Raw genomic sequence first — 57,671 nt, forward strand, 5'->3', positions numbered from 1 at the left:
TTGAAAAAGATGACTCCTGTTCAATACAGAAACCATCTTAGTAATTTAGCATAGTTTTTTTCTAATTGTCCTTGACAAAGGGTACAGATTACAGCGAGTTTATGTTTTTTAGCAGCTACAAATATATTAAATTTTAGAATTTATTAGCGATGTGAACGCATTTTAAGCAATATATACTTTTTGTTATAGCATAACCTAAGGAAAATTTGATACATGAAATACATGTGATTATTTATTCTTTAAGACATTTATTGATATACTCGCGAAGTCTATCATCCCAAGGAGAAATATCAATACCCAAAGCTTCTTTTATATGTGAATTATCTGTGCAAGTATATTTAGGCTCACGAATGAGATTGGATAAAAGCTTATCTGAACTTACAATTAAAGGAATATTTAGATTGCCAAATTCTATTATGCTATTTATTAGTTTAGATTTTGATATACAACCCTCATTAGTATAGTTATATACCCCATATTTATCAGTTCCTAATAATTTTTGGATAGCTAAAGTTAAATCCTCAATATAAGTTACACAAAGAGTTGGATTTGAAAACAAATAAATTGCTGAATGTTTTCCATTTATGAGTTTTCTAACAAAACAATCATTGCCACCAAATATAGTTGAACTGCGAATAATAAAATATTTTTGACAAATAGTTTGAATTAACTCCTCTCCACCAAGCTTACTCTTGCTAAATGTGTTTAGTGGAAAACATTCATCAATTTCTCTATAAGGCATTGAATTATTATCACCGTATACATCTGTGCTAGAGAGGTATACTATAGGTATATCAAGGTCATTACAGCAATTAGCAATATTTAATGTTCCTACAGTGTTTACATCATAGGCTAAGGTCTCATTGTATTCACAAATATATTTATTAGTTATGGCTGCAGTATGGATTACGGCATCTGGTTTTAATAAATTTAAGGTTTTTTTAGTACTTATTTTGTCTACTATGTTAAGCTCAGTTTTATCTAATCCATATACAGTATGTGATTTTGACAATACGTTACATAAATAAGTTCCTATATTACCATTTGCACCAGTTATTAAAATATTCATAGATCCCTCCTGAAAATTCATTCTATTAAAGTATATGACACAATAATAATATTATTAAGTATTTTGGATATTAGATATTTTTTAAAATAAAAACTATTAAAAAAATTTCTAGAGAATATTATAATATTTAAGTGATAAACTATTTAAAAGAAGTATTTTCATATATACAAAATACATGCTAGTTAATAACCATTATTAGCTGAAGAAAGTTGAACAGAGTTGGAAAATGTGGTAAAATAAATTATAATAAGAAGCATATAATTATGTAGATAAATAGAAAAGGCAATAATTATCTACTTAAAGAAGTTTGAGGAGGATTTTTAAGATGGAAACAACAAAATTAAAAGACAATATTTATTGGATTGGGGTAAATGACCCAAAGCTCAAGGTATTTGATATTATAATGGAAACAAAAAAAGGAACTACATATAACTCATATTTAATAGATGATGAAAAGATAGCTATAATAGATTCCGTTAAAAATGGCTTTCTTGATGAATCTTTAAGTAAGATAAAAGGTGTTATTGGAGAGAAAAAAGTTGATTATATAATTGTTCAACACACTGAACTTGATCATAGTGGTTCTTTAAGCAAACTCTTAGAAGTTTATCCAGAAGCTGTTGTTGTTGCATCAAAAGCTGCTATAATTTATTTAAAAGAAATTATGAATAAAGAATTTATTAGCCAGCCAGCAGTAGGAGAGTTATCATTAGGAAAAAACACATTACAATTTATATCAGCACCTAATTTACATTGGCCTGATACAATGTTTACATATGTTAAGGAACAAAAAATATTGTTTACTTGTGATGTAATGGGTTGTCATTATTCACCAACTAATTGTATAACGGATGCTTGCTCCGGTGATTATTTTGATGAGATGAAATATTATTTTGAGGTTATAATGGGACCTTTTAAGAAATTCGTAAATTCAGGACTTGATAAAATTGAAAATTTAAAAATAGATATAGTAGCACCAAGTCACGGACCTGTGCATATAAATGATGTTAAAATGTATATAGATCTTTATAGACAATGGGCTAAAATTTATGAAATAAAAGAAAAAAACATTCAAATATTCTATATTTCCGCTTATCATAATACAGAAGAGATGGGAAAATATATAGCTAAAAAAATTAATGATGCGGGTGTAAAGGCCGAGGCTCATGAAATTACATCTATGAAATTAACTGATATTGTATCATTGGTTGAAAAAGCATCTGGGATTATGATTGGATCACCAACCATTAATCAAGATGCGGTAAAGCCTGCATGGGACGTTTTATCACTTGTATGCCCAATAACTAACAAAGGCAAAGTTGCAGCGGCTTTCGGCTCATATGGATGGAGTGGAGAGGGAGTTCCTATGCTTACACAAAGATTAAAATCTTTGAAATTTAAAGTTGTAGAGGAAGGACTTAAGTTCAAATTTGTACCAGACAAAAAAGAGTTTGAACAAGCTGATAGTTTTGTAGAGAAGTACTTAGAGATTTTAAATAAATAATTACTAATAAATATTAGTTTACAAAGTTATATAATAAAAAAGAAAATCTCACTTTCATAGTGAAATCTTTCTTTTTTTTTATAAAGAATGATGTATGGAGGCGATATATTTGAATAAACAATATATAGTAAATTTTTTAAGCAAAAATGATTTAAGTGATATAGCTGAAATTCAATATAAAAAAGGAACCATAGCTCTTAAATTCAAATATTATTATGATGATGCAGAAATTGAGGCAGCTACATCTTATGCAGATGATGAAGGCAATTTCAAAGAAGAAAAAGAAGATTGGTATGAAGAATTTTTTCTTCCTTATTTAAGTGATATTTCAGCAGATAATGTTGAAGATATTATGGAAGAATGTGCTGAAAAAATGGAAATTGAATACGAATTCATTGGCTGTGATATATCCGAGGATGCATATGAATTTAATGAATTCGCTGTAGTTTTTTATGGTAAAGAATCAGATATTGATACTGATGATATCTTGCTTGAACTAGATTTCTAAATTTATGCTTGTACCAAAAAAAGTGGATGTATTAAGCTGCTTTCTTACAAGTAGCTTTAATTTTTTGATATTTAACTATAACTTCATCTAATTGCTGACTGCAACATACAACCATTTTATCAGTTGGTTTTTTATGATTTAGTAAAAAATGTAACAATGATCTTAATGATTCTAATTCTTTATTTATAATTTTCAATTTAATATTCATGTATTTCTCCTTATTTATGTATTTGTGAGGCAAGTACATAATACCATATTATTCTAAGTATGTTAAATTTAATGTTAGTCATTAAAATATAACAAATTACAAAATATGCTATAATCTTATGAAATGCAGGATGAAGAAATGGTAAAAAATAACATTATAAAGCATGTAGGTGTTGAAAAAAGCTACTTGGAATAATATGTAAATGACGAAAAAAGTCTTAAAGTTTTTGTAATACAATCATAAAAAGTAGAATATGTTTGATAGCTACTAGTTATGTATAAAGTAATTTAATATAATAAAATAGGTCAAAATAATAGAGGTGTGATATTATTAATACAGATGAATTAACTAATAGGATAAATTATCTTTATAAGAAAAGCAAAGAAGAAAAGCTTACTGATGAAGAAATATTAGAGCAAAAAGAATTAAGACAAAAGTATATTGATAATGTTAAAAGAAATTTTCGCGCGCAACTAGATACAATTAAAAAAGTATAATATGAACAATAAATTATTAGGAATGGGGGAATTATTTTGGCTGTTACCATAGAGGAGCTAATAGAACATTTTAGTTTAGAAGTTTTGGTAGAAGGTGGTAAGGGAAAGTTAATTAATGTTAGTGATATTAATAGACCGGGATTACAAATTGCCGGCTTTTATGAATATTTTGGTAACAAAAGGGTGCAACTAATAGGCATGGCAGAGTGGAGTTTTTTAGATTGTATGGAAGAAGACCTTAGGCAGAAACGATTAAATAAATATTTTAAATTGGAAACGCCTTGTGTTATATTGACTAGAGATTTGCAGCCTCATAAGGAAATTATTAAGGCGGCAGAGGAAAATGGTCAATGGCTTTTACGAACAAAATCAATTTCTACAAGATTTAGTAGTAAACTTACTAATTACCTAGATGCAGAGTTAGCGCCAGAAACAAGGCTTCATGGTGTCCTATTAGATGTTTATGGTATAGGAATATTAGTAACTGGGGAAAGTGGAATTGGTAAAAGTGAATGTGCTTTAGAATTAATAAAGAGGGGCCATAGGTTGATTGCAGATGATGCAGTAGACATAAAAGAAGTTGATGGTGTGTTACTCGGAAGATGTCCTTACATAACCTCTGGAATGCTTGAGGTAAGAGGTATGGGAATAATAGATATTCCAGCAATTTATGGAATGAGTTCAGTTTTAAATACTAAGACTATTAGTTTACTTATTTCGCTTACGCAGTGGAACGAGACCGAGGAATATGATAGGCTTGGTATTGATGATCAATTTATGGATATACTAAGTGTGAAGTTAAGGAAAATAACGTTGCCAGTTAGGCCTGGGAGAAATATAGCAGTTATTATTGAAGCTGCAGCAGCTAATTATATATATAGCTTAAATTCTAAGATAACACCTGTAGAAACTATAAATATGAGAATAGAGGAAGTAACTAAAGCACGTGTTGATTAACTAAAATTATAGTAAAAATCAAATAACAAAATAGATTTAATATTTGCAATCGTAGGTAAAATTTAGTAATATAGTAGATGCGAAAAGTAATTATTGTATGGAGGTAGTAAAAATGTCAGATGTTAAAAGTTTAGAAAAAACATATGAAGTAGCTTGGGACAAATATAATAAAAATGATCTCGAAAAAGTATTTACATTATCGGATAATTATATAGATTTTATGTCAAAATGCAAAACCGAAAGAGAATGTGTAACAGAGTTTATTACACTTGCTAAAAAAAATGGTTATAAAAATATTGATACTTATATAAAAGAGGGTACTAAATTAAAAGCTGGTGATAAAGTTTATGCAAGTAGTATGGGAAAAACTTTAGCATTATTTTTAATTGGGTCTGAGCCTATTGAAAAGGGTTTTAAAATTTTAGGTGCTCATATTGACTCACCAAGACTTGATTTAAAACCAAATCCACTATATGAGGATTCAGATTTAGCATTAGTTAAAACACATTACTACGGTGGTGTTAAAAAATACCAATGGGTTACCTTGCCTCTTGCTATACATGGTGTTGTAGTTAAGAAAGACGGAACGGTGGTAAATGTAGTAATAGGAGAAGATGAAAAAGAACCAGTAGTTGGAATTTCGGATCTTCTAATTCACTTATCCGCAGATCAAATGAAAAAAACTTTAGATAAAGCTATTGAAGGCGAAGAGTTGAATGTATTTATGGGAAGTATACCAATAAAAGATAAAGATGCTAAAAATAGAGTAAAGTTAAATATATTAAAACTTTTAAATAATAAATATGGTATAGATGAAGAAGACTTTGTATCATCAGAATTAGAAGTAGTACCTGCAGGGCGGGCTAGAAATTATGGCCTAGATAGCAGCATGGTTATGGCTTATGGGCATGATGACAGAGTTTGTGCTTATACTTCATATGAAGCATTAATGAACATGAAGCAAACAGATAAAACATGTATAGTTTTACTTGTTGATAAAGAAGAAGTTGGAAGTATTGGCGCAACTGGAATGCAATCAAAATTTTTTGAAAATACAGTAGCTGAAGTTGTTAATTTACTCGGAAAATACAGTGAGTTAAAAGTAAGAAGGGCACTTGCAAATTCAAAAATGTTGTCTTCAGACGTAACTGCTGCATATGACCCAACATTTCCATCAGTTATGGAGAAACGTAATTCTGCATATTTTGGTAAAGGTATAGTTTTAAACAAATATACTGGAGCTCGTGGAAAAAGCGGATGTAACGATGCAAATCCAGAATTTATTGCAGAACTTAGAGGAATAATGGAAAAGCATAATATAACATGGCAGACATCGGAACTTGGAAAAGTAGACCAAGGCGGTGGAGGTACTATAGCTTATATATTAGCTGAGTATGGCATGCAGGTTATTGATTCAGGAGTTGCTCTTCATAATATGCATGCACCATGGGAAATTGCAAGTAAAGCAGATATCTATGAAGCATGTAGAGCTTATGAAGCATTTTTAATAGAGGCATAAAAATAAGAAAGTATATATTACTACAACTGCATTCACAACGCTTAGTAATTCTAAGCTGATTTTATTAAAAAATACTAAAAAGTACAAACTCGCTTTCGCTCAAACATGTACTTTTCTTAACGTATTTTCCATGAAATCATCTAAGAATTACCAACGCTTGATCAAATGCAGTTTACGTAATATATACTTTCTTTACCTTTCTAAAGGAAAAAAGGAGATGTGAAAACATCTCCTTTTATGATTCTAGTTTATGTACAAAGATAGCTAGTTCTTCATTACTTAAGGAAACACATCCAACAAGGCCATGACCTGTGTCAGATGTTGAAATTCCATGAAAATCTGAACCGGCAGTAACAAACTTGTTGTATTCTTTAGCTTTTGCTTTTAGGAGCGATTTCTGTTTTTTTGTGTTTAATGGATAAACTGCTTCAATACCATCAAAATCAAATCCTAGCATCTCATCTATAGAAGTTTTTTTAATTAAAACTGGATGTGCAAGTACAACTAATGCGTTAACCTTCTTTAATAGGCTTATACCATCAGCTGTTGGGATTCTTTTAATGTGCACATATGCAGGGCTATCGTTTGAAAGAAAAGTATCAAATATATAGTTCCAATCATATTTATAACCAGCATCAATTATGGCTTTAGCTATATGTGGCCTAGCTATTACCCCTTTTGCCTGATCTAGAACTTTTTGGTAGTCTAATTTTATTTTGAAAAATAGATCTAGATTTTCTACTATTTTTTTGCCTCTAAATACTCTGGAATCCTCTATATCTTTTAAAAAATTTTGAAAATCTAAATTTTTATATTCATCGTTTTTAAAATATCCAAGAACATGGATGCTTTCATTATTATGAACTGTAGATAATTCTATACCAGGTATTACCCTTATATTATTATTTATACCTTCTCTAATTCCTTCCTCGACATTTAAAGTAGTGTCATGATCAGTTATTGCAATAATATCTAATCCATTTAAAGAAGCCTCGTGAATTAATTCCTTAGGACTTAGTTTTCCATCAGATGCATTTGTATGAAGATGGAAATCACCTCTGTTGTACATATAATCACCTCTAACTTATTGTTTAACATAGTACCATTTTAACCAATCTTTACGTATATTAAAAGGGGTTTGTTATAAATAATAATTATTATTAGTTATTAAAGGAAATTTATTTTGGTGACTATAAAGTATATTAGTCGCTTTCAATATTTTATTACTAATGATTTTGTGTAAATTATTTGATATAATAGGTAATTATAAGAGAATAGGAGATCGTTTATGTTTTTAATGATAGATAATTATGATTCATTTGTATATAACCTAGTTAGATATTTTGAAGAGTTAGGTGAGCAGGTATTAATATATAGAAACGATAAGATTACATTAGCTGATATAAAGAGAATTAAGCCAGAAGGAATAATTATTTCTCCAGGCCCAAAATCTCCGGAATATGCAGGGAAATGTATGGAGATAGTAGAAAAATTTAAAGGGTACATACCTATTTTGGGGATATGTTTAGGGCATCAGGTTATTGCTAAGGTGTTTGGTGGTAAAATCGTCCCTGGACGTGAACCTGTGCACGGGAAGGTATCCGCAATTAAACATAGTGGGAAATATATTTTTAAAGATATAAAGAGTCCAATGAAGGTTACAAGGTACCATTCATTAATAGTGGAAAGAGATTCGCTACCTGAGGTATTAGAAATTACTAGTGAAACCGATGATGGAGTTATAATGGGAATAAGACATAAGAAATATTTTATAGAAGGATTACAATTTCACCCAGAAGCTGAGCTTACGCAGTATGGACACGAAATTCTTAAAAATTTTATTATTGAAGTTAGAAGTCAAAACAAATTAGTTAAAGATTAAGGAGAAGAAATGAAACTGACAATTGAAAAAGTACATACTAAACTTGATGGTTTTGATATATATTCTTTATTTAAAGAAGATCTTGATACTATATTATTAGATAGTGTTAGGGATAAAGAAACATTAGGGAGATATTCTTTTATAGGAGTTAATTGTTTTTTAAAATTTAAAAGTAAAAATGGTATGTGTAATATTGGCTGTGAAGCATATGAAGGGAATACATTTGAAGAGTTAAATAAGATTCTAAAAGAATATTATATAGAAAATAATACAGAACTACCATTTGTGGCTGGTGGTATGGGGTATTTTTCATATGACCTAGGTAGAGAACTTGAAGAGTTACCGAATATAGCAAAGGAGGATATGGATATACCTCATTGCTGTTATAACTTTTATGATAATATAATTATTATAGATAATCTTAAAAAAAACACTTATATATCTGCACTAGGAATACTTAAATCTCAGAAAGACAGTATAGAAGATATAAAAAGCCGTATACAAAATGGTAATAAAGTTATATATGAAAAAGTAGGAGACATAACAAATAAATTTACTTCGGATTTTCAAAAAAGTAAGTACATTAATACTCTATCAAAGGTAAGAGCTTATATAAAAAGTGGAGACATATATATTACAAATTTATCACAAAGGTATAGTTGTAGCATAAAGCGAAACGCATATGAAATATATAAAGATTTAAGACATATAAATCCGGCACCATTTGCTGCTTTTATGAATTTTGAGGACTTTAATATAATATGTTCTTCCCCAGAAAGATTTCTAAGTATAAAGGATAGAATGGTAGAAACTAGACCTATAAAGGGAACTATGCCAAGGGGTAAAGATGTAGATGAGGACGACAGAAATAAAAATATATTAATAAATAGTGAAAAGGATAAAGCTGAACTTTTAAATGTGGTTGATTTAGAGAGAAACGATTTAAGCAAGGTTTGCAAACCTAATTCAGTTAAAGTAACACAGCTTTTTAAATTAGAGGAGTATAGTACAGTCTTTCATCTGGTATCTACAGTAGTAGGTAAATTAAAAGAGGAAGTAGGTCCAATCGAATGCATTAAAGCATGTTTCCCCGGAGGATCCATAACTGGTACACCTAAAATACGTTCCATGGAAATTATCGAGGAATTAGAACCTGTGCGGAGAAATATATATACGGGCGCTCTTGGATATTTGGGATTTGACGGGAATGTAGATTTGAATATAATTATTAGAACAATTTTAATAAAGGGAAATAAAGCCTATTTCGGAGTAGGTGGAGGCATAACTTGGGATTCTAACGAAAAATCGGAATATGATGAAACTATAGATAAGGCGAGGGCATTAATGAGAGTCCTATAAATTACAAAAGAAGAATAATGAAACTTGCCACTTGCCACGTGGGTGGCACCGAAAAAGGAGGGTATTATGATACTTATGAATGATGAAGAGAACGAGGATAAGCTATCTTTAGATAGTGGATTTTTCTTCGGTAGGGGAGCATTTGAGACAATACTTGTCAAAGAACAGCCAATTCTTCTTGCAAATCATATAAAAAGGTTAAACAGCGGGCTGAATACACTAGGAGTAAATAAAAAAATTACCCAGGAAGAAATTTATGAGGCTGTTTTAAAACTTAATTGTAAAAATTGCGTATTTAAAATTATGGTATCTGAAAAAAATACTGTAATTACTACAAGGCAAGTTCCATATAAGAGGAGTGACTATGAAAACGGATATTCATTAGGGTTAAGTGAAGTTAGGCGAAATGCATATTCTAATTTGACATATGTTAAATCATTTAATTATGTGGAAAATATAATTGAACGAGGTATTATTATAGATAAAGGATATAATGAGGCATTATTTTTAAATACTGATGGATTTTTAAGTGAGGGAGCGGTAAGCAATATATTTTTTATTAAGAATGGAATTATATATACTCCTAAAATTAAATGTGGTTTACTACCAGGTATTGTGAGGGAGTTTGTTATTCAAAATTCATCAGCTATGGGATTTAATGTAGAGGAAGGAGAATTTACATATGATCAATTGGTGGATGCTGAGGGTGTATTTATAACTAATAGTATTATGGGCATAATGAAGGTAAGTAAAATTGATGATAAGGTTCTTAATCAAAGCACAGTTGTATCTGAAATAAAAAGGTATTACGATACATATGTACAAAGATACAAGGGTTAAGGCTACTCTAAAGGGGTGGGAATCATAAATAACAGTTTAATAGATGACAAAGTAGATCTTATTATAAAAAATAATATATTTCAGTATAACTTAAGGAAAATAGAAGACTTAGAAAAAAACAGAAAATACTGCAAACATGATATGCAACACTTTTTAGATGTGGCAAGAATTATGTATATAATTAGTTTGGAAAATGATTTTGATATACCAAAATACATAGTTTATACAACTGCACTTTTGCATGATATAGGTAGGGGAGAGCAATATGAAAACGGGACAGCCCATAATATTGCCAGTGTACTAATTGCTAAAGAAATACTGCACCAGTGTGAATATGGTGATAAGGAAATAGATGAAATTTTAGAAGCTATAGGAAATCATAGAAATGACACTGAGAGTTTTGAAGGTTTGAGTAATTTATTATATAAATGTGATAAACTTTCAAGAGATTGTGTCCATTGTGAGGCAAGTGAGGGATGTAAATGGCCTTTAGGCAAGAGGAATTTTAAGATTAATTATTAGAACTGATTATATAAAGCAAATAAAATTTTAGGGGGAAATTTATGATAATAGGAAATAAAGATTTTGAAATAGGCAAAAGGACTTACATAATGGGAATTTTAAATGTTACTCCTGATTCGTTTTCAGATGGGGGCAGATTTAATGATATCAGCTCAGCTATAAACCGTGCTAAGATAATGGTTGCAGAGGGAGTAGATATTATTGATATTGGTGGAGAATCTACAAGGCCAGGTCATGAAGATGTTAGTGAAGAAGAAGAAATTAAAAGAGTAGTTCCTATTATAAGGGAATTAAAGAAACAACTAGATATTCCCATTTCTGTGGACACATACAAAGGAAAAGTTGCAGAGCTCGCAATAAAGGCTGGGGCAGACATGATTAATGATATATGGGGCTTTAAGATGGACCCATATATTGCGGTAGTTGCTGCTAAGTATAATGTACCTTGCTGTTTAATGCACAATCGTGATAATAAAAACTATAAAAATTTAATGCAAGATATAATAAATGATTTAGGTGAAAGTATAATTATTGCTCTAGATGCTGGAGTAAGGAGAGAAAATATTATTTTAGACCCAGGTATTGGTTTTGCTAAAAGTTATGAGGATAATTTAAAAACAATGAATAACCTAGAAAAGTTAAAAAACTTAGGGTATCCGGTGCTCCTTGGAACATCAAGAAAATCTATGCTAGGAATTGCGCAGGGACTAGATACTAGCGAAAGGCTTGAGGGAACACTTGCAACTACAACTATAGGGATAATGAAGGGCTGCGAATTTATAAGAGTACACGATATAAAAGAGAATAAAAGGGTTTGTGTTTTAACAGATATTATATGTAAAAGTTAGATAAGTATTTGTACACTGGATATAAAAAGGAGATAATACTATGGATAAAATGTACATAAAAGACTTAGAAGTCTACGCTCATCATGGAGTTTTTCAAGAGGAAAAGGTACTTGGACAACGGTTTTTAATTTCTATAGAGCTATTTTTAAGTCTAAGAGAGGCAGGAATCTCTGATGACATAACAAAAACTGTTCATTATGGAGACCTTTGTCACAAGGTTGAAGAGGAATTTAAAAAGGAAAATTATGATTTAATAGAGAAAGCTACAGAGAAAGTAGCCGAATTTATACTATTAAATTATGATTTAGTTCAAAGAGTAAAGGTTAAAATAAAAAAGCCATGGGCTCCCATTGGAAGGCCGCTTCTTTATGCAGCTGTAGAAATAGATAGAAAATGGCATACTGCATATATTGGCGTGGGTGGAAATATGGGGGATAAGGATAAAAATGTGAAAAGTGCTTTAGAGCTTATAAACAATTCTTATAATACCAAAATAGCAAAAACATCAAAATTTTATAATACAAAGCCTGTGGGATATATAGATCAGGAAGATTTTTTAAATTGTGTCATTGAGGTAAAAACACTTTTAAACCCATTAGAACTTGTAAGATTCCTGCTATCCATTGAAAAGGAATTAAAAAGGGAAAGGGTTATAAGATGGGGTCCTAGAACAGTAGATTTAGATGTATTATTATTTGATGATGTAATTAGTTCATTAGAAGAAATAATATTGCCTCATCCAAGAATGCATGAGCGAATGTTTGTAATAGATCCAATGTGTGATATAGCACCATATGTTTTGCACCCAATTTTGAATAAAACTATGATTCAAATAAAAGATGAAATAAAAGCGCAGTAGGCTTTTATTTCATCTTTTATTTGCTTTTAATGTGATAATATAATTTTTATTGAAAAAGTAGATTCATTATTTAGGTATAAGGTATTTGCATAGACCGTAGAGGTTATAAGCTTTGAACAGTTTACTTGTGTCAATGTAATCCATTTTGTAATCACCATCCCAGGGGTATATGGAGATATATCTTTCGTTATATATATTTAATACGTATTTGTCTTTACTAAATGTCAAAAATATTTTATATAATGGTTTAGCAGGTAAGTTTGTCGGCTTATCTATGAAGCTAGTATTAGTTAATGAATTAAAGAAATTGACTAATATAGTTGAATACTCCTTTGTAAAATCTTTTTTCTTATAAAAATTCATATATAGAGCATAAAGTTCCTTAGGTGTCTCTGAAGATAAATCATTCATTAATAACTTGGTATAATAATAATTACTTGGTTTATTTTTGATGAAAATGCTTTTATTAAAATTATATTTACATCCGAAGAGGCTTAAGGAAAAGGAAATACACATTATTAGTAAAATATATTTCTTCATATTAGTTCTCAAATAATCACATCCTTTAATTATATCCATTAAGTACCTTATTTAATTGCAGTTACTAAACACATTATTTATGTCCCTATAAATAAAATATGTTGGATAATTATATTTTAGTACACAAAATCGATACCTTGGCATATTGTAGAATATGGTTGAAAAATTACCCTAAGATTAGAGCAAAAAGTATGGAGGTGATTGCTTTGAAGTACGGTATTGATATTGGTCACAATTGCCCACCCTCAGATATAGGATATGTGGGTATAAGAAAAGAAGATGAGCTAAATAAAGAGGTTGGAGTTAAGGTAATAGCAAAGCTTAAAGAACTTAAGCATGAGGTAGTGTACTGCACTCCAAGTGTTGATTCTAGTTTAAGTAATTCACTTTATAGAAGGGTAAATAAGGCAAATGAAGAAAATGTGGATTTATATGTGTCTATTCATTTCAATGGAGGAAGAGGAGACGGAACAGAAGTATTTGCAATAGCAGAATCAAGTAAAAAAACGGCTAAAAGAGTTGTAGATGAGATAGCCCAGCTGGGATATGTTAATAGGGGAGTAAAAGATGGAAGTTTTTTATATTTACTAAAACACACAAAAATGCCTGCAATACTTGTGGAAGTGGGATTTTTGAATTCTAAAGATGATATGGAAAGGTTTAATGCAGAAAACATAGCAAATGCTATTGTAAATGGAATAACTAGATTTTAAAAGGAAAGAAACTCATTTTCATAGCTTAATACAATAAAAGTACTAGGAATAATATCAGTAAACATAAACTATGTAATGAGTAAAACGGACAACCAGAAGGCTGTCCGTTTATATAGAAGTATTTATATTCTTATAAAATTTATTATTCTTAAAACCTGAATTTATTTATTAATTTTATCAATTCATTAGCCTTATCATTCAATCCTTCAGCCAAAGAATTCATTAAGTTATTTGACTCCGCTTGAGTTTGAATAGTTGCTGTGACTTCCTCTGTTGCTGCAGTATTCGCTTCAGAAATTGATGCAATGCTATTAATAGAATCATTTAAGAGATTTTTACTTTCATCAATCACATTAATGGAGTTCATACTAACTTCCATAGCACTTGAAATATTTGAAATTGATTCTTTAATTTTACCAAAGGATGTTATTGTACTGCTAACTTGAACTAGTTCCTCTTTAAATAGCTTTTTAGCATTTTCAGATATTTCTAAAGAGGCTCCTATAGATTGATTAACTTGATCTACAATGGTCCCTATTTCTGAAGAAGCATTTTGAGACTTATCTGCTAGTTTTCTTATTTCGTTTGCAACTACTGAAAATCCCTTGCCAGCATCGCCCGCTCTTGCCGCTTCTATAGAAGCATTTAAGGCAAGTAAATTTGTTTGTTTAGTGATGTCGTTAATCTTGTTTAATATTGTAAGTATGCTCTTAGTATTAACATTTAAAGTTTCAACTGTACTTGCAACCTTTGTCATAGCATTTGAATTATTTTCAGAAGTTTTACTTAAGTTGTTGATAATATTTGTGCCTTCATTAATAATGTCAATAGATGCTTTAGTAGCATTAGTTACATTTCCAAGAGAAAAAATTGAACTAGTTATTTCATTATTAAAATCATCAGATATTTTAGAGCATCCAATAGTTTCTTCTGTTTGTTTTGAAGAACCACTAGTAATTTCTTCAACGGCTATAACAACTTCTTTGGAACTATCAGTAATAGTATTAGATAAATTTAAAATTTTAGCAGCTGAGTCTGTGGTTTCTTTAGTAAGTCCCGCTGTTAAGGAAAGCATTTCTTTTAATTTCTTTATCATATTATTAAAATTAAGACTTAATTCGTTTATTTCATGTATAGCATACTTATTTGTTTTAACCGTAAAGTCTCCGTTTGAAACCTTTTCAGCAACCTCAATGATATCATATATAGGTTCTGTTATTTTGCGAGTAGTGAAAACTGAAAGGATGGCTGTAAAAATTAGGCAAAGAATTATTATCGGTATTGATAAAGCACCCACGCTATTTGCAGTAGAGGCTAACTCCGTTTTTGGCACGACTGCTACTATTTTCCATCCCCTAGTATCATAAGAACTTTCAACGCCATACATGTTCTTTCCTGCTTGTTTATATTCAAAGGAACCTTCTTTTAGGCTTTTTATTTTAGACCAGATTGTGGAATCTACTTTCTTTCCTAAAAAAGTTGGATTCTTGTGTGCTATAATTTGTCCCTTTTGATCTACTATAAACATATAACCATTTTTACCTATCTTAGCATCTTTTATAGAAGAAGAAAAAACTTGAGGGTCTACATTTATTTTTAAAATAGGAGCTGATTCTGAACTAGATGTAGATATTAATCGTCTCATAAGACTAATATTTTTATTATCTGGGCTAGTATTAAAAGTGTCAACTTGAACATTAGTCCACTGTGACTTACCATCTGATTTAATTATATTGGTATAATCTTCTGAAGTTTTAAAAGCAGAATATTTAACAGTATTGGTATCGCTATTACTTACATCTACATTTCCACCAGAAGATATAGATAAACCGTTATCTCTTAATATGTACATACTTTTAATGAATTTAGAGTTACTGGTTAAATTATTCAAACTATCTTGAACTTTTTGTATATGTTGCCATTTATTATATTGATCTCCAGTAATGGTATTAAAACTATTACTTATATCTTTGTTAGATAAAACTTGCATGGATAGCTCTTCTAGGGATGCATCTACTATATCAATATAGTTTTTATTTTGATTTAGGATTTGCATTGTGGAATTTTCAAAATCTGTTGATACCTTTTGCTTAGTAACTTGATAGGTAAGTAAGGCTGATATTGATAATGTTATTAGAGATAATACAGTAAACGTTAACACTAGACGCTTAAATAAGCCACCTTTTATTTTAAAAGTCTTAATAAGTTTATTGTTTATAAGTCCATTCTTATTGATATTTTTGAAGCGATTTTTTGTATGGTTTTCTGATTTTATTGATTTTCGTTTCTTTAAAAATTTTCTTTTCATAGTTATTTTCTCCTTGTTTGCTATAATTATAGTAATTTGATGTATAAATTGTTAAATAAATCATATTTATCTATATAGTTCGACAATAAATATGTAACTCCTTTTTTATAAAAATATTTTGTATGAATTTATAAAAAAAAACAAATAATGTTTAAAGTTCTTATTATAATTATATTAGAGGAAAGCATAAGCAAATTTAATATTATGATGAAAAAGACAAAGAAGTTGTAAAGATTGTTACCAACACGTATGGAATAAAGATTACTTTAACTGAAAATTAATTAATTTCTCCTAAAAATACTAAAATTCAGAATTATTCAATTTGCTACAATAGAATTGAGCTACCTTTTTATAGTATAGGTTAATGATGTGATCCAAAGTTATTTCTTTCACTGTTTAATAATCCGGCTTCTCGTAATTTCATAAGGATTTGTCTGAATGCTGTTGGCAATAGCTATACTGCTTAAATCTGAATTTTGATTAATTTTAATAAAAACTAATATGTGTACTGCATGACTTAGTTTGGTTTAATATCCCATAAAAGCAATACTCCCTGATATTAAAATATTTTCAACAGCTACTTGACTTTGCAGAAGTGCAATGCTAGACTGAAATTGCTGTTAATTTAATATTATCAGCAACCCCGAAAGAAGTCAAGGAAGATAAGGAGAGGTTAAAGATGGATAAATTAAACTATTCGCAGCAAATTTGAAAATAAATACGGTTTTCATAATACTTTTGATGGATTCTATTATCCATATCGCACCAGCGAAGAACGTTGGGCATTTATTGCACGTTCGGGATGTTGTATATTAGATGCACAAGTTGGAAAAGCATATGAGGATTTGCAATGGCTACTAAAAGATAAGAATTATTATATTCTCACAACTAATCAGGATACACAGTTTGAAAAAGTATTTCCTATTGAGAAAATTAGTGCTATTCAAGGGGATTGGAAATATTTACAGTGTAATAGAAGATGTCATGATAAACTCTACGATTCCGTGGAACTACTTCACAAAATTAATGCGGAAATAGATGTGGCTTTGAAAATTCCAACAGAAATGGGTCCGCATTGTCCTCATTGTGGAGCAGAACTTGAGCCATGGGTACGCTCTCGTGTATTTTTGGAAGGAAAGAAATATAAAGAAGAGCACCAAAAATTAAGTGATTTCCTTAGAAAAAATATGAATAAAAAGGTTTTGTTTCTGGAACTCGGTGTAGGAAGGATGACGCCAATGTTTATTCAGGAACCATAGAGTATGAGATTCCTGTATTCTAAAATATGTAGTAATTATCCTAACATTGTGTCTGCTATTGATAATAGGCATGGTGTGTATAATGAAAAATTGCAAAAAGTACATTAATTGGAGTTTTTTTCCGAATATTGATTGCCGGATACAATAAAATATATAGAAAGTGAGTGAAATAGAATGAGCTTTTATGAAGATTTAGTAATGAAAACACAGAGGAAAAATTATTCAGGAAATTATGGAATTTATGCTTCTGGAGGAACCGCAGTAAAGATGAGTAAAAAGAAAGCTTTACCATATGAGAATCAGATAGAAGAATTTGTAAAAAAGATAGAGGAAGCGGAATGCATTGTAGTTGGTGGTGCGTCTGGTTTATCTGCGGCGGGTGGTGGAGATTTTTATTATGATGATACACCATCCTATAGGGAGTATTTTGGAAAGTTTGCAGAAAAGTATGGATTTAATGGCGCTTTCGCAGGTATTATGCATCAGTTTTCCACAAGAGAAGAACATTGGGGATATCTGGCAACCTTTTTATATACCACCGTACATGCACCTATTAGAAAGCCGTACAAGGATTTGGATGAAATCATTAAGGGTAAGGATTTTCATATTTTGACAACGAATCAGGATACACAGTTTGTAAAACTCTATAAAGAGGAAATAGTAAGTGAGATTCAGGGAGATCATCGTTTCCTTCAATGCAGCAGACAATGCTGTGATGAGACTTGGGATGCAGTAAAACCGGTAGAGGATATGATTGATTCCATGGGAGAAGGTACTAAGGTTGCAACAGAGCTGATTCCACACTGTTCTCACTGTGGTGCAGAAATGTTTCCATGGGTACGAGGCTATGGTAATTTCTTGCAGGGAAAGAAATATGAAGAGCAGTATCAGAAAATATCGGACTATATCCAAAAAAATAAAGACAAAAAGATATTGTTTATTGAATTAGGGGTAGGACGCATGACACCGATGTTTATTCAGGAGCCATTTTGGGAACTGACAGAAAGTCTAAGAGATGCATATTACATTGCTGTCAATGATAAGTATGAATTAATTCCAGAGAAAATTGAAGACAATGGAATGGCAATTGTTGGAAGCATAGTGGATGTATTGGAAGCTGTAAAAAAAGTTAAAATGAAGAGGTGTATTTATGAATCAATATGAAATAATAGCAAAGAAAATACAGGAGACAGATGCCATATTAGTTGGCGCAAGCAATGGATTTTCTATTTCTGAGGGTCTGCATATTTTCGCAGATAATCAGAAATTTGAAAATCTGTTTGGAGATTTTAAAAAAACATACGGAATTAGAAATATCTTAGAAGGAATGTATACAAGATTCCCCTCAGAGGAAGTAAAGTGGACATTTATTAGCAGACTTGCCAATCATTATAGTGGCAATTATACAGGAAGCGAAAATACAAATGCTTTAAAAAAAATTATTGGAAATAAACCTTATTTTATGGTTACTTCCAACGGAGAAAACCATTTTGAACTTGCAGGATTTCAACCGGACTGTATTTATGAAATTGAAGGAAGTTGGAAGGAAATGCAATGTGCAAAGCCTTGTCATAAAGAATTATATCCTGCATTTGCTGCTATTAAGAAAATGAGTGAAGTAGAGCGAAATGGCAGAATCCCCACAGAACTTGTACCCAAATGCCCAAAGTGCGGCGGACCTATGCAGATTCATGGTGCTGGGGAAGGTTTTATTCCTGATGAAGTAGCGCATAATAGATTTCAGGAGTTTATACAAAAGTATCATGGCAGAAATATGGTCATATTAGAGCTGGGAATTGGATGGAGAAATCAGTTGATTAAGGCACCATTTATGAGATGGGCTGCTGAAGAGCCGAATGTAACCTATGTTGCTGTAAATAAGGGAGAAATCTACTTACCGGATGAGATTAAGGCAAAGTCTTTTGGGTTGGATGGAGATATGGAAAAAATTCTAAAAGAGATAGCAGATAAGATGTGATATTTATTGACTGATTATTGCTTCAAATAGCGTATTTAAAAATTGAAAGCGTTAGGAGAACTATGTATGGAAGAAAAACTTGTAAAAGTATGAATTACCTCAATCAATGAAAAGCAGGTTTGTGATGAAAAGTATATTTTAATTCAGACCAGACAAAAACCAGACGGAGGAACAACAAATGGATTGATTTAAATTCCTATTGGTAAGATTCGTTAATATTAAAGTGTTTTTCAAGCTTTCGTCGTGAAATAGAAGAAGAAACAGGAGTGAATGTGACGAAAATCTTTGGAGAAGAAAATACTGTATCCCAATCTGTTGGCAAGGACAGAATAATTTCTTTTGAGCCATTTTGCATAACACAGAATCTTTCAGGAATGTATTCTATCATTGTTCGCACTTTTTGCTACGAAGCGGAGAGTGAACTATTGACAATGAGCAACGAGACACAAAGTATTCACTGGGAAAATGTTGTGTTTTGAAAGAAGGTAAACTGATGAAATGGAAGTTCTTGCACAGGCATTCGCATTTTATGATTCCAGAAGGCTGGGAGCTTGACGGAAGACAGCAGGAACTTCAAAGAAAAGCAAAGATTGAAGATATAGAAAGTATAGAATTGGTTGAATTATGTACGGATATTTGTATGGTAACCAATGTTCTCTTACTGAAAGCTTATATGCCGGAAATCCCGATTTATGTGGATGCTTCGTGTTGTACAGGTGTAACACCGGAAAAACACAAAGCTGCATGATATAACGATTTTTTCATCGGTGAGAATTGTGATGTTACAATCATGACGGGGTGTGGCTGTGGTGTATTTTAAAGAGAAATCTATACAGGAAGGCAAAGAAAAGTTAGAAAATACGATAGAAATATATGAAATTGTACAAGGAGTTGTATATGGTAAAATAAAGCCGATAACAACATGGTTGGAGGGATGATACCATATAAATACTTAAAATGTGGCGGAGTTATTCCACTAAAAGAATACAATGGCATATGTGGAAAAAATCACAAGTATAATTAAGAAAACCATAGAGGAACAGTAATTTCTATGGTTTTTACTTTAATTATTAATAATTTCTCCGAAGGAGTGTGTCGCAGACACCTTTGTTCTCTAAAAATATTTTATTTCAAAATTATTTATTTAATTAATTAGTGTAGGATAGCTCTACATTTTTATTATAAAGATCAATAATATGCTCCAATGTGATTTCTTTCATTTTATGTTCAGCAGTTTCTTGGATTTCATCATAATATTTCTGTAATGAAAGCTGAATATTCGTACCCACACCACAATCGGGATTGGTTTGCGTATCAAGGTGTAATAGAGTCTTGTTACCCTCTACAGCACGGTAGAGATCTAGAATCGTGATATCAGCAGCTTCTTTTGCTAATGATGGTTTAGCATGTCCGGTAACACTGTTTAATAATCCTGTTTCTCGTAATTTCATCATGATTTGCCTTACGCATCCGGGATTTGTCTGAATGCTTTTGGCGATAGCTGTACTGCTTAAATTAGAACATGGATTAATTTTAATAAAAACTAATATATGTACTGCCTGGCTTAGTTTAGTTGAATATTTCATAAAAATAATGCTCCTTGTTGTTAAAATATTTTTAACAGCTACTTGACTTTGTAAAAGTGTGATGTTACACTGAAATTGCTGTTAATTTAATATTATCAGCAACCTCAAAAGAAGTCAAGGAAGATAAGGAGCGGTTAAAGATGGATAAATTGAACTACTCGCAGCAAATTAAAAAAATTATAGAAAAAATTGAAGAATCAGATGCTATTCTGATTGGTGCAAGCAATGGATTTTCTATTTGTGAAGGCTTACATTTGTTTGGAGGAGATCAAGCTTTTCAAGAATTATTTCCTGATTTTATCGAAAAGTATGGATTTTCCAATATTCTTGAGGCGAGCATTTTTAAATTTCCTAAGGAAGAGGAAAAATGGACTTATTTGAGCAGGTTAATCTGGCATTATAGCGGTACTTATCATGGAAGTTCGGTTATGGATAGTCTTAAGTCTATTATAATGGATAAACCGTATTTCATTGTTACATCTAATGGAGAAGGGCATTTTTCATTAGCAGGATTGGAGAATGAACAGATTTATGAAATAGAAGGAAATTGGTTTTCTATGCAGTGTGCTCATAGATGCCATGACACATTGTATCCATCAATGGATGTGATAAAGAAAATGGCAGAAGTACAACAAACAGGAAAGATAACATCTGAAATGATTCCTAAGTGCCCAGTTTGTGGTAGAGAAATGCAGATTCACGTAGCAACAGATCATAATTTTATTCCAGATTCTGATGGTCAGAAAAGATTCCAATCATTTGTAAATAAATATCATGGAAAGGAGCTAGTAGTATTAGAGTTGGGTATTGGTTGTAGAAACCAAATGATAAAGGCACCGCTTATGAATCTTGTTAACCAAGAACCAAATGCAACATATGTCACAGTTAACAAGGGTGAAATCTATATTCCAGAAGTTATTAAACATAAGTCTTTTGGGGTGGATGGTGACATGACAGAAATTTTAACATTATTAAAAGAAAAAATAACTAGTATGTAGTAAATTAAAAAAACATTAGCAGGAAAAGTATGTTATAGATAATATGTTTAATGGTTTTTATTACAGATTTTCAACTAGAGAGGGACGTTGGGCTTATATGGCCATAGGCTTGTGATTATGAATTTTTGGAAGATGACTGCTAGTTATAAAAATACATTCTATGTAAGTGTAAACCATAAAAAAACCAGTGCGCCGGAAGATCTGCAAGGAAGAGCTATGGCAATTTCAGACGATATTGCTAATGTACTTAGTAATTTGCGTATTAAAGTGCAAGGTAAATAATTTTTATATAGAGAGGAAGATAAAAATGTTTTTGGAAAATATTTTAGATAATCCTACATGCCAGCCAGTTGCAGAGCGCTATAAAAAATGGTATGAATTCATGGAGAAAAATGTTGAGTTTTCCTTTATTGATAGTGAAATGCACACAAAACACCATTGTGCCCGTGTGTTATTGCTGGCACTTATAATAGCACATCAAATTGGTTTGAGTGATGAAGAAATGAATGCACTAAGCATGGCAGCTGTTTTTCATGATTCTCGCCGCTTAGATGACTGGCTGGATACAGGACATGGAAAGCGGGCAGCAGAATATTATAAAGAAAGCTATTCTAAATATGATATTTCTTTTGATGAAAGGACTTATTATGTTATGGCTTATCATGATAGAGACGATGCGCTTGGTGTTGCAGAGATTAAAAAGTCGCCTGCTTTAAGCGAAAACTGCATATTGTTATATAAGATATTCAAGGATTCTGACGGATTAGATCGTTTTAGGTTAGGTCCAGATGGCTTGGAGGTGAATATGCTTCGAACAAAGGAAGCATCTAAACTTGTTGATTTTGCAAAATACCTTTTGAAGAAAAGCAGTGAGTAGATAATGCGTATTTAGAAGTATTAAAATAGTTTGTAATTTAAATTAAAATCTGTTTGTAGTAAGAATTACATATTCCATAATGGTATTTGAGTAAAGGAACAAATAAAGATATTTAAAATAGTAAAAAATGTGATATTCCTTAGAAAGATAAATAGTTTGATAATGAATATTACAACTGTGTTATAGAGGAGTGATTAAAAGATGAACGTTCTAGTAGTAACTGATATGCAAAATGATTTTATTGATGGAGCCCTTGGTACAAAGGAAGCTTTACAGATTGTTGATTCTGTAAAAGCTAAGATTGACAGTTACCTTTCAGCTGGTGAAACAGTCATTTATACACAAGACACCCATACCAGAGATTACCTTAAGACGCAGGAAGGACAAAAGTTACCTATTGAGCATTGTATAGAAGGGACATCTGGCTGGAAAATCTCAAAAAGAGTATATGTAAGTGGATGCCAGGTGATTAAGAAGCCGGCTTTTGGCTCATTAAAACTTGCAGAATTGATTGGTGAGATGAAAGATATAGAGGCTATAGAAGTAATAGGACTTTGTACAGATATTTGCGTTATTTCAAATGCAATGATTTTGAAAGCTAAAATGCCCGAGGTTCCGATTTTAGTTGATGCATCCTGCTGTGTGGGTACGACTTTTGAGAGTCATAAAAACGCACTGTATGCAATGAAGATGTGTCAAATTGAAGTGAGAGGAGGAAAATAAGATGATACAGTTTGATAAACGTAATATAAGCATGATGATGGATTTATATGAAATGACTATGGCAAACGCGTATTTTGCTAGGCAAAATGAAATGAAGAGAGTTGCATTTGATGTATTTTATCGCAAAAACCCAGATAAAGGAGGCTTTGCAATATTTGCAGGTCTAGAGCAGATAATAGAGTATGTAGAAAATATGCACTTTGATTCAGATGACATAGAATATTTTCGCTCCATGAGCCTATTTAGTGAAGACTTTTTGGAATATTTAAGGAATTTTAAGTTTTCAGGGGATATTTATGCCTTTGAGGAAGGAACAATCATGTACCCTAATGAACCAATAATTACAATAATAGCGCCCCTCATTGATGCTCAGTTAGTAGAAACAGCAATTCTTACACAAATCAACCATCAATCTTTAATTGCTACAAAAACAAGGCGAATTGTTAGTGCTGCTGGAGGTAGGGCGGTATCTGATTTCGGTGCAAGACGAGCCCATAATATCGATGCAGCTGTTTATGGTGCAAGAGCTGCGTATATAGGTGGAGCTAGTAGTACCTCAAACATCATGGCAGGAAAACAATTTGGTATGCCTGTCAGTGGAACCATGGCACACAGCTGGGTAATGTTTTATAAAGATGAATATGAGGCGTTTAAGAGTTACTCAGAAAATTATCCAGATGCAGCAGTGCTTCTAGTAGACACATATGATGTTATTCATTCTGGGATCCCAAATGCTATAAGAGTGGCAAAAGATGTTTTAGAGCCAATGGGGAAACGATTAAAGGGTGTACGACTAGATTCGGGAGACCTTGCATATCTATCTAAAAAGGTGCGTGCTATGCTTGATGAAGCTGGTCTTCAAGATTGTAATATTTTAGTATCAAATAGCTTGGATGAGTATACCATTACTTCGATCTTAAGCCAAGGTGGCGACATTGATGGTTTTGGTGTAGGAGAGCGTTTAATTACAGCTAAAAGCGACCCAGTATTTGGTGCAGTATATAAGATTGCTGCGGTGGAAGAAAATGAAACATTTGTATCTAGGATAAAGATATCAGAAACTATTGAGAAAATTACCAATCCTGGACTTAAAAAAGTATATCGTGTCTACTGTGAAGAAGGAAATGCAATAGCAGATTTAATCACCAAAGCAGACGAAACTATTGATATGAATAAATCATATAGATATGTTGATCCAGAAAAGCCATGGGAAAATCGATATTTTAAAAACTGTACAGTAAAAGAATTGCAGCAACTTGTAGTGAAAGATGGGAAACGGGTATATAAGGCGCGTAATCTAGATGAGATTCGCAGTTATGTAGAGAAACAGTTAGAAAAGGAAATTTGGAAAGAAGAGCAGCGATTTGAAAATCCACATAAACATTATCTTGATATGAGTCCTTGTTACTATGAATTAAAGATGAAAATGCTCCATGAATCTCAGTGTGAAGGATAACATAAAGTGTTAAGAAAACTTGTAATTATTACTGGAACATTTAATCCAGTTACAAAGGCTCATATCAAGCTTGCACTGTTGGCTATTGAGGTAATACAAGGTGCCACCGTGATTTATGTTCCAGCAAAAGATGCTTTCTTGAAATCCTGGAAGCATATGGAAGATGATGATATTCTGTCGGAACGTGAACGGATAGACATGCTTTCAATGGCAGTTGAGCCGTATGGTTTCTTTTACGATACCTGTGAAATCAATGTTACAGTTCCTGGAGATACCTATAATACCCTACATTATCTAGCGAAAAAGTATGAGGCAGATATTACTGAAGTCTATTATATTTTTGGTTCTGATAAGCTTACGGAATTGAAAAAATGGTATAAGTCTGATTTACTTCTTAGAGAATTTAAATTCCTAGTTGTAAGAAGGACTCATGATGAAGTAGAGGCTATTATAAATAAAGACAAGTTCTTAAGCAATAGCAAAGAACACTTTAAGATTTTACATGGAGAAGAATTTTTTCGGGATATAAGTGCAACTAGAGTTCGACAGGCAATAAGAGAAGGCAAGTTTAGTGAAATACGAGAGCTTGTGCCAAAAGAGGTTTGTTATTATTTGGAAAGTAGGTGTCAAAAATGAGTGATAAATTTGGATTTGTAAAAGTTGCGACTGGATCTTTTGATGTTACTGTTGGCAATCCGACAGCTAATAGTAAGGAAATAATTAACATCAGGCGACAGGCTGTAAAAGAGCGGGTAGAGGTTTTACTGTTCCCTGAGCTTGCCCTAACAGGGTATACTTGTGGTGATTTATTCTTACAATCTTACTTGACCAAGATGACTGAAGCTGCTTTGCAGGAAATACTGAAAGATGGCCAGAAGCACAACAATAAAATTATTACTATCATCGGACTGCCCCTAAGGCAAAGAGGGATGTTGTTTAATGTGGCTGCAATCATACAAGGAAGCAAAATTCTTGGCGTAGTGCCTAAAAGTTACTTGCCTAATCATTCTGAATATTATGAAAAAAGATGGTTCAGTCCTGCTTCCTCGCGTACTGAGAATACGGTGATGCTTTGTGGACAAAAGGTGCCATTCACACCTGATTTAATCGTTGAGGCACCAAATGGCATTCGACTGGCATGTGAAATTTGTGAGGATCTATGGGTTAACAACCCACCAAGTTCCAATCATACCATGTATGGAGCAAATCTTATTGTAAATCCTTCTGCATCTAATGAAGTAGCAACTAAGAGCCAGTACAGGCGTGATTTGGTAAGAATACAGTCGGCAAGATGCATGTGTGCATACCTTTATGCATCTTCTGGTCTAGGGGAAAGTACGACAGATCTCGTGTTTAGCGGACATAACATCATTGCTTATAACGGGTCAATAAAGGCTGAAGAAAAATATGGAACAGGGCTGTTGACCACGATTCTGGATATCGAAAAGTTGGAAAATGATCGAGTGAAGTTCATTAGTTTTTCACAAGGAATAGAAGGTGCCAGTGATAGTAGACGAAAATATATTATTGTCGAGGCAGAAGAAATAGTATCAGAAGAAGTGTCACCAGATTATGTAGACCCATTCCCATTTGTACCTAATGATAAAAGGAAAGAAGAACGTTGTAAGGAGATACTATATTTACAAGCTAGGGGATTGTCTGAGCGTTTGAAAAAGATTGGAATACAGAAAACAGTCATTGGCATTTCTGGAGGACTTGATAGTACCTTGGCTTTATTGGTTGCTGCTGATGCACATAAAATGATAGGATTACCGCTGGAGAATATTATTGGAATCACAATGCCTGGATTTGGAACATCTGAAAAAACAAAGACAAATTCTAATAGGCTTATGGAGTTAATGGGAATTACTTATAGTACTATTGACATCAAGGCATCATGTCTGCAACATTTCGAGGATATAGGCCATTCTTCAGACTGCTATGATGTAACATATGAAAATGTTCAAGCTAGAGAACGTACTCAGATTTTAATGGATGTTGCTAATATGGAAAATGCTTTAGTAATTGGAACTGGTGATTTATCAGAACTGGCACTTGGATGGAGTACTTATAACGGTGATCATATGTCCATGTATGCTGTTAATTCAGGTGTACCAAAAACTTTGGTAAAATACCTAGTGTCAACTTATGGACATATTAATCCAGAATTAAACGAAGTATTAGATTCTATTTGTAATACAACCATCAGTCCAGAATTACTCCCAATAGAAAAAGGAGAACATATACAATCTACAGAAGGAACAATAGGAAAATATGACCTGCATGATTTTTTTCTATACCATTTTATACGTAATGGCTTTAGTAAAGAAAAAATTCTTAAGCTCGCATATATCGCATTTAAAAATGTAATGCATGTGGAAATAGATAAGACACTGGATATATTTTTTGAACGTTTTTTCAGTCAGCAGTTTAAGCGTTCATGCCTTCCAGATGGACCTAAAGTTGGCACAGTATCGCTGTCACCTAGAGGTGATTGGAGAATGCCATCAGATGTAAAGTATCCGCATCAATAAGTAAATTTATTATTCACTGTTTGAGAATGTATGATTTGAAATAAAAAAAGTATACTAATAATTACAAAAAATTGATAAATCAATGTAAGATAAAGAGCAACTAGAAAAATTGAATTTAAGTTATGAACCTTCAAGAGTAAAAGCAGAAGATATAAAGAAAGCAGTAGATAAGACTATCGAAGAAGAAAACAAAGTGGATACAGATAAAGATAAAAAAGAAAAAGAAATGAAATTGATGTGGACGAAGTTTATAATATCTGCAATATTTACAGTACCATTACTTTATATATCAATGGGAAAGATGATAGGATATCCTATTCCAGGGGATGGAATTGAAGTTACTATGGGTAATAAAGATATTTTACTACGTAATAGAAAACTTAATAAGTGATAACAAATGCTTTAAGACTGAAGAGATTTAAGCCGACTAGATAGATATTATAGGAGTGAATTATATTGGGCAATAAGAAAAAGGTACATTTTATGGGAATATGCGGTAGTGGAGCGGCACCTATAGCAGTTATTGCAAAGAATATGGGATTTGATGTATCAGGGTGTGATTTAAATATGTCAGCTTATTATAATGATGCTCTTGTGAAAAATAGTATAGAGATTTTTAAAGGTCATGATTTAAATCATATAGAGAATGTTGATATCTTAGCCATATCACCTGCTATTTTAGATATTTCTCCTAATCATCCAGAAATAGTGGAAGCTAAAAAAAGAGGAATTTTAATGACATGGCAGGAGTTTTCAGCTAAATATGTACAAAATAAAAAATATGTTATTTCCATCTCAGGTACACATGGTAAATCTACAACTACAATTTTAATGGGACTTGTTCTAGAAAATGGAGGACTAGATCCAATTGTTGAAGCTGGAACCATCTTCAAGAATTGGGGAGGAGGTTATAGACTAGGAAAGTCAAAGTACTTTGTATGTGAAGCTGATGAATTCAATAATAACTTTTTAAATTACAATCCTTCGATAGCTATAATAAATAATATAGAGATGGATCATCCAGAGTTTTTCAAGGATGTAAATGAAGTTAAGGATTCTTTTAAAAACTTTATTAAAAAGCTTAAAGGACCGAAAATTTTAATTGTAAATGAAGATAGTACGTCTATTGGTGAAATATTATATGAATTAAAGGACTGGCTAAAAACTGAAGGTGTAAAAGTTATTGGCTACTATATAAATAATAAGCTTGAATTTCCTTTTAATACTGAGTATAGGGCAAAATTAAATTCAAATACCCCTGAATATTCATCATTTAAAGTAATAAGTGGAGACAAAGAAGATAATTTTAAGCTTGGATTAATAGGACAACATAATGTTCAAAACTCGTTAGGAGTATTGATTGCTGCCTTAGAGTTAGGTGTTGATATAGATATAATAAAGAATTCTTTTGAAAACTTTAAAGGAATAGGAAGAAGGTTGGAATTAATAGCAAATATTGATGAAGTTAAGGTTTTTGATGACTTTGCTCATCATCCTACAGCAGTAGCAATTACATTAGATTCAATTAGACTTAGTTACCCAGGGAAAAAGATTTTTGCTATTTTCGAACCTCATCAGCTCTCAAGAACAAAGCTATTTTTTCATGAGTTCGCTACAGCATTAAAGAAAGCTGATAGAGTTATTATTACAAGACCTTTTTTAGGACGAGAGGCAAATAAAAACTTAGAGCCAGTCGATTTAGACATGTTAAGTGATGAAATAGGTGTAAACAAAGCTGAATATATAGAAAACTTTGATAAAGTATGTGAAAAAATTCTTAGCGAAGCTAAAAATGGAGATATAATAGTTTTTGGAGCAGGAGAATCTTATAAATTATCGAGAAAGATTATTGATTTATTAAATAAAAAACACGGTTTAGTAAAGTGACTTAGAAGATTTTTATTTATTATGTTCACCCCATTGGCATATTCCCTTCATAATATGTAATAAATGAGTTTAATTATTATGCCATTAGAAGGATATTTGTTAACATTATTAATAGCTATATTTGTAGGCGTAATTGGTGGAGTTTTACTACAAAAAGGTATTTATTATTTAGGGGCATCGTTAACAGCTATATTATCAACATTAATAATCCATGTTGATTGTATATCGTTGAATTATGCCAATGTCCTCCAGCTGCTCTACACGATTCTTGGCAGCTTGACCAGAGAGATAGATTTTTGCTCCAAGTTCTTTCATAGAAATGCGTCCGTCATGAGACAAGATTTTGACGATAGCATCATCTATTTCATCGAGTTGGCGTTCTTTATTTGACATTAGAAATTCTCCTTTCAGATTATTTGTTGTATTATAGCATGTTTTCGACAAAAATTAAAGAATACTATAAAATGCTATATTTAGGTTTGTTATGAATAATATTTTCTGATTTGATTTTTTCAAGTAAAAAGGGCAAAAGACTTGATTTAGATTATGTACAGTAGATTCAGTAATTCCTATAATAAAGATAGTTCAGAAAAAAAGATTTTTCTAGAAATATGAATTAAAGGAGGACTTGATATGTTCAAGAAAATTTTTATTTGGGCACTGGTAGTAGGCATAATTGTACTAGGAGTGTTCACTTTTCAAAAAATGTATATTCCAAAGGGGACGGTAAAAGATGATTCACATGTGACAGTAGAATATCAGCATGTACGAAATGCTACGGCTAAGATTAAATATGGTGGCAGTACATTCCTTGTTGATCCATTTCTGGCAAAAAAGGATGCCTATCCTGGCTTTGAATCAGCCATCGAGAATCCTAATCAACGTATTCCAATTATTGATATGGCTGAACCAGCAGAGAAAGTTATTGATGGAATTGACGCAGTTATAGTTACCCATACTCATTTGGATCATTGGGATGAAGCAGCTCAAAAGCTGTTACCAAAGGATATTCCTTTATTTGTGCAGAATGCTGGGGATGCAAGTATCATAAGAGCACAGGGCTTTAAAGATGTTCGTGTCGTTGGCAAGAATACACCTTTTGGTAATGTAAAGATTAGTAAGACAGGTGGTCAGCATGGCACGGATGAAATGTATGAAATTCCTGGAACAGCAGAAGTCTTGAATGAAGCAATGGGCTTTGTACTTCAAACGGAAGGGGCTAAAACAGTTTATGTCGTTGGCGATACGATTTGGAATCAGTATGTGGATGATGCTTTAGCAATGTATAATCCTGATATTGTGATATTGAATACTGGTTATGCACGCATAAAAGGTCTGAATGGCAAAGCATTCTCTGGTAGTCTCATCATGGGGACAGATGATATCGTCCATGCCTATAAGGCTGTTCCGAAGGCGCAGATTATCACTGTGCATATGGATACTGTAAATCATACAATGGTAACGAGTGATGATGTGCGTAAGCTTATAAAAGAAAGGAAAATGGAGGATCGTGTATCTGTACCACGTGATGGTGAGATATTGAGGTATTGATAATGAATAAGTAAAAATGCTGGAATGGTATTGACACTCAAAAATATACAGATATATTTGTAGAATTATGTACAAAATAAATGTGTTCAATTATGTTGAAATAATATCAACATATTGCTGTAGCAATTCCAGCTATTAAGATTTTAGAAGCATCAATAGGAAAATAAAAATTATCAAGTACAAAGAATTGTGACTGTCGCTATGCGGCAGTCTTTTACGTAATTAATTTATAAAGTTCATATGTGGCACTGGCTAAGGTAGAACGTAAAAGCTGATTGTCTGATCTAATTCAGAAAGTATTTGATACCAGATGTAATAAACTGATCAATGACAGATTTTATTTTTTCCCAATCGGTAGATTGATTTTTTATCATCATTTTGATAAGTGTATGACAACCATTGATTTGAAACTGAAGTATAGCTTCAGCCTCTTCAAAGGTTAGTGAACTTTGTTCCATAAGTTTTTTGATAAAGTCTACTTTTGTAGATTCAATAATTTTATCAATCAGCCTGGCTGAAGTAATCGCATCGAAAAAAAGTGGCTGATAAATTCCCTTATGTCGCATTTTTTCACAGAGGGGATAAGAACATTGTTCTTGATTTAAGCATAAAGCAGAGTTTAAGACATAGTGAGTATCAGATAATGCATCCGTTATAATATCATCGAGTACATGATATATATCTATGTAATGCAGGTAGAATGTTCCACGGTTAATTTCTGCAATTTTGCAAAGTTCAGTAACGGTTATTTTTGAAAAAGGTTTTTTAGAAAGTTCAGATAATAAAGTTTCTTTTATTATTTTTTGAGTATAAAGTGTTCTACGATCTTTTTTCTTTTCTGTAGTCATATGTAAATCTCCTTTTTATAAACAATTATAAGAATATGTTTAGAAACAATACAGCGTAAAGAAATTGCTGATTGAATAAATTATTTATTTAATTATAATAAGAAATGACGAAAATATCAACAATATGTTCATGAACTAACACTTTGTTCAGAAAAGAGTGAAAATGCATCAAATTTTATTTGTATGCAGATTGTTTAATTGATTATAGTTTTCGTGCATCAAAATGAAACAGGGAATGTTTAGGTATTTCTAACAACAAGTATCTTTTCTATAAAGCATATAGTATCCCCGTTATTATATATATCAAAAAGGTAAGTCTTAAGTGTTAAACAATCTCAGACGTGGTCTTCCTAATTGTAAGAAGTCGAATAAAGGGTGCCAATATTTAATCAGAAATTATACATATTTAAGATGTTGTCTTTGTGCTTTATATTCTGATTTTTTATTTAGTTACAGAAAGGAAGTAATGTATACAATGGATAAAACACAATCAAATTTATGGACCAAGAATTTTATTATTCTTTCCGTAATAAATTTTTTACAAATTTTAGTATACTTTTTATTAAATTCTACAATAGCATCTTATACAATAGAGAAGTTTAGTGCTTCAACTGGTCAGGCTGGACTTGCAGCTGGAATATTTATTATTGGATCATTAGTAGGACGTGTTTTAATTGGTAGAATTGGTTATTCAAGAAAAATTATGGTTTCTGGACTGATTCTCTTCATTCTAAGTTCTTTGTTATATTTTTTAAATTTTGGTCTCGACTTTCTAATTATAAGCCGTTTTTTTAATGGTATTACACTTGGAATAGTAACAACTATAGTAAGTACCATTGTTGCAGTTATTTTACCACTAGATAGAAGAGGTGAGGGTATAAGTTATTTCGCAGTCAGTACAGCGCTTGCTACTGGAGTTGGTCCATTTATTGGACTTTATTTAACTCAAAATTCAAATTTCAGCACCGTTTTTAAATTTACACTTGTATTAGGTATAGTAAGTTTAATAATTGGATTATTTGTTACCTTTTCAAGTAGTGGTCAAAAGAAAGTTAAAAATTCATCATCTAAAATTACTGATTTTATAGAGCCTAAGGCACTTCCTATTTCTATCATAACTTTAACAATGACATTTTGTTTTTCTGGTGTTATTTCATATATAAATTTATATTCAAAACAAATATCATTACTTGCAACTGCTAGCTATTTCTTTGCAATTTATACAATATTTGTTTTAATATCAAGACCGTTTGCTGGACGTATGCTTGATAAAAAAGGCCCAGACTTTATAATGTATCCATCTTTTATTTTATATGCATGTGGTTTGATTTTTTTAAGTATTACTACAAATGGTTTTACTTTGTTATTGTCTGCAGCTTTAATAGCACTTGGATTTGGAAATATTTCTTCAACAGCACAAGCATTAGCAATCAAAGGTGCTGAATCCGAACGATTAGGAGTGGCTACTGCTACATATTTAATATTCTATGATATGGGTTCTGGAGTTGGGCCATCTATATTAGGTTTGATTATTCCATCAATTGGATATAAAAATATGTACTTATTATTAGCTGCGATTGTGCTGATAATCACTCTCGTATATTATTTGCTAATAAGTAGAAAAAAGAAATTAAGACAATATATTAAATTCGCTGATTGAATATAAGTATGGTTGTATAAAGATATCTAAGAATATTCTAGAAAGTTTTCGAAAGTGTTTCCTGTTGAATGAATCTAGGCGTTTCAGGGATATGTAATGTATTTTTATTCTCATAATCATATTTATGACAATAAAAATAAGGTAAAGGAATTACAGTTACAGATTTTAGATTACAGAGTTCTATCAGCCAGGATTCCAAGATGCCCTCAGTGTGGAAGATAAATGGTATCCATAGTACTTGGCGTTGGAGATATGACACAGAGTATTATCAAATTTCCATACTTGGAAATGACGCAATACTGTGCTAATGTACGCTTGATAAGTATCAATTAGAAAAAAATTTAGAAAAATCCCCCTGTCGCTGAACTGACAGGGGGATTTAAATTCTGATACATTTACTGAAGGTTGGTTTTTAACTACGAAAATAAATTCAAAAAAAAGTTGCACTTTCGATTTGATTTTATATTATTATGAATTTGGTTGTATAAGTTTTTGAATTATTTTTTGAGCCTGATACCATTCTGAATTTTTGTTCCATCCAAGGGATTTATTCACTGCAAAGCTTCCATTAAGCATGTATAAAAAGAGTTTATCTGCTTCCCACTCGGATACGTGATAGATATTCATAATTTCCGGAATTTTCTTCTCACGTGCTCTTCGGTATAGTTTTTCCAATATATAATGAGACATTGTCTTATCAAGAAATAAAATCCGATATTTCGGATTGCTTGCAGCACGCTGGCAGACTGGAAGTAATGCATCTGGATCATACGAGTCTGAAGTTTCATTGGCTGAATCATCAGAATTAACTAAGCTGGTGTTTATCGTCGAAGATATGGGAGATGGGGAAAATCCAGAGTCCAATTCAGTCAGTCTTAGCGCTTCGTCTAACAACTCATTTAATACAGCATCAATATTATTATAGTGCAGATAAAAAGTAGTTCTCGTTATCTCTGATTGCTTGCAAAGTGCTGTTACACTGATTTTTTCATAGGAAGAATGATTTAATAATGCAAGGAGTGAATCTTTAATTACATTTTTTGTGTAAATTGTACGACGATCGGTTTTTCTTTTTGCCATAATTATATCCATTCCTTTCAAAAAAAATATGAAAGTTCTATACATATTTCATATAGGTGTTTAGAACTGTTCATGTTATTAGTATGATGTCAAAGACTTCTGAGATTATTTACATTATAATTATTCCTATACAATATGTCAATAATTTAAGGAGATACAAAAATGGATAAAAAAGAGATAGAACAATTTTTAAAACAGATCGACGAGGCAGATGCGATTCTCGTTGGTGCAGCATCAGGAATGAGTGCGGCAGCAGGACACAGGCATTATTATAAGCGTGATGAGGTTTTTATCAGGGAATACAGTGAGTACGAGAAAAAATATGGGTTTCACTGTACATTTGATGGATTTTATTATCGCTACAAAAATGAAAGAAAGAGATGGGCTTTTATAGCACATAATAATCAGGTAATTATCAATTCACCTGCAGGACAGCCATATTATGATTTGCAGACACTGTTGAAAGATAAAACTTTCTTTGTACTGACAACAAACCAAGACACCATGTTTAACCAGATTTTGCCGGAAGAGAAGATAGCAGCAATTCAGGGAGACGATCGGTTTGTACAGTGTGGAAGACCCTGCTGTGATGAACTATGGGATGCTGTAGAACTTACCAAAAAAATGGATGCGATGATTGATGAAAATCTTGAGATACCTGAAGATATGGTTCCAAGATGTCCGCATTGTGGAGCTGTAATGGAACCATGGGTAAGAGGATATAACTTTTTGGAAGGAACCAGATACAAAAAAGAACATGAGAAGTGGCAACAATTTGTAGTGGAGCATCAGAATGAGAAAATTCTTTTTCTGGAACTGGGAGTTGGAAGAATGACACCAATGTTTATTCAGGAACCGTTTTGGAACTTTACCTATAATATACCGAAAGCGTTCTATATAAATATCAATCCGAAGGATGCATTGCTGCCAAAGGAGTTAAAAAATAAAGGTATGGCAATACACGAAAATATTGCAGAGGTACTAAAGGAAGCTGTGAAAATGAAAAATAATATGTAAAAGAGATGATAGAGATTTATACAAGAGTTTTTTCCATATATAGAAAGTGAGTGAAATAGAATGAGCTTTTATGAAGATTTAGTAATGAAAACACAGACGAAAAATTATTCAAGAAATTATGGACTTTATGCTTCTGGAGGAATCGCAGTAAAGATGAGTAAAAAGAAAGCTTTACCATATGAGAATCAGATAGAAGAATTTGTAAAAAAGGTAAAGGAAGCGGAATGCATTGTAGTTGGTGGTGCGTCCGGTTTATCTGCGGCGAGTGGTGGAGATTTTTATTATGATGATACGCCATCCTACAGGGAGTATTTTGGAAAATTTGCAGAAAAGTATGGATTTAAGGGCGCTTTCGCAGGTATGATGCATCAGTTTTCCACAAGAGAAGAACATTGGGGATATCTGGCAACCTTTTTATATACCACCGTACATGCACCTATTAGAAAGTCGTACAATGATTTGGATGAAATCATTAAGGGTAAGGATTTTCATATTTTGACAACGAATCAGGATACACGGTTTGTAAAACTCTATAAAGAGGAAATAGTAAGTGAGATTCAGGGAGATCATAGTTTCTTTCAATGCAGCAGAAAATGCTGTGATGAGACTTGGGATGCAGTAAAACCGGTAGAGGATATGATTGATTCCATGGGAGAAGGTACTAAGGTTGCAACAGAGCTGATTCCACACTGTCCTCACTGTGGTGCAGAAATGTTTCCATGGGTACGAGGCTATGGCAATTTCTTGCAGGGAAAGAAATATGAAGAGCAGTATCAGAAAATATCGGACTATATTCAAAAAAATAAAGACAAAAAGATATTGTTTATTGAATTAGGGGTAGGACGCATGACACCGATGTTTATTCAGGAGCCATTTTGGGAATTGACAGAAAGTCTAAGAGATGCATATTACATTGCTGTCAATGATAAGTATGATTTAATTCCAGAGAAAATTGAAGATAATGGGATGGTTATTATTGGAAGTATAGCGGATGTATTGGAAGCTGTAAAAAAAGACTGCAGGGAGTATAAAAAAAGTTAAAATGAAGAGGTGTATTTATGAATCAATATGAAATAATAGCAAAGAAAATACAAGAGGCAGATGCAATTTTAATTGGTGCAGGCAATGGATTTTCTATTTGTGAAGGATTTAATATATTTGCAGGCAATCAGACTTTTCATGATTTATTTCCGGATTTTATTAAAAAGTATGGTTTTTGTAATGTTCTTGATGGGGGCTTTTTTCAGTACCCCACTGAAGAAGAAAAATGGACTTATTCAAGTAGGTTAATCTGGAATTATAGTGGTAATTATCATGGAAAAAATTTGGTTGTATTAGAACTTGGAATTGGCTGGAGAAATCAGATGATAAAGGCACCTCTTATGAATCTTGTTAAGCAAGAACCAAATGCAACATATATAACAGTTAATAAGGGTGAAATCTATATTACGGAAGATATCGCAGATAAGTCTTTTGGATTAGATGGAGATATGACAGAAATTTTAGCTTTATTAAAGGAAAAAAATGGAACGATAAAATGTTAGTTAAAGAAAATAATAATATTGAGATACTTATGGATAAAATTAATAGTGCAGATGCAATTGTTATAGGTGGTGGCTCGGGATTATCCAGTGCAGCAGGATATAACTATTATCACAGTAAACAAATTATTGAAAATAACTTTAAAGAGTTTGGAAAAAAATATGGCTTTAAGAGTTTATTTGATGCCTACTATTACTTATATTCAACTAATGAAGAACGATGGGGGTTCTTTAGCAAAAGCATAAAATTTATGTATGAAGCAAATCCGGGTCAACCATATCTTGATTTATATGAAATTTTAAAAAACAAGCCTTATTTTATTTTAACTACAAATATTGATATGCAATTTTCTAAGGTTTTTCCAGAAGATAAAATTTGTATGTTCCAAGGGGATTTTAGCTATTTTCAATGTAGTCAGCCTTGTCATGATAAGATTTATAAAAATAATGATATCATTGATAAAATGATTGGAAATTTGATTGATACTAAGGTTTCTTCAGATTTGATTCCTAGGTGCCCCAAATGCGGAAGAATTATGATGCCATGGGTACGAGATTATGAATTCTTAGAAGGTGATTACTGGAATGGAATAGTAAGTAACTACCAAAATTTTTTAAAAAAATACCTTGAGGAGGAAAATAAAAAAGTCCTCTTCTTAGAACTAGGGGTTGGTGATATGACACCTAGTATTATCCAGCTGCCGTTTTGGAAAATGACTGCTAGTTATCCAAATACATTTTATATCAGCATCAACCTAAAGAAAACCAGTGCCCCTAAACATCTTCAAGGAAGAGCTATGGCAATTTCAGAGGATATAGCTAGTGTGCTTGGTGCTTTGAGACTAAAAATGCAATATAAGTGATTTTGGTAAAATGTTTGAAGTGTTTCGGAATTAGTATTATAAGAAATAATAAAGCTTCTATAAATATAAGGTTATAAGGATGTAAAAATGTTTTTAAAAAAAGTTTTAGACAATCCTATATGTCATCCAGTTAAAGATCACTATAAAAGTGGTATGAATTTATGAAAAAAATGTTGAGTTCTCATTTAAGGATAGTGAAATGCATACAAAACACCATTGTGCCAGAGTGCTATTATTAGCACTAGTAATAGCACATAAAATGGAGCTAAGTGATGAAGAAATTGGTATACTAAGTATGGCCGCTGTTTTTCATGATTCACGCAGTCTTGATGACTGGCTTGATACTGGGCATGGAAAGAGAGCGGCAGAGTATTATAAAGAAAGCTATTCTAAATATGGTATTTCAGTGCTTGCCTTAAAATCTTCTACTAATACCATCCATTATTCCTCAATCATATGCTTTCCTGTAAAAAATACATTTACTTTTCCAATATTTACAATATAAAATATCAAGGTGCTATAAATCACACCTTGATATTTTATATTAATATCTTTTAAAAATTCAGTTCAAAAGTATACTAACTATGTAGTAATTGAATATTGCTAACTAAAATATATTACTTATTTTCTGGGAATAAATAGCTCAAAGTTATATCTATTAAAGATGCCGCTTTATGATTTTGATATTTTCCTAACATATAATCTTTATATTCTTGTGCTTTTTCTTTGTTAGTCTCATTCTTACTATTTAAATTCTTTAGACAATCATCTGCATCTTTAATATATTGTATTACTTCTGAAAAAACTTCATTATTAGCTGGAGTACCATGCCCTCCTAATACTAATTCATAATTGTTGTCCTTTAATTCTTCTAAAGTTTTAATCCAATTAGCTCTATCCTTTTCATTCTGAGCTAAGAAAATATGACAGCCACTATAAACTAGATCTTGAGCTATTAAAACCTTGTCCCTTGGTATTTCTAACATGCTAATTGTTTCTCCTTCTGTTCCAACAACTTTTTTAACTACCATCTCTACTCCGTCAATAGTAAGATTTCCTTCTTCAAGAATGTGAGTAGGTACTGTCTTCATTAGCGGAACAAGCGGCCCTGATTGATTAAAGAATTGATAATTATTAATTATTGTATCTCCTAACTGTTCTATTTCATCCTTTACTTCTTTTAATGCATAAATTTTTGTATCTTTGAATAATTCGCTTCCAAACCAGTGATCAGGATGATTATGAGATATAATTAATCGTTCAATTGGCTTATTTAAACTATCTATGTATTCTCTTGCTTTACTTGCATCTGGAAGAAGAAATTGTGCGTCAATTATTATAAGGTTATTTTTTGTCTCAATAATTTGAGTATTAACTAGTCCAGACTCCTCAGGTGATGTAAATGTGTGAATTGAATAATCTTTAAATTTATTAATCATATTAAATACTCCTTTATCTAATTATTTAGTTTCCCTTGAATTTATTTTTATAATATACTAAGTTTAAATTACTTTCCTTATTTAATTACTTGAATTTTATCCATTCAATCGCACCACCCTATAAATATATTTTCAAATTTTCATGTAGCAATATTACCACGAGGTATACTACTATATAAAATATTACTATATGGTAGTATTATGTGTCAATAGCTATTTAATAAATAAATTTTAAAAATCCATTTTCTTAAAAAGCTATGGTTAGTATTTAAAATATAAATGGTTATTGTTATAGTTATTAGCCTTGACACACTTGATACTATATAGTAATATCCTACATAAGAGTTTGTTAATCGAACATTCAGCAAAACTAATAGAAGAAAAGTTTTTATTGTTTTAACAGAAAAAGCTAAAAAATTCCAAAAAAAATATCATAAAGTATCCTCACAAATGAATGAAATTTATTATGAAGGTTTCAGTGATGATGAAATACTACAATTTGAAAATTATTTATCAAGGATACTAAAGAACTTAAATCAAAAAGAAGAGGAGTAAAACTATGCAGATTTGGGATATAGGAAAACTTATTAAAAATTTGAATCCTGTAAGTGGATGCACGGTAGGCTGTAATTATTGCTATGCGAGAGGTATCAACAAGCGTTTTAAGATAACACCTGATTTTTCTGTTCCTCAGTTAATGGAAAAACGCTTTAGAAGAATTGCTACTAAGACACCAAATACTTATTTAATGACAAGTATGAGTGATTTTTCAGATTGGAAAACTGAATGGATAACAAAAGTTTTTGATATTATGAGTGAAAATCCTCAGCATGTTTATCTATTTCTAACAAAGCGCCCAGAATCTATTAAATTTGAAACCAATTTTAATAATGTATGGATGGGCGTAACAATAACAGCTGAATGCGACAAAAGCAGAATTCAATCTTTGCGTGAAAATATAAAAGCCAAAAATTATTTTCTTACCTTTGAACCATTGTTTAGTGAGCTTGGCATTCTTGATTTAGATGGAATAGGCTGGGTTGTAATTGGAACTGAAACTGGTAGACGAAAAGGAAAAATTAATGCTGAAAAGACATGGGTTTTAAATATTGCTAAACAAGCTAAAGCAAAAAATATTCCCGTTTTTATGAAAGGATATCTTGAGGACATCGTAGGTGAAGAAAATATGATTCAAGAACTGCCAAAAGACTTTCGCAAACAAATCAAGGGTCGAGCGTTGCATTGATAATGGACCAATGGAAGGTTTTTGGGGAATCTTAAAAACGGAGATGTATTATCTTTATAAATTTGAAGACTATGAAAGCTTAAAAAAAGCTACTGAGAACTATATAGACTATTATAATAATAGACGTTATCAGAAACATTTAAAGTGCATGACACCAATAGAATATCAGCAATATCTATTAGGTAATGCAGCATAAACAAAGCGCCTACCAAATGATAGACGCCTTACTTGAAATCTTTAATTATTTCCACTGTCTAATTGACAGTGGCTACAATTGTAGTTACTACCCCAATACTAAATCCATTTATTAATCTGACTATAGTTAGAAACATAAGTCCATAAAATTGTTTTAAAATAAGTTACTATTTGTCTGTTGGATATGATATTTCAAACATAGTATCGATTGTTTGGTGTAGCAGATTTGCTTTTTCATTAATGATAGTTTAGAGATTCAAGTTTGTAAAATATTATATTATTCTTGTTATAAACACAATAAAGGGAAAGTCAGATACAACATGTTTTGGTAACCGACTTTCCCAGTTATTTTAATAAATTTTTCTTTATAGATTTTAATAAGAATTCTTTTTTACAATTAAAGCTCTTGTAGCATTTAATACAGCTATAATCATAACACCTACATCAGCAAAAATTGCAAACCACATATTAGCAATTCCAATTGCTCCAAGTGCAAGTACAACAATTTTTACGCCAATTGCAAGTACAATATTTTGACGTACAATACCAAGAGTTTTCCTAGAAATTCTCATAGCAAGCGATATCTTTGAAGGATCATCATCCATCAGTACAATATCCGCAGCTTCTATCGCTGCATCTGAACCAAGTCCTCCCATTGCAATACCTAAATCTGCTCTGGAAAGTACAGGCGCGTCATTTATACCATCACCTACAAATGCAAGTTTTTCCTTTTGACCTTTTTTCTCAAGAAGGTCTTCTACTTGAGTAACTTTGTCTGCTGGAAGAAGTTCACTTCTTACTTCATCTATTCCAAGTTCTTTTCCAACCGAATCAGCTACTTTTTTAGCATCACCTGTTAACATTATAGTTTTCTTAACACCTAATTTTTTCAATTCTTTGATTGCCATCTTTGAATTTTCTTTTATAACATCTGCGATTAAAATATAACCAGCATATTTGCCATCAATAGCAACATGAACAACGGTACCAACTTTATCTGGCTCTTTATATGAAAGTTTTAACTTTTTCATAAGTTTTGCATTTCCGGCGGCAACTTCTTTACCATCAACCTTTGCTATAACACCATATCCACCAATTTCTTCTACATCAGACACTCTGGCTGAATCTAACTCTTTACCATAAGCTGTCTTTAAACTCTTGCTGATAGGATGATTAGAATAACTTTCTGCATAAGCTGCAGATTCTAATAGTAAATCTTTAGAAATCTTGATAGGTTTTATATCAGTTACTTCAAACACGCCTTTTGTAAGAGTTCCTGTTTTATCGAATACAACATACTTTGTTTCTGCTAAAGCTTCAAGGTAATTAGAACCCTTTATCAATATACCTCGTTTAGAGGCTCCGCCTATACCACCAAAGAAGCTAAGTGGTATTGATATAACTAAAGCACATGGACAACTAATGACAAGGAATGTTAATGCTCTTGTAATCCAATCTATCCACATAGGTTCTATTCCTAAAGCAAACATTCTTACAACTGGAGGGACAATAGCTAATATTAACGCCGCTGCACATATAATTGGAGTGTAGTATTTTGCAAATCTTGTAATAAAGTCTTCTGATTTAGATTTCTTCATGCTTGAATTTTCTACTAGGTCTAGAATTTTTGATACAGTAGACTCTCCAAACTCTTTAGTAGTTTTTATTTTAAGAAGACCAGATAAGTTTATGCATCCACTTATAACTTCGTCTCCAACACCTGCTTCTCTTGGTAAGCTTTCACCTGTCAAAGCACTAGTATTTAAAGAAGATGTTCCTTCTGTAATTACACCATCAATTGGAACTTTTTCACCTGGTTGTACAACAATTATTGTTCCTACAGTAACTTCATCCGGATCTACTTGTTCAAGTTTTCCATTCTTTTCAACATTAGCATAATCCGGACGTATATCCATTAAAGCTGCAATGTTTTTACGGCTTTTTCCTACAGCATAACTTTGGAATAATTCTCCGATTTGATAGAACAACATAACCGCAACACCTTCTGAGTATTCGCCAAGAGCCATTGCTCCCACTGTTGCTACAGCCATTAAAAAGTTCTCATCAAATATTTTACCATTAAAAATACCTAAAACTGCTTTTCTTAATATATCATATCCTATAATTAGATAACATATTAAATATAGGATTATTTGAGGCGTTCCTGTTACAGGAATAACATAATCCAATGCTACCATTAAAATTGATGCAACAATTATACGCCATAACATGATAGTTTGTTTTTTATTCATTATTATATCCTCCCTTTAAATAAATCTTCTATTTTACAAATATATTACAATCAGGTTCTACTTTTTTACATGCCTTTATAACCGAATCCATTGTAATATTAACATCAGCTCCATCTTCAAATTCTACAATCATTTTTTGTGTCATAAATCCTATTTGAGCATCTTTAATTCCAGTTGTATTTTTTGCTGCTTCCTCCATTTTTAATGCGCATGCTGCACAGTCAACTTCAACTTTATAATTTTTTTTTCATTTTTAATTCCTACCTTTCATTAATACTTTTTTGAGTTATTTCACTAATTTCTATTTTTGCATAGAGAGTTTAATCCGCATAAATATAACCATTTGTTATACAATATTTTTTTTATTTTACATATATTTCGCAGTCGGGTTCTACCTTTTTACATGCTCTTACAACTGCATCCATTGTCGCGTTTACATCAGTACCATCTTCAAATTCTACAGTCATTTTTTGTGTCATAAATCCTATTTGAGCATCTTTAATTCCATTTGTTTTTTTTGTTGCTTCCTCCATTTTTAATACGCATGCTGCACAGTCAACTTCAACTTTATAATTTTTTTTCATTTTTAATTCCTACCTTTCATTATTTTTTAGATTTTCTGTCCATAATTATTTTCTGTTAATAACTAGGTCTATCAGTAATTGGTTAGTAACGAATGAACAATTAAAATTAGAAAATTAAATAAATATTTTAAACAGAAATTTATAATGATTAAGTATGTTTACTTATAATGTTATTGAATTTGATAAACATATTAAATAATAAAATAAGATTATAAATAATCACTTGTTTTCTCCGCGGAAATGCTTTCAAATTTAATATTCCATTCACACCTTAAATTATAAATATTCACACGCCATATGAACATTTAAACATACGTTTAATTAAAAGTCAAGAGAGTTTCTATTTTTAGTACATTAAATTGACTTATTTAGAGCTGGCAACCCTAAATATATAGGAAAATAGAAATCTAATTGGAATTTTTATTGTTACGATTGATATATTTCACTTGACAGATTAAGTGATAATGTTTATCATTCAATTAAATAATTGTTTAATTGTTTAATTGTTTAAATGTTTAATTGTTCATGTTGTGTAATGCTGTTTTATAGATAAAATAGAAAAACACATCATATTACAACTAAAACAAATTAATAGGAAGGAGCATTATATTATGAATTTAAGTGAAGGTAAGATTGGAAGTAGATATTCTATTGAAAATATTTCACTTCCAGTAAAATTGGAAAAGAGACTTCAAGCAATTGGAATGACAATAGGGACAAAGATTTTAGTTTTAAATAATAAAATTAGTGGATCTATAATAATCAAAGTAAGAGGAACACGTTTTGCGCTAGGCATAAACATTTCGAAAAAAATTAGAGTGAGGTGAGAATATATGAAAAAAGATTTAACTATTGGTTTTATTGGAAACCCCAATTGCGGAAAGACTACATTATTTAATGCATATACTGGTGCTAATCTAAAAGTGGCTAATTGGCCTGGGGTAACAGTTGAAAAAGTTGAAGGAGCCATTCGAGATCATGATTTAAATATTCGTTTGGTAGACTTACCTGGTACATACAGCCTTACTTCTTATACTATGGAGGAACAAGTTTCCCGTCAATTTATATTAAGCGATGAAGTTGATGTCATTGTCGATGTAGTTGATGCTTCTTCATTGGAAAGAAATATGTATTTGACGCTGCAACTTTTAGAGATTGGTAAGCCTGTTGTAATAGCTCTCAATATGATGGATATTGTGGAAAAGAGAGGAATGGAAATTGATCTTCATAGGCTTGCTGAAATGTTAGGCGTTCCCGTAATTCCAGTTTCTGCCCGCAAACGTACAGGACTTGATATTCTACTTCATGCTACAGCACATCATAGGGATTGTACAGATTCAGACTGTTTAATTCATAATCATAAATTTATTTCTAAGCATAAGCATGATCATCATTCAGAATACGCAATGGTGTACAGTGATTCAATTGAAGATAAAACTGACTTAATAATTGATGAATTAAAGAATAATTATCCTAATTTAACTAATTATAGATGGGATGCTATTAAGTTATTGGAGAATGATAGCGAGATTATAAAAAAGTATTCAGTTCATTTACCTAAAGTTTTGGATCGGAATTATGAATCTGATATTATAAATGAAAAATATGATTTTATTAAAGAAGTAATTGATGAGACCATTATAAACAAGAGCGGTCAAGAGGTTATAACAGATAAGGTGGATAAAATTTTAACTCATCATATATTTGGAATGCCAATTTTTATAGGGATTATGGGACTTGTATTCCTTTTGACCTTTACTGTAGGAGATTGGTTAAAAGGATATTTTGAAATGGGGATTGAAGAATTTTCTAATATTGTTAGTCAAGGGCTGCAGTTAGCTCATGTTAATGAGATGATTTCATCTTTAGTGATCAAGGGCATTATTGCAGGTGTAGGTGGTATTTTAACATTTTTACCTAACATTGCAATTTTATTCTTTGCCCTGGCATTATTAGAAGATAGTGGTTATATGTCTCGTGTAGCTTATGTTATGGATGGAATTATGAGCAAGCTTGGTCTTTCTGGACGAGCATTCATTCCAATGATTTTAGGATTTGGGTGTACGGTTCCTGCTATTATGGCTTCTCGTGTACTGGAAAACAAGCGTGACCGTTTCAAAGTAATGCTAATTACTCCATTTATGAGTTGTAATGCTAGGCTGCCAATATATATATTATTTTCAAGCATGTTTTTTAAGGGAAAAGCTGTACTAGTAGCTTATTCTATGTATTTAATTGGTTTGGTAATAGCAATTCTTGTGGCGGCGGTAATTCATATAATAGACAAAAAGAATGGTTTCAATGATTTACTTATTGAATTACCTGAATATAAAGCACCGAGTATACAAACAGTTCTTCTTTATGTATGGGATAAAGTTAAAGGTTATTTATCAAAGGCAGGTACAATAATTTTCTTATCTTCCATTATAATTTGGTGTCTTTTTAACTTTGGATCAAATGGTTATACAACAGAAATGGAAAATAGTTTTGCAGCCATGTTGGGAAAAATATTAATACCATTTTTTGCTCCATTAGGTCTTGGCTTTTGGCAGATTATTGTTGCTTTAATTGCAGGTATATCAGCAAAAGAAGTAGTAGTATCTAGTTGTGCAGTGCTATTTAGCATACCAAATATAAATTCACCTGCAGGTATGGGTACTTTAAATGGAATTTTAAATGGAGTAGGTTTTGGTCCTACTAATGCTTTTGCTTTTATGGTGTTTTCTTTACTATACATTCCATGTATAGGAGCATTAGCAGCTATTAGGAAAGAATCTGAAAGTACCAGATGGATGCTTTTTACTGCATTATTTCAGCTTTCTGTAGCTTGGGTTGTAACATTTTGTATTTATCAAATAAGTATTTTGATATAGGAAAGGGGAAAATAAGATGGTTTTAACTGTAATTATTGTTTTTATTATAGCAATTGGTATGATAGGGGCTGTCAATAGGATTATTAAGGATAGAAAAAAAGGAAAGAGCTGTAGTGGAAGTTGCAGCGGGTGTATTGAAAAAAGTTACTGTAGCAAGTAAAATAGTTAGGTAATAGTTTTATTAGTTAATACATACTAAATTTTAGGAGGAAAATAAAATGTCTTTAGTACATAAATTTAAACAAGGGGAAAATTATTTTGTTTTAGATGTAAATACAGGGGCTGTTCATGTAGTTGATGAATTAGTTTATGATATATTAGATGATGATAAATTGAAAAATAAAAACGAAATAATAGCCAAGCTTAATGGGAAGTATGATGAAGAAGAACTTTCAGAAGCATATGATGAAATAGAAAAATTGGTAGGGGAGGGAATTCTTTATTCAAAGGATCAGTATGAAGAAATAGCTAATGGTTCGATGGAAGATAGAGATTATATTAAAGCTATTTGCTTAAATGTAATCCATGGCTGCAATCTAAGATGCAAGTATTGTTTTGCTGATGAAGGTGAATATCATGGTCATGGTGGAGTAATGAGTATTGATACAGCTAAAAAAGCAATAGACTACGTTATAAAGAGAAGTGGACCTAGAAAGAACATAGAAATTGATTTATTTGGCGGGGAGCCAACTTTAATAATGGATATTAATAAAGAAATAATTAAATATGCAAGAGATAATGAAAAAAAATGGGGAAAAAACATCAGATTTACTATGACTACTAATGCTACTCTTTTAACTCCAGAAATGATGGATTATATGGATAAAGAAATGGGAAATATAATTCTATCTTTAGATGGTAGAAAAGAAGTTCATGATAAAGTTAGAATTAAAGTTGACAAAAGTGGTTCGTATGATGATATAGTTCCTAAAATTAAGGAAATGATTAAAAAAAGAACTAAGGGGAAAACTTATTATGTAAGAGGAACATTTACAAGGGAAAATACTGATTTTTATGAAGATGTAATGTCGCTGGTCAATGAAGGTTTTAGAGAATTATCTTTAGAACCAGTTGTCCTGGAAGATGGACAACCACTTGCAATTAGAGAGGAAGATCTTAAAGCAATATTTGAAAATTACGATAAGTTGTATGAAGAAATGACAAGAAGAAAAAGAGAAGGAAAAGATGAATTTAATTTCTATCATTTTAATATAGATCTTCAAGGTGGACCATGTGTTTATAAGAGAATTTCAGGCTGTGGAGCAGGATTTGAATATGTAGCAATAACTCCACAAGGAGAAGTATATCCATGTCACCAATTTGTAGGAAAAGAAGAATTTAAATTGGGAAGTATTTATGAAGACACTTTTGATAAGTCTTTAGCTAAGAAATTTAAGAAAGCTCATATTTACAATAAACCAAAGTGTAGAGAATGTTGGGCAAAATTTTACTGCAGTGGTGGATGTCAGGCGAATAATTTCAATTTTAATGGTGATATGAATATTCCTTATGAAATTGGATGCAAAATGCAAAAGAAAAGGATTGAGTGTGCAATTGCATTAAAAGCTATAGAAAATTGATAAACATTATTAATAAGTATAAATTATGGTTATAACTCTTAAAAGAGACATCATCAAAAAACAGGACTACACTGTTCTTTGATGATGCCTCTTTAAGGGCTATTCTTATATACTTTGTTTGCTTATATTTGTATCATAATCGCCAGAAAAAATACTAATAATCTAGAGTTTAGTTCCAATTTTTTCGCCTAATGCAACCTTACATTCAAAACCTAATTTGGATTGTTCACAAATATCATCATCTATTTTTACGCAATCTTTCTTAAAAAATAATATTGTTGTAGAGCCTCCAAATTTAAAATATCCCTTTTCATTACCTTTATTTACTCTTATATTAGGTGAATAAGTTTGGATTATTGAACCAACACAAGTGGCACCAACTTCGATATACAATATATCATTGAAGTTATCAGATTTAAATAGTGACCATTCTCTTTTGTTTTCACAAAAAAGCTTTGGGATAGTCTTTAGAGCTATTGGATTTACAGAATAATAATGCCCATTAATAAAATGACTTTCACAAGGAACACCTGAATCTACAAAATGAAACCTATGGTAATCAGTAGGAGCTAGTCTTAGGATAAGACATGTTCCATTTTGATAATTATTTGCGATGTCATCTTTATTGATTAATTTCTTTAAACTATATGTCAATCCTTTGATTTGAATTATATTCTCTAAATCGATATTTTCATATGCAATAAGTCTCCCATCTCCAGGAGCGATTAAAATATTTTTATCTTTATTAATTGGTCGAGACTCAAGAGTTAATTCTCTAGTGAAAAAGTCATTGAAAGAAGTAAATTCATTAATCCCTTTTTTAGTGATAGTCATATCAATACTAAATTTGTCAACAAAGGGTTCAATTTTATTAGCGCTTAATTTAGTATCACAAAACCTACCATATAGTTTAGAAAACAATCTTTTCTTAATAATAAGTTCAGTAATATTTTTGCCAATAGGAGAACCATATATCCATTCAAGATATCCTTTTCCTGCAACAAGCTCTTCTTCATAAGATTTATTAGTTCTATCATATACTTTTATCATAAATTTTACTGGCCATAACTTAAACATGTATTAATTAGGATTTAATGAATTATACATGATAATATTATGGCACGTGACCTCCTTTATTAAAATTAAATTTATATATACCAATAATTGAGTTTTCTAATTTGAAATTTTATGTTACTAATATATTTTTTAATCATATTCTTAATTATAGCATAATCTAATTTGCAAATGTCAATTAAAGAAACACATTGTGAGGTTAAACCCAAATTGCGTGTTTCTAATTGAAGCGTTGCTCAACCACTTTTGTATATTCATCTTGTTTTAAATTGTACACCTAAATAATATAATGCTAAAATATATAAGGATACGAATTATGATAAATCAATATGTGTCAATGCTTTATGCGAGTTACTCTGGAATTATTGTAAACTTGAAATATAAATACATATTAATTAAATATAGATTAAAAACATAAATTAATGTAATTATACGATACTAAGAATGAGTGAGCTATCAATAGAAAATTAAAGAACATAGAAGAAGGAGATATATTAAAATGAAAGAAATAATTTAGATAAAATACAGTAAATGGATAATTATTTTATAGCAGTAGATTTGGTTAAATATTTAGTATTATTAAACATAGGAGGATTACATGAAACAATACTATAGAATAGGTGAAATATCTGAAACTTATGGAATAGGAAAAGATTCATTAATGTATTATGAAAAACTTGGAATAATAAGACCCAATAGAGGTGAAAATGGTTATAGATTATATAATATAAAAGATGTATGGAAATTAAATTTAATTAAAGAACTTAGAAATTTTGATATTTCGATGAAAAGAATCAAAGAATATTTAGAAGATAGAAGTATAGAAACGACAAAACAAATATTACAAGAAGAGGTTAAATTAATAGATGATAGAATCCAACAATTAACAAATAATAAGGATAATATTATTAGAAGATTAAAATCAATAGATGATATAATTTCTGATATAGAATTAAATAAAATACAAGTTAGACATATTAAATTGAGAAAAGCGTTAAAATTAAATGCAGGTATATCTAATGAAGGTGAAGCAGAATGTATCATTAAAAGGCTTCAAAAACAATATGAAGATAAGATTTATATATTAGGAAATGGCAATATTGGAGTTGTATACGATGAGGAAAAATTAAATAAAATTGGAGATATGAAATATAAAGCAGCCTTTTGTTTAGTAGATTATGATGATGTTAATTATAATATGATATTAGATGAAGGAGATTATGTTAATATTGTTTATAAAGGAACTTTCGATGAAGATATGAAACACATACAAAATATGATGAAGTATATAGAAGAAAATAAATATAAAGTAGTAGGAAATATGATAAAAATATGTAAAATAAATATACATGAAACTGCAATAAAAGAAGAACATATTACTGAAATTCAAATACCAGTGCGCAAAATTAATAATTTTAAAGAGTAATTGAAATAAACTATAAATATTAAAATTACTTGACCTTGGTATTATACCATAGTGTATATTCTTGTTATTAGACCGGTACTAGATATTAAGGTCTAATTGATATTAATAATTTTAGTATTGTATAAAAGCAAGATAAATATACAAGGAGGTAATACGATGAAAAAATTTGATGTTGTAATTTTAGGAAGTGGACCGGCAAGTGGTGAAGTAGCAGGAGTTTTTTCAAGATTAAATAAGCGTGTGTGCATTATTGAAAAAAACTCTAATATGTTTGGAGGAGTTTGTGCAAATAAAGGATGTATGCCAACTAAACATTTAGTAAAAGCAGCTGAAATTGCTGAAATAGCTAAAAAAGCTCATGAGTTTGGAATAGAAATTCCAGAAGTGAAAATAAACATGGAACAAATTACAAAAACTAAGGATATGCTTTTAACACAATTAAATTCTATTAATAGAAAATTTAATATGGCTGAAATTGTAATAGGTCATGGAAGATTTATAAGCAATGATAAAGTTGAAGTAAGTATACCTGATGGATCTGTAGAAGTAGTTGAAGCAGAGCAGTTTGTTATAGCAACAGGAGCTAGACCTAAGTTAATTCCAGGAATTAATATTGATGGAAAATATATTTGTACAAGCAATGAATTATTAGATAATAATGATATACCAAAGAAGCTATTAGTAGTTGGTGGAGGTGTAATTGGTTTAGAATTTGCCTCTATTTATAATAGCTTTGGTGCAGAAGTAACTTTAATCGAGGGATCAGAAAGAATTTTGATAAATGAAGATGTGGACACAAGTGCAATGGCAGAAGATTTACTAAAAAATAAAAAGATAAAAATTTATGCCAATACAAAATTGAATAAGGCAGAGATAATAGATAATAAAGTAAATTGTTCACTTGACGGAAGTTATATCAATACAGAATTATTTGATAAAATTCTAATAAGCATTGGAAGAAAACCTAATATAGAAGATATTGGTTTGGAAAATACTGATGTAAAAGTTAAAGATGGATTTATTAAAGTAAATGACTATTTACAAACAAGTGCTAAAAATATTTATGCAGTTGGTGATGTTATTCCTACAACTATGCTTGCTCATACGGCTATGTATGAAAGCACTATTGCTGCAGCTAATATGGTGAAATCAGAAAGTATGAAATATACTAATAAAAATACACCAAGAGTAATATTTTCAAACCCTGAAATTGCTTCTGTAGGATTAACAGAAAGTGAGGCAAAAGAACAATATAAACAAACAAAGATTATAAATTTTCCAATGATGATGAATGGTAAATCAATTATCAATCACTCAATTGAAGGAAGGGTAAAAATTATTTATAATTCTGTTGATGGAGTTATTCTCGGAGCAAACATTATAGGAAGCGGTGCTACAGAATTAATACATGAACTAACGCTTGCAGTAACTAATAAATTAACTATTGATAATTTAAAAAACACTGTACATGCTCATCCAACTTTATCTGAAGTACTTTGGTTTGCAGCTTCTAAGGGCAGCATTTAAAGTTACCATGTAATTTAGAGATAGGATGAAATTAGCTAATGAATATTTTTAAAAGGAGGTAATATTAATGAAAAAAATAAAATTTAATCCAACTGGAGTTTGTTGTAGAGAAATAAATTTTGAATTAAGCGATGACAATAAAATAACAGATGTGCAGTTTATAGGTGGATGTCCAGGGAATGCGCTTGGTATTAGGAGTTTAGCAATTGGTATAGATGCTAATGAAATTGCTGATAAATTCGCAAATATACGTTGTGGTAATAAGGAAACTTCTTGTCCTGATCAATTTGCAAAGGCATTAAGAGAAGTTTTATAATAATAGTATTAAAGATATTTATAAATATTTAGAAAATTATAGGCGTTATATCGTAAGAATATAACGCCTAATATAATTTAGATTAAAAAAGTTTCTAGTATTTATAAATATAGCAATCAGGAGGGATGGAGTAGATGTTAAGAATAAATAGTGATGAAGAAATTAGAAATATTATTAGTGAAAATGAAATAGTTATATTGTATTTTAGCAATAAAGTTTGTGGGGCTTGTAAAGTGATTAAGAGTAAGGTTGAAAGAATATTAGAATCTTATTCTAAAGTAAAAAGTGTTAATATTGATGGAGAAAAGCAAACGGAATTTGCAGCAATGAATAACGTTTTTTCATTTCCATTATTAATACTTTATATTAATGGTAAAGAAACAATAAGGGTTGGAAGAAATGTTGATTTATTGGAATTAGAAAAAAGCATTAATAGATATTATAATATGTTGTTTTAGAATATTAAATCAATTTTTTATGAGTTTAATGTCAAATGCAATGTTTATAGGAGGACTAGGAACAATCCAAATGGGGGCTGTGTCTATTGCTTATCCAATTACTAGTAGTAGTCAAAAACAAAGTTTCATGGTGGAAACATGCCTATATCCTTTTTCAATCTCTAAATGAAAAAAGAAACCCGTCTCTCGAACAATACGAAAGACGGGTTTCTCGACACTCGAAAAAATACCATATGACTTTAGTTTATATATATCACAACTTCCAAAATTTAGATTGAACTCTTTTTACTTTTTCGATTTGATTTGCTTGATCTATAGATACTGCATTTGCTGTATCAGGATTAATAAATCCTCCAAATCCACAATCGACCGTTATTAGGTCTTCCACAACACTTTTTTTGCCACTCAACCCTTCAAGAACTTTTGAAACACAGAATGGCATATATGAACCTGCTCCACCTTCCATAACAGCTACAAGGCGACCTTCACAATTACGATCAGCAATTCCCTTCACTATCTCAGTCAATTTTTTATACCCTGTAGCTGTGATTTGCTGACCCCCAAGTGGATCAAATATATTTGCAGCAAAGCCGGCTACTACAATGACAAGTTCCGGTTTATACTGATCAGCAATTGGAACAATAATCTCTTCAAAGGCCTTAATATGACCTAGATCTCCTGTACCTGCCGGCATAGGGATAGGTATGTTATAACCTCGTCCATCACCTTCTCCAACGTTTTCTGCATCTTTATCATGAGAAGAATTACGTCCAAATGTTCCTGTTTGATGTGTTTCAATATATAACACTTCAGGATCATTGTACCATGCCTCATGAATACCATTTTTATAATGACAATCCCAATCAATGATCATAATTCGCTTTAAGCCATACTTTTTTTGAGCGTAATTAGCCATGATATTAAAATTATTGACGATACAAAAACCATAGCCATGATCTTTTTCAGCATGCGCACCTGGAGGTCTTTGGAGACAGAATGCATTTGTCACCTTTCCCTCCATAACTGCATCAAGTGCGGCTAAATCGCCGCCCACAGCTAATGAAATGATATCATAAGAACCCTTTCCTACATACGCAAAGGGGCCTACTTCTCCGCCTTCAGCATCACTTAATGTCTTAAGCTTGTCAATGTATTGAGGCGAATGAAAATATAAAAGTTCTTCTCTTGTTGCATTCCTTGGTTCCAATGGAATTAAATCATCGATAAACCCACTGCGATTCAGTAAATTGAAACTTTGCCTAATTCTATTTACATCATCGTAGTAAGATTTCAACTCAACCCATTTACTGTATGCTGCTGGAAAAATAAGAGCTCCGTCACACGGATTATGCCAGTTAAAATTTTCGTGATACATTAATCCTGTCTGTACTATTTTTTTCACTTTAAATTACCTCCTTGTATAATTTTAAAATCTTATATACACAATTAAACATATATTTAATCGCTGTTTTTAAATTATCACATATGTATGTATCAATACAAACAGAAAAAATTTACCCAAATCAACCATTTAGTTGTTTTTAGACCATAACATAAGGTTTCTGTTTTTATCCACAGCAGAAGCCATTAGAATACTTATCAACAAAATATATAAGAGTTTTAACTTGAATTGTGATGTCCTTATCTTGCTGAGGATTGCTATTTTTTTTTACAGGCTTTTCCCCTTATACATTAGTTTTTGACGATCATTAAAGTTCTTGACAATTTGTAAAAAATGTTAAGAGGTATTTCCTTTATTGAATTTGGTTATTGTATCTTAAACATAAAGAGAATATAATATATATATAATAAATCCAATATTCTGCGTGTATTATAAAACTCTTACTTCCAGCAGATGGCTATTTGGCTATTTTCTATACTATAAAATTATAATCATAAAGGAGCTTAACTATGAATCAGCACCAACTTTTATATTTTTTAGAAGTTTACCAGCTGCAAAGCATCAAAAAAGCAGCAAAAAAATTAATCATTACTCCTCAGGGCATAAGCAAAACACTGCTGTCCCTAGAGAAGGAACTCAATGCGTCTCTATTCGTTCGCACAAAAAAAGGTCTGATTCCTACAAATCAGGCTCATATGCTAAAACCACATGCAGAAAAAATCTTAAATGAGTTTTCTACAATACAGGAAAAGTCTTTTTTCATGCATACTCAAAAAGATTTTCTCAAGATTCTTTCTACTGCAGGCGTCTTAGATTATTTAGGTGTTAATTTCATCAAAGATTTTCAAAAAGCCCATACGGAAATTTTGTTAAACTTTACAGAAACCACTGATAAAGCAGCCGCAGTAGAACTATTGAATGATGAAATTGAACTATCACTGCTCTCCTCACCAGTCGATACCACTCTCTTTTCCTACCAGGCTTTGTTTTCTAATTATTACTGCATCATCGTAAATCGCAAAAATCTACTTGCCCAAAAAGCAGCACTTTCCTGTACTGATTTCAAAGACCAACCTTTGGTATTAAAAGGTCGTGAACAACCATTTTTTAATATTTTTCAGGAGAATTTGATAAAAAACGGCATCCGACCAAATACGATATTGGAAACAAATGTTGATTCCATCATCGCCGATATAGCTGAACAAAATCTAGCTATTGGTGGTTCGCTGGATTATCTGGCATTTCAAAACAAACGCCCCCATACTGTAATCATTCCATTAGCAGATAATCATAATATGCGGACAGTTTATTTAGCACAAAAACATCATAAGGTCTTAACGCCTCAGGCAAAAGCTTTTAAAGATTTTTTGCTTAATTGGCTGGAATGGAATCAGGATAGTCTTTTCCATTGGAACGCTCTGCAGCAATAACATTTTCTGTAGTAACAATCCAACGATTAAGCTTCCTCCGTTTACCTTATAATATATTTATGCAGAGGCCAGTATTTATTGTCGTGATAATTTCCACGCAAAAACCAAATTTTGTAATGATAAATTGTTCTTCTTAAGCCACTTAAAGTATCATTTCAATGCATTTACTCTTATGCTATTTTATTTACTTTATATTCCATGATTAGATACATAGTATAGACCCTTACATTCGGAATTTTGTCAGTTCCTAAGGAACATTCTTACCATGAGTATTTTATGGACTCCCGATCTATCGTACACACAACCACCTCTGGTTCGCTGTTCCTTACTCTGCATATGCACAGCATTAGGGTGTATTCTCAATCGACTTCACCGAGCTTTATATCTCTCATTTCTTAATAAATAAGACACATACGTGTAAATAATTATACTCCTAATTCAGCTTCAAGATTCTTAATGGTCTTATTTAATCCTTGAGAGGAAATGAAGAAATAGAAAAAGAAATTGTTAATAAATATTGTATATTGCTATAGAATAGAAAGGATGATGGTATGAAAAGAAAAAGAGGAGAATATTTCTCTAGATCTGCTATGTATAATTTTATTAATATTTAAGGTGAATTAGGAGGTAATTATGACTATAGAAAATATGATTAAATGCTGTGATAATCTAACACCGACTGAAAATCAGTTAGGGCAATATATAATGAAAAATAAATATCAAATTGACCAATTGTCAATTCAAGAGCTCGCAGAGAAAACATTTGTGTCAAAATCTGCAATTCATCGTTTTTGCAAAAAGATTGGTATTGATGGGTTTAATGAACTTAAGGTAAAACTTGTTCAAGACATTGCAGTAGAAAATAAAGCTGATAATCAGATTGATGTGAATTTCCCATTTTTACCTGATGATAGTCAAGGAATATTAGCTCAGAAGTTACTGAAATTATATGAAGCATCAATAGCTGACACATACAATTCTATAAATTTACTGGAATTAAATAAAGCAGTTAAATTATTACATAATGCAGATATTATAGATATATATACCCATGCACACAATATTAATGTTGCAGAAAATTTTCAAGATAAAATGCGTGCAATTGGAAGAATGGTTTGCTGTCCTGAATCATTTTATGATCAGCGTTGCACTGCAACAGCATCTAAAAAAAGTCATGTGGCTATAATTATATCATATTCAGGAAAAGCAACGTTTTTACCTTCTATTGCAGAAATATTACATAGACGAGGTATTGAGATAATTTGGATAGGAAGGCTTGGGAAAAGTGTTGCATCAAATTATATAAAACACAATTTGTATATAAGCGATAGAGAAAATTTAAGAAATAGAATATCCCAATTTTCATCACATATTGCAATGCAATATTTGTTAGATGTGATTTTTAGCTGTATTTTTAAAATGGATTATGAAAAAAATCTGGATTATATTCAAGAAGTTGAAAGCATTGTTGATGATAGAAATATTAGCGAAGAGAAATAAAAACTATTCCGTCCATGAAGAATTGCTAATCATTAGTACCTCTTGAGTTGCTCCATTTGGAAATTGATTTTATCCAAATGGAAGTATTATTATCTACTCTATTGACTTATTATAATGATTACGGTAAATTATAGTTAACGATTAAACAAGTGTTTAATTGAATATACGAAAAATAATTGTTGAGAGGAGCTAATATTACTATGAAAAAGAGTTATAAGATTGATGTAGACTGCGCAAACTGTGCAAATAAAATGGAGGATGCTGCAAAACATACAGCAGGTGTAAAAGATTGTACTGTAAACTTTATGACACTCAAAATGAATGTTGAGTTTAAAGAAGGACAGGAAGCAAAAGGTGTTATGAAAGAAGTCCGCACTA

At 31.2% G+C, this 57,671-nt stretch carries 60 protein-coding genes and 1 pseudogene (1 of these 61 running past the window's edge); 46 read left to right on the plus strand and 15 right to left on the minus strand.

What is annotated here, in order from left to right:
- Positions 1 to 232 precede the first annotated feature (232 nt).
- Positions 233 to 1,069, minus strand: a complete 837-nt coding sequence (locus KPL54_RS15335) for an SDR family oxidoreductase (protein WP_216107391.1) — start codon at positions 1,067 to 1,069, stop codon at positions 233 to 235.
- A gap of 325 nt (positions 1,070 to 1,394) precedes the next feature.
- Here KPL54_RS15335 and KPL54_RS15340 point away from each other — a divergent pair, with 325 nt between their 5' ends.
- Positions 1,395 to 2,573 carry an FprA family A-type flavoprotein gene (locus KPL54_RS15340; RefSeq protein ID WP_216107392.1) on the plus strand — a complete coding sequence of 393 codons (1,179 nt, stop codon included), beginning with the start codon at positions 1,395 to 1,397 and terminating at the stop codon, positions 2,571 to 2,573.
- Between the two features lie 109 nt (positions 2,574 to 2,682).
- Complete coding sequence (locus tag KPL54_RS15345; RefSeq protein WP_216107393.1) at positions 2,683 to 3,081, plus strand: hypothetical protein; 399 nt, start codon at positions 2,683 to 2,685, stop codon at positions 3,079 to 3,081.
- A gap of 31 nt (positions 3,082 to 3,112) precedes the next feature.
- On the opposite strand, the gene KPL54_RS15350 is transcribed toward KPL54_RS15345, so the two are convergent.
- Positions 3,113 to 3,289: an aspartyl-phosphate phosphatase Spo0E family protein gene (locus tag KPL54_RS15350; protein WP_216107394.1), complete on the minus strand. Its 177-nt coding sequence runs from the start codon at positions 3,287 to 3,289 to the stop codon at positions 3,113 to 3,115.
- Between the two features lie 329 nt (positions 3,290 to 3,618).
- Between KPL54_RS15350 and KPL54_RS15355 the strand changes: the two genes are divergently transcribed.
- From KPL54_RS15355 to KPL54_RS15365, 3 genes are all read left to right on the plus strand, one after another.
- Complete coding sequence (locus tag KPL54_RS15355; RefSeq protein WP_071615011.1) at positions 3,619 to 3,786, plus strand: DUF896 domain-containing protein; 168 nt, start codon at positions 3,619 to 3,621, stop codon at positions 3,784 to 3,786.
- A 36-nt stretch (positions 3,787 to 3,822) separates the two neighbouring features.
- Complete coding sequence (gene hprK / locus KPL54_RS15360) at positions 3,823 to 4,743, plus strand: HPr(Ser) kinase/phosphatase (RefSeq protein WP_216107395.1); 921 nt, start codon at positions 3,823 to 3,825, stop codon at positions 4,741 to 4,743.
- A gap of 112 nt (positions 4,744 to 4,855) precedes the next feature.
- A complete protein-coding gene (locus tag KPL54_RS15365) occupies positions 4,856 to 6,262 on the plus strand; it encodes an aminopeptidase (protein WP_216107396.1) in 1,407 nt (468 codons plus the stop codon).
- Between the two features lie 235 nt (positions 6,263 to 6,497).
- On the opposite strand, the gene KPL54_RS15370 is transcribed toward KPL54_RS15365, so the two are convergent.
- Positions 6,498 to 7,331: a PHP domain-containing protein gene (locus KPL54_RS15370; protein WP_216107397.1), complete on the minus strand. Its 834-nt coding sequence runs from the start codon at positions 7,329 to 7,331 to the stop codon at positions 6,498 to 6,500.
- 219 nt (positions 7,332 to 7,550) lie between these two features.
- On the opposite strand from KPL54_RS15370, the gene KPL54_RS15375 reads away from it, so the two are divergent.
- The 6 genes from KPL54_RS15375 (at position 7,551) to folK (ending at position 12,572) form a co-directional block, all read left to right on the plus strand.
- On the plus strand, positions 7,551 to 8,144 hold the full coding sequence (locus KPL54_RS15375) for an anthranilate synthase component II (RefSeq protein ID WP_216107398.1): 594 nt from the start codon (positions 7,551 to 7,553) through the stop codon (positions 8,142 to 8,144).
- A gap of 9 nt (positions 8,145 to 8,153) precedes the next feature.
- Positions 8,154 to 9,503, plus strand: a complete 1,350-nt coding sequence (gene pabB, locus KPL54_RS15380) for an aminodeoxychorismate synthase component I (RefSeq protein WP_216107399.1) — start codon at positions 8,154 to 8,156, stop codon at positions 9,501 to 9,503.
- A 66-nt stretch (positions 9,504 to 9,569) separates the two neighbouring features.
- Complete coding sequence (locus KPL54_RS15385) at positions 9,570 to 10,343, plus strand: aminotransferase class IV (RefSeq protein ID WP_216107400.1); 774 nt, start codon at positions 9,570 to 9,572, stop codon at positions 10,341 to 10,343.
- Between the two features lie 15 nt (positions 10,344 to 10,358).
- On the plus strand, positions 10,359 to 10,865 hold the full coding sequence (locus KPL54_RS15390; RefSeq protein WP_268037559.1) for an HD domain-containing protein: 507 nt from the start codon (positions 10,359 to 10,361) through the stop codon (positions 10,863 to 10,865).
- A gap of 41 nt (positions 10,866 to 10,906) precedes the next feature.
- Positions 10,907 to 11,713 (plus strand): dihydropteroate synthase, encoded by an 807-nt coding sequence (folP, locus tag KPL54_RS15395; RefSeq protein WP_216107401.1) that lies wholly within the window; start codon positions 10,907 to 10,909, stop codon positions 11,711 to 11,713.
- Between the two features lie 40 nt (positions 11,714 to 11,753).
- On the plus strand, positions 11,754 to 12,572 hold the full coding sequence (folK, locus tag KPL54_RS15400) for a 2-amino-4-hydroxy-6-hydroxymethyldihydropteridine diphosphokinase (protein WP_216107402.1): 819 nt from the start codon (positions 11,754 to 11,756) through the stop codon (positions 12,570 to 12,572).
- 66 nt (positions 12,573 to 12,638) lie between these two features.
- Here folK and KPL54_RS15405 read toward each other — a convergent pair whose 3' ends face one another.
- Entirely contained in the window at positions 12,639 to 13,151 is a 513-nt protein-coding gene (locus KPL54_RS15405; RefSeq protein WP_309245391.1) for a DUF4883 family protein, read from the minus strand.
- A 167-nt stretch (positions 13,152 to 13,318) separates the two neighbouring features.
- On the opposite strand from KPL54_RS15405, the gene KPL54_RS15410 reads away from it, so the two are divergent.
- Positions 13,319 to 13,825: an N-acetylmuramoyl-L-alanine amidase gene (locus KPL54_RS15410; RefSeq protein WP_216107403.1), complete on the plus strand. Its 507-nt coding sequence runs from the start codon at positions 13,319 to 13,321 to the stop codon at positions 13,823 to 13,825.
- A gap of 148 nt (positions 13,826 to 13,973) precedes the next feature.
- On the opposite strand, the gene KPL54_RS15415 is transcribed toward KPL54_RS15410, so the two are convergent.
- Positions 13,974 to 16,133: a methyl-accepting chemotaxis protein gene (locus tag KPL54_RS15415; RefSeq protein ID WP_216107404.1), complete on the minus strand. Its 2,160-nt coding sequence runs from the start codon at positions 16,131 to 16,133 to the stop codon at positions 13,974 to 13,976.
- Between the two features lie 845 nt (positions 16,134 to 16,978).
- On the opposite strand from KPL54_RS15415, the gene KPL54_RS15420 reads away from it, so the two are divergent.
- The 5 genes from KPL54_RS15420 to KPL54_RS26540 all read left to right on the plus strand — a co-directional run bounded on the left by KPL54_RS15420 (position 16,979) and on the right by KPL54_RS26540 (position 20,308).
- Entirely contained in the window at positions 16,979 to 17,392 is a 414-nt protein-coding gene (locus KPL54_RS15420; RefSeq protein WP_071613698.1) for a hypothetical protein, read from the plus strand.
- Between the two features lie 174 nt (positions 17,393 to 17,566).
- Positions 17,567 to 18,556, plus strand: a complete 990-nt coding sequence (locus KPL54_RS15425) for an NAD-dependent protein deacetylase (protein ID WP_216107405.1) — start codon at positions 17,567 to 17,569, stop codon at positions 18,554 to 18,556.
- Complete coding sequence (locus KPL54_RS15430) at positions 18,543 to 19,370, plus strand: NAD-dependent protein deacetylase, SIR2 family (protein ID WP_216107406.1); 828 nt, start codon at positions 18,543 to 18,545, stop codon at positions 19,368 to 19,370. The genes KPL54_RS15425 and KPL54_RS15430 overlap by 14 nt, the downstream gene beginning before the upstream one ends.
- A 508-nt stretch (positions 19,371 to 19,878) precedes the next feature.
- Positions 19,879 to 20,118: a hypothetical protein gene (locus KPL54_RS15435; RefSeq protein ID WP_151553359.1), complete on the plus strand. Its 240-nt coding sequence runs from the start codon at positions 19,879 to 19,881 to the stop codon at positions 20,116 to 20,118.
- Positions 20,119 to 20,176: 58 nt separating this feature from the next.
- Positions 20,177 to 20,308: a hypothetical protein gene (locus KPL54_RS26540; RefSeq protein ID WP_257786552.1), complete on the plus strand. Its 132-nt coding sequence runs from the start codon at positions 20,177 to 20,179 to the stop codon at positions 20,306 to 20,308.
- A 210-nt stretch (positions 20,309 to 20,518) separates the two neighbouring features.
- Here the strand turns inward: KPL54_RS26540 and KPL54_RS15440 are convergent, their stop codons facing one another.
- A complete protein-coding gene (locus KPL54_RS15440) occupies positions 20,519 to 20,956 on the minus strand; it encodes an Rrf2 family transcriptional regulator (protein WP_216107407.1) in 438 nt (145 codons plus the stop codon).
- 140 nt (positions 20,957 to 21,096) lie between these two features.
- On the opposite strand from KPL54_RS15440, the gene KPL54_RS15445 reads away from it, so the two are divergent.
- The 9 genes from KPL54_RS15445 (at position 21,097) to murC (ending at position 29,431) form a co-directional block, all read left to right on the plus strand.
- Positions 21,097 to 21,954 carry an NAD-dependent protein deacetylase, SIR2 family gene (locus KPL54_RS15445; RefSeq protein ID WP_253203495.1) on the plus strand — a complete coding sequence of 286 codons (858 nt, stop codon included), beginning with the start codon at positions 21,097 to 21,099 and terminating at the stop codon, positions 21,952 to 21,954.
- 87 nt (positions 21,955 to 22,041) lie between these two features.
- Positions 22,042 to 22,236 carry a hypothetical protein gene (locus KPL54_RS15450; protein WP_216107408.1) on the plus strand — a complete coding sequence of 65 codons (195 nt, stop codon included), beginning with the start codon at positions 22,042 to 22,044 and terminating at the stop codon, positions 22,234 to 22,236.
- A gap of 25 nt (positions 22,237 to 22,261) precedes the next feature.
- On the plus strand, positions 22,262 to 22,831 hold the full coding sequence (locus tag KPL54_RS15455) for an HD domain-containing protein (protein ID WP_216107409.1): 570 nt from the start codon (positions 22,262 to 22,264) through the stop codon (positions 22,829 to 22,831).
- 201 nt (positions 22,832 to 23,032) lie between these two features.
- On the plus strand, positions 23,033 to 23,554 hold the full coding sequence (locus tag KPL54_RS15460) for a cysteine hydrolase family protein (protein ID WP_216107410.1): 522 nt from the start codon (positions 23,033 to 23,035) through the stop codon (positions 23,552 to 23,554).
- Position 23,555: 1 nt separating this feature from the next.
- Positions 23,556 to 25,010: a nicotinate phosphoribosyltransferase gene (locus tag KPL54_RS15465; protein ID WP_216107411.1), complete on the plus strand. Its 1,455-nt coding sequence runs from the start codon at positions 23,556 to 23,558 to the stop codon at positions 25,008 to 25,010.
- A 6-nt stretch (positions 25,011 to 25,016) separates the two neighbouring features.
- Entirely contained in the window at positions 25,017 to 25,646 is a 630-nt protein-coding gene (locus KPL54_RS15470; RefSeq protein WP_216107412.1) for a nicotinate-nicotinamide nucleotide adenylyltransferase, read from the plus strand.
- Positions 25,643 to 27,544: an NAD(+) synthase gene (locus KPL54_RS15475; protein WP_216107413.1), complete on the plus strand. Its 1,902-nt coding sequence runs from the start codon at positions 25,643 to 25,645 to the stop codon at positions 27,542 to 27,544. Before KPL54_RS15470 ends, KPL54_RS15475 begins: the two co-directional genes overlap by 4 nt.
- Before the next feature lie 109 nt (positions 27,545 to 27,653).
- Entirely contained in the window at positions 27,654 to 27,935 is a 282-nt protein-coding gene (locus tag KPL54_RS15480; protein WP_216107414.1) for a hypothetical protein, read from the plus strand.
- 65 nt (positions 27,936 to 28,000) lie between these two features.
- Positions 28,001 to 29,431 (plus strand): UDP-N-acetylmuramate--L-alanine ligase, encoded by a 1,431-nt coding sequence (gene murC, locus KPL54_RS15485; protein ID WP_216107415.1) that lies wholly within the window; start codon positions 28,001 to 28,003, stop codon positions 29,429 to 29,431.
- 201 nt (positions 29,432 to 29,632) lie between these two features.
- Here murC and KPL54_RS15490 read toward each other — a convergent pair whose 3' ends face one another.
- Entirely contained in the window at positions 29,633 to 29,824 is a 192-nt protein-coding gene (locus KPL54_RS15490) for an AsnC family transcriptional regulator (RefSeq protein WP_216107416.1), read from the minus strand.
- A 240-nt stretch (positions 29,825 to 30,064) separates the two neighbouring features.
- Between KPL54_RS15490 and KPL54_RS15495 the strand changes: the two genes are divergently transcribed.
- Positions 30,065 to 30,982, plus strand: coding sequence for an MBL fold metallo-hydrolase (locus tag KPL54_RS15495; RefSeq protein WP_216107417.1), 918 nt, complete (start codon positions 30,065 to 30,067; stop codon positions 30,980 to 30,982).
- A gap of 284 nt (positions 30,983 to 31,266) precedes the next feature.
- Here the strand turns inward: KPL54_RS15495 and KPL54_RS15500 are convergent, their stop codons facing one another.
- A complete protein-coding gene (locus KPL54_RS15500; RefSeq protein WP_216107418.1) occupies positions 31,267 to 31,830 on the minus strand; it encodes a TetR/AcrR family transcriptional regulator in 564 nt (187 codons plus the stop codon).
- A 475-nt stretch (positions 31,831 to 32,305) separates the two neighbouring features.
- Between KPL54_RS15500 and KPL54_RS15505 the strand changes: the two genes are divergently transcribed.
- Entirely contained in the window at positions 32,306 to 33,490 is a 1,185-nt protein-coding gene (locus KPL54_RS15505) for an MFS transporter (RefSeq protein WP_216107419.1), read from the plus strand.
- A 468-nt stretch (positions 33,491 to 33,958) separates the two neighbouring features.
- Here KPL54_RS15505 and KPL54_RS15510 read toward each other — a convergent pair whose 3' ends face one another.
- Positions 33,959 to 34,570, minus strand: a complete 612-nt coding sequence (locus KPL54_RS15510) for a TetR/AcrR family transcriptional regulator (RefSeq protein WP_216107420.1) — start codon at positions 34,568 to 34,570, stop codon at positions 33,959 to 33,961.
- Positions 34,571 to 34,732: 162 nt separating this feature from the next.
- On the opposite strand from KPL54_RS15510, the gene KPL54_RS15515 reads away from it, so the two are divergent.
- From KPL54_RS15515 to KPL54_RS15535, 5 genes are all read left to right on the plus strand, one after another.
- Positions 34,733 to 35,587: an NAD-dependent protein deacetylase gene (locus KPL54_RS15515; protein ID WP_216107421.1), complete on the plus strand. Its 855-nt coding sequence runs from the start codon at positions 34,733 to 34,735 to the stop codon at positions 35,585 to 35,587.
- Positions 35,588 to 35,647: 60 nt separating this feature from the next.
- The gene (locus tag KPL54_RS15520; RefSeq protein ID WP_216107422.1) at positions 35,648 to 36,628 is read left to right on the plus strand and encodes an NAD-dependent protein deacetylase; all 981 of its coding nucleotides are present in this window, start codon (positions 35,648 to 35,650) and stop codon (positions 36,626 to 36,628) included.
- A 17-nt stretch (positions 36,629 to 36,645) separates the two neighbouring features.
- Positions 36,646 to 37,131 carry a hypothetical protein gene (locus KPL54_RS15525; RefSeq protein ID WP_216107423.1) on the plus strand — a complete coding sequence of 162 codons (486 nt, stop codon included), beginning with the start codon at positions 36,646 to 36,648 and terminating at the stop codon, positions 37,129 to 37,131.
- Positions 37,125 to 37,991, plus strand: a complete 867-nt coding sequence (locus tag KPL54_RS15530) for an NAD-dependent protein deacetylase, SIR2 family (protein WP_216107424.1) — start codon at positions 37,125 to 37,127, stop codon at positions 37,989 to 37,991. Before KPL54_RS15525 ends, KPL54_RS15530 begins: the two co-directional genes overlap by 7 nt.
- A gap of 199 nt (positions 37,992 to 38,190) precedes the next feature.
- Positions 38,191 to 38,496 (plus strand): hypothetical protein, encoded by a 306-nt coding sequence (locus KPL54_RS15535; protein WP_216107425.1) that lies wholly within the window; start codon positions 38,191 to 38,193, stop codon positions 38,494 to 38,496.
- Between the two features lie 112 nt (positions 38,497 to 38,608).
- Here the strand turns inward: KPL54_RS15535 and KPL54_RS15540 are convergent, their stop codons facing one another.
- Positions 38,609 to 39,430: an MBL fold metallo-hydrolase gene (locus KPL54_RS15540; RefSeq protein WP_216107426.1), complete on the minus strand. Its 822-nt coding sequence runs from the start codon at positions 39,428 to 39,430 to the stop codon at positions 38,609 to 38,611.
- A 559-nt stretch (positions 39,431 to 39,989) separates the two neighbouring features.
- On the opposite strand from KPL54_RS15540, the gene KPL54_RS15545 reads away from it, so the two are divergent.
- Both KPL54_RS15545 and KPL54_RS15550 read left to right on the plus strand, forming a co-directional pair.
- Positions 39,990 to 40,676, plus strand: a complete 687-nt coding sequence (locus KPL54_RS15545) for a DUF5131 family protein (RefSeq protein ID WP_216107427.1) — start codon at positions 39,990 to 39,992, stop codon at positions 40,674 to 40,676.
- Between the two features lie 10 nt (positions 40,677 to 40,686).
- Entirely contained in the window at positions 40,687 to 40,872 is a 186-nt protein-coding gene (locus KPL54_RS15550; protein WP_216107428.1) for an IS3 family transposase, read from the plus strand.
- Between the two features lie 373 nt (positions 40,873 to 41,245).
- On the opposite strand, the gene KPL54_RS15555 is transcribed toward KPL54_RS15550, so the two are convergent.
- The 3 genes and pseudogenes from KPL54_RS15555 to KPL54_RS15565 all read right to left on the minus strand — a co-directional run bounded on the left by KPL54_RS15555 (position 41,246) and on the right by KPL54_RS15565 (position 43,707).
- The gene (locus KPL54_RS15555; RefSeq protein WP_216107429.1) at positions 41,246 to 43,123 is read right to left on the minus strand and encodes a heavy metal translocating P-type ATPase; all 1,878 of its coding nucleotides are present in this window, start codon (positions 43,121 to 43,123) and stop codon (positions 41,246 to 41,248) included.
- Between the two features lie 28 nt (positions 43,124 to 43,151).
- Positions 43,152 to 43,370: pseudogene (locus tag KPL54_RS15560) on the minus strand (cation transporter); the annotation flags it as partial.
- Positions 43,371 to 43,485: 115 nt separating this feature from the next.
- Positions 43,486 to 43,707 (minus strand): cation transporter, encoded by a 222-nt coding sequence (locus KPL54_RS15565; RefSeq protein ID WP_216107431.1) that lies wholly within the window; start codon positions 43,705 to 43,707, stop codon positions 43,486 to 43,488.
- A 611-nt stretch (positions 43,708 to 44,318) separates the two neighbouring features.
- On the opposite strand from KPL54_RS15565, the gene KPL54_RS15570 reads away from it, so the two are divergent.
- The 4 genes from KPL54_RS15570 to scfB are packed head-to-tail and all read left to right on the plus strand — an operon-like array spanning position 44,319 to position 48,160.
- On the plus strand, positions 44,319 to 44,534 hold the full coding sequence (locus KPL54_RS15570) for a FeoA family protein (protein ID WP_216107432.1): 216 nt from the start codon (positions 44,319 to 44,321) through the stop codon (positions 44,532 to 44,534).
- A 6-nt stretch (positions 44,535 to 44,540) separates the two neighbouring features.
- Positions 44,541 to 46,580, plus strand: coding sequence for a ferrous iron transport protein B (feoB, locus tag KPL54_RS15575; protein ID WP_216107433.1), 2,040 nt, complete (start codon positions 44,541 to 44,543; stop codon positions 46,578 to 46,580).
- A 16-nt stretch (positions 46,581 to 46,596) separates the two neighbouring features.
- Positions 46,597 to 46,740, plus strand: coding sequence for a FeoB-associated Cys-rich membrane protein (locus KPL54_RS15580; RefSeq protein WP_216107434.1), 144 nt, complete (start codon positions 46,597 to 46,599; stop codon positions 46,738 to 46,740).
- Between the two features lie 58 nt (positions 46,741 to 46,798).
- The gene (gene scfB / locus KPL54_RS15585; RefSeq protein ID WP_216107435.1) at positions 46,799 to 48,160 is read left to right on the plus strand and encodes a thioether cross-link-forming SCIFF peptide maturase; all 1,362 of its coding nucleotides are present in this window, start codon (positions 46,799 to 46,801) and stop codon (positions 48,158 to 48,160) included.
- A gap of 162 nt (positions 48,161 to 48,322) precedes the next feature.
- Here the strand turns inward: scfB and KPL54_RS15590 are convergent, their stop codons facing one another.
- A complete protein-coding gene (locus KPL54_RS15590; RefSeq protein ID WP_216102007.1) occupies positions 48,323 to 49,210 on the minus strand; it encodes a phosphatidylserine decarboxylase in 888 nt (295 codons plus the stop codon).
- A 622-nt stretch (positions 49,211 to 49,832) separates the two neighbouring features.
- On the opposite strand from KPL54_RS15590, the gene KPL54_RS15595 reads away from it, so the two are divergent.
- The 4 genes from KPL54_RS15595 to KPL54_RS15610 all read left to right on the plus strand — a co-directional run bounded on the left by KPL54_RS15595 (position 49,833) and on the right by KPL54_RS15610 (position 52,961).
- Positions 49,833 to 50,660 (plus strand): MerR family transcriptional regulator, encoded by an 828-nt coding sequence (locus tag KPL54_RS15595; protein ID WP_071613682.1) that lies wholly within the window; start codon positions 49,833 to 49,835, stop codon positions 50,658 to 50,660.
- A 156-nt stretch (positions 50,661 to 50,816) separates the two neighbouring features.
- Positions 50,817 to 52,187 carry a dihydrolipoyl dehydrogenase gene (lpdA, locus tag KPL54_RS15600; protein WP_216107436.1) on the plus strand — a complete coding sequence of 457 codons (1,371 nt, stop codon included), beginning with the start codon at positions 50,817 to 50,819 and terminating at the stop codon, positions 52,185 to 52,187.
- 67 nt (positions 52,188 to 52,254) lie between these two features.
- Positions 52,255 to 52,503 (plus strand): TIGR03905 family TSCPD domain-containing protein, encoded by a 249-nt coding sequence (locus tag KPL54_RS15605; RefSeq protein WP_216102009.1) that lies wholly within the window; start codon positions 52,255 to 52,257, stop codon positions 52,501 to 52,503.
- A 134-nt stretch (positions 52,504 to 52,637) separates the two neighbouring features.
- A complete protein-coding gene (locus KPL54_RS15610; RefSeq protein WP_216107437.1) occupies positions 52,638 to 52,961 on the plus strand; it encodes a thioredoxin family protein in 324 nt (107 codons plus the stop codon).
- A 253-nt stretch (positions 52,962 to 53,214) separates the two neighbouring features.
- Here the strand turns inward: KPL54_RS15610 and KPL54_RS15615 are convergent, their stop codons facing one another.
- Positions 53,215 to 54,255 carry a hypothetical protein gene (locus KPL54_RS15615; RefSeq protein ID WP_216107438.1) on the minus strand — a complete coding sequence of 347 codons (1,041 nt, stop codon included), beginning with the start codon at positions 54,253 to 54,255 and terminating at the stop codon, positions 53,215 to 53,217.
- A gap of 617 nt (positions 54,256 to 54,872) precedes the next feature.
- Here KPL54_RS15615 and KPL54_RS15620 point away from each other — a divergent pair.
- The 3 genes from KPL54_RS15620 to KPL54_RS15630 all read left to right on the plus strand — a co-directional run.
- A complete protein-coding gene (locus KPL54_RS15620) occupies positions 54,873 to 55,793 on the plus strand; it encodes a LysR family transcriptional regulator (protein ID WP_216107439.1) in 921 nt (306 codons plus the stop codon).
- A 633-nt stretch (positions 55,794 to 56,426) separates the two neighbouring features.
- Positions 56,427 to 57,293: a MurR/RpiR family transcriptional regulator gene (locus KPL54_RS15625; protein ID WP_216107440.1), complete on the plus strand. Its 867-nt coding sequence runs from the start codon at positions 56,427 to 56,429 to the stop codon at positions 57,291 to 57,293.
- Between the two features lie 200 nt (positions 57,294 to 57,493).
- Positions 57,494 to 57,671: the 5' portion of a cation transporter gene (locus KPL54_RS15630; protein ID WP_216107441.1), read on the plus strand. 41 nt of this gene lie beyond the right edge of the window; 178 of the gene's 219 nt are visible here — the first part of the coding sequence; its start codon is at positions 57,494 to 57,496; the stop codon falls past the right edge of the window.

The organism is Clostridium estertheticum, assembly GCF_018861295.1.
GTDB lineage: Bacteria > Bacillota > Clostridia > Clostridiales > Clostridiaceae > Clostridium_AD > Clostridium_AD estertheticum_D.

Bases quoted from the DNA above. Each gene is read 5' to 3' on its own strand.
- KPL54_RS15335 (WP_216107391.1), bottom strand. From the start codon at position 1,069: ATGAATATTTTAATAACTGGTGCAAATGGTAATATAGGAACTTATTTA.
- KPL54_RS15340 (WP_216107392.1), top strand. From the start codon at position 1,395: ATGGAAACAACAAAATTAAAAGACAATATTTATTGGATTGGGGTAAAT.
- KPL54_RS15350 (WP_216107394.1), bottom strand. From the start codon at position 3,289: ATGAATATTAAATTGAAAATTATAAATAAAGAATTAGAATCATTAAGA.
- KPL54_RS15365 (WP_216107396.1), top strand. From the start codon at position 4,856: ATGTCAGATGTTAAAAGTTTAGAAAAAACATATGAAGTAGCTTGGGAC.
- KPL54_RS15370 (WP_216107397.1), bottom strand. From the start codon at position 7,331: ATGTACAACAGAGGTGATTTCCATCTTCATACAAATGCATCTGATGGA.
- KPL54_RS15375 (WP_216107398.1), top strand. From the start codon at position 7,551: ATGTTTTTAATGATAGATAATTATGATTCATTTGTATATAACCTAGTT.
- pabB (WP_216107399.1), top strand. From the start codon at position 8,154: ATGAAACTGACAATTGAAAAAGTACATACTAAACTTGATGGTTTTGAT.
- KPL54_RS15385 (WP_216107400.1), top strand. From the start codon at position 9,570: ATGATACTTATGAATGATGAAGAGAACGAGGATAAGCTATCTTTAGAT.
- folP (WP_216107401.1), top strand. From the start codon at position 10,907: ATGATAATAGGAAATAAAGATTTTGAAATAGGCAAAAGGACTTACATA.
- folK (WP_216107402.1), top strand. From the start codon at position 11,754: ATGGATAAAATGTACATAAAAGACTTAGAAGTCTACGCTCATCATGGA.
- KPL54_RS15405 (WP_309245391.1), bottom strand. From the start codon at position 13,151: ATGGATATAATTAAAGGATGTGATTATTTGAGAACTAATATGAAGAAA.
- KPL54_RS15415 (WP_216107404.1), bottom strand. From the start codon at position 16,133: ATGAAAAGAAAATTTTTAAAGAAACGAAAATCAATAAAATCAGAAAAC.
- KPL54_RS15425 (WP_216107405.1), top strand. From the start codon at position 17,567: ATGAGCTTTTATGAAGATTTAGTAATGAAAACACAGAGGAAAAATTAT.
- KPL54_RS15430 (WP_216107406.1), top strand. From the start codon at position 18,543: ATGAATCAATATGAAATAATAGCAAAGAAAATACAGGAGACAGATGCC.
- KPL54_RS15440 (WP_216107407.1), bottom strand. From the start codon at position 20,956: ATGAAATATTCAACTAAACTAAGCCAGGCAGTACATATATTAGTTTTT.
- KPL54_RS15445 (WP_253203495.1), top strand. From the start codon at position 21,097: ATGGATAAATTGAACTACTCGCAGCAAATTAAAAAAATTATAGAAAAA.
- KPL54_RS15455 (WP_216107409.1), top strand. From the start codon at position 22,262: ATGTTTTTGGAAAATATTTTAGATAATCCTACATGCCAGCCAGTTGCA.
- KPL54_RS15460 (WP_216107410.1), top strand. From the start codon at position 23,033: ATGAACGTTCTAGTAGTAACTGATATGCAAAATGATTTTATTGATGGA.
- KPL54_RS15465 (WP_216107411.1), top strand. From the start codon at position 23,556: ATGATACAGTTTGATAAACGTAATATAAGCATGATGATGGATTTATAT.
- KPL54_RS15475 (WP_216107413.1), top strand. From the start codon at position 25,643: ATGAGTGATAAATTTGGATTTGTAAAAGTTGCGACTGGATCTTTTGAT.
- KPL54_RS15490 (WP_216107416.1), bottom strand. From the start codon at position 29,824: ATGTCAAATAAAGAACGCCAACTCGATGAAATAGATGATGCTATCGTC.
- KPL54_RS15495 (WP_216107417.1), top strand. From the start codon at position 30,065: ATGTTCAAGAAAATTTTTATTTGGGCACTGGTAGTAGGCATAATTGTA.
- KPL54_RS15500 (WP_216107418.1), bottom strand. From the start codon at position 31,830: ATGACTACAGAAAAGAAAAAAGATCGTAGAACACTTTATACTCAAAAA.
- KPL54_RS15505 (WP_216107419.1), top strand. From the start codon at position 32,306: ATGGATAAAACACAATCAAATTTATGGACCAAGAATTTTATTATTCTT.
- KPL54_RS15510 (WP_216107420.1), bottom strand. From the start codon at position 34,570: ATGGCAAAAAGAAAAACCGATCGTCGTACAATTTACACAAAAAATGTA.
- KPL54_RS15515 (WP_216107421.1), top strand. From the start codon at position 34,733: ATGGATAAAAAAGAGATAGAACAATTTTTAAAACAGATCGACGAGGCA.
- KPL54_RS15520 (WP_216107422.1), top strand. From the start codon at position 35,648: ATGAGCTTTTATGAAGATTTAGTAATGAAAACACAGACGAAAAATTAT.
- KPL54_RS15525 (WP_216107423.1), top strand. From the start codon at position 36,646: ATGAATCAATATGAAATAATAGCAAAGAAAATACAAGAGGCAGATGCA.
- KPL54_RS15530 (WP_216107424.1), top strand. From the start codon at position 37,125: ATGTTAGTTAAAGAAAATAATAATATTGAGATACTTATGGATAAAATT.
- KPL54_RS15535 (WP_216107425.1), top strand. From the start codon at position 38,191: ATGCATACAAAACACCATTGTGCCAGAGTGCTATTATTAGCACTAGTA.
- KPL54_RS15540 (WP_216107426.1), bottom strand. From the start codon at position 39,430: ATGATTAATAAATTTAAAGATTATTCAATTCACACATTTACATCACCT.
- KPL54_RS15545 (WP_216107427.1), top strand. From the start codon at position 39,990: ATGCAGATTTGGGATATAGGAAAACTTATTAAAAATTTGAATCCTGTA.
- KPL54_RS15550 (WP_216107428.1), top strand. From the start codon at position 40,687: ATGGAAGGTTTTTGGGGAATCTTAAAAACGGAGATGTATTATCTTTAT.
- KPL54_RS15555 (WP_216107429.1), bottom strand. From the start codon at position 43,123: ATGAATAAAAAACAAACTATCATGTTATGGCGTATAATTGTTGCATCA.
- KPL54_RS15565 (WP_216107431.1), bottom strand. From the start codon at position 43,707: ATGAAAAAAAATTATAAAGTTGAAGTTGACTGTGCAGCATGCGTATTA.
- KPL54_RS15570 (WP_216107432.1), top strand. From the start codon at position 44,319: ATGAATTTAAGTGAAGGTAAGATTGGAAGTAGATATTCTATTGAAAAT.
- feoB (WP_216107433.1), top strand. From the start codon at position 44,541: ATGAAAAAAGATTTAACTATTGGTTTTATTGGAAACCCCAATTGCGGA.
- KPL54_RS15580 (WP_216107434.1), top strand. From the start codon at position 46,597: ATGGTTTTAACTGTAATTATTGTTTTTATTATAGCAATTGGTATGATA.
- scfB (WP_216107435.1), top strand. From the start codon at position 46,799: ATGTCTTTAGTACATAAATTTAAACAAGGGGAAAATTATTTTGTTTTA.
- KPL54_RS15590 (WP_216102007.1), bottom strand. From the start codon at position 49,210: ATGATAAAAGTATATGATAGAACTAATAAATCTTATGAAGAAGAGCTT.
- KPL54_RS15595 (WP_071613682.1), top strand. From the start codon at position 49,833: ATGAAACAATACTATAGAATAGGTGAAATATCTGAAACTTATGGAATA.
- lpdA (WP_216107436.1), top strand. From the start codon at position 50,817: ATGAAAAAATTTGATGTTGTAATTTTAGGAAGTGGACCGGCAAGTGGT.
- KPL54_RS15605 (WP_216102009.1), top strand. From the start codon at position 52,255: ATGAAAAAAATAAAATTTAATCCAACTGGAGTTTGTTGTAGAGAAATA.
- KPL54_RS15610 (WP_216107437.1), top strand. From the start codon at position 52,638: ATGTTAAGAATAAATAGTGATGAAGAAATTAGAAATATTATTAGTGAA.
- KPL54_RS15620 (WP_216107439.1), top strand. From the start codon at position 54,873: ATGAATCAGCACCAACTTTTATATTTTTTAGAAGTTTACCAGCTGCAA.
- KPL54_RS15625 (WP_216107440.1), top strand. From the start codon at position 56,427: ATGACTATAGAAAATATGATTAAATGCTGTGATAATCTAACACCGACT.